The following is a 45,519-nucleotide window of genomic DNA, read 5'->3' as shown; positions in this document are numbered from 1 at the left end:
CCGACCACAAACCCTACCGACCACCACGAACACCCCTCGAACACACCATCACCCAAGCATTCACCGACATACTCCACACCAACACCATCGGACTCAACGACTCCTTCTTCACCCTGGGCGGCGACAGCATCATGTCGATCCAGTTGGTCAATCGAGCCAGGGCGGCGGGTGTGGTGTTCACCCCGCGCGACGTGTTCGACCGCAAGACGGTCGCCGGGCTGGCCGAGGTCGCCGTCCGCGGCGGCACCGCGGCGACCGCGCTTGCGGCCGAACTGCCCGGCGGAGGCGTGGGGCCGGTGCCGGTCACGCCGATCGTCCGGTGGCTGCTCGAGCGGGCCGGGTCTGGGTTCGGCCGCTTCTCGCAGGCGGTGTTGCTCGGACTGCCGCCGGGGATCGACCGGCAGCAGCTGGTGGGCACGGTGCAGGCGGTACTCGATCGGCACGACATGCTGCGCGCGCGGCTGCGCCCGACCGACGACGGAAGTTGGGCGTGGGAAGCCTTGCCCGCCGGGGCGATTCGAGCCGAGGACGTCATCCGTCGGGTGGCGATGCCGGAAGCCCCGGGAAGCGCCGAGTTCCGTGCTTCTGTGGCGGCGGAGTTGGACGCCGCCGCGGACCGGCTCGATCCGGGCGCCGGGGTCGTGCTGCAGGTGGTCTGGTTCGACCCGGTAGCCACGACGGAGCCGGGCCGGGCGCTGGTGGTGGCGCACCATACGGCCGTCGACGGAGTGTCCTGGCGGGTGCTGGTGCCGGATCTCGCGATCGCGTGGGCGCGGATCGAGTCCGGCGAACCACCTGAGCTGGCCCCGGTCGGGACGTCCATGCGCAGGTGGGCCCACGGGCTGGTCGAATCGGCCGGAAGCGCCGAGCGGCGCGCCGAATTCGGATTCTGGAAAGCGATGGCCGCCGGAGACGATCCGGTGATCGGATCCCGCTCCCTCGACCCCGCGATCGATGTCGCCGCCACTGCCCGCACGGTCGAGATCGATGTTCCCCCCGAGGTGACCGAGGCGTTGTTGACCACCGTGCCCGCGGCATTCCACGGCGAGGTGAGCGACGGGCTGCTGGCCGCGCTGGCGGTAGCGGTGACGAAGTGGCGGCGCGAGCGCGACACGGTAGCGTCCGGCGATCTCGCGGACGTCGTGATCGGTTTGGAAGGGCACGGCCGCGAGGAGCGCGCGGTCCCCGGCGCGGATCTGGCGCGGACGGTGGGCTGGTTCACCACGAGTTTCCCGATGCGCCTCGACCTCTCCGGCATCGATGTCGACGACGCGACCGCGGGCGGGCCCGCGCTGGGGGCAGCGGTCAAGTCGGTGAAGGAACAGTTGCGCAAGGTCCCGGACCACGGGATCGGCTACGGCTTGCTGCGGTATCTCAACACCGATACCGGACCGGAACTCGAGAGCATGCCGACACCGCAGATCGGATTCAACTACCTCGGCCGCGTCGCCACGAAGGTGCCCGGAGGAGCGCCGTCGGCCGGATGGCTACCGGTGGACGACGGCGGGGACCTCTCGGGCGCCGAGTTCACCGGTGCGCTCGATCCGGACCTGCCGATGTCGGCGGTGCTCGACATCAACGCCCTCGTCCTGGACGACGGCGACCGGCGGCGGCTGCGGGCGAGGTGGTCGTATCCGGCCGGGGTGCTCACCGCCGACCAGGTGCACGAGGTGGCGGAGTCGTGGCGCCGGGTACTGACCGCGTTGGCGGCATACAGCCGCCGCGCCGGGACCGGCGGACGGACGCCGTCGGATCTGGACCTCGTCGATCTCACCCAGTCCGATATCGAGCGGCTCGAGACCGGATATCCGGCGCTGAGCGATGTCTGGCCGTTGACTCCGTTGCAGGAGGGATTGCTGTTCCATGCGGTGTTCGCCGAGGAGTCGGTGGACGCCTATGTGGTCCAGCTGGTCCTCGAACTGGGTGGGCGAGTCGATGCGCAGCGGCTGCGCCGAGCCGGGCAGGCGCTGCTGAACCGGCATGCGAATCTGCGCGCGGCGTTCGTCACCGACACCGGGCCGGTGCAGGTGGTCGACGAAGACGTCGAGGCGCCATGGACGGAGCTGGACCTGTCCGGGCTGGACGACGGGGAACGGGATCGAGAGTGGACTCGGTTGATGGCCGAGGACCGCGCGACCCGGTTCGACCCGTCGCGCGCCCCACTGCTGCGCTGGATGCTGGTCACCATCGGGCCGGAGCGCTTCCGGCTGGTGCTGACCAACCATCACCTGCTGCTGGACGGCTGGTCGATGCCGCTGCTCCTGAGGGAGTTGCTGGTGCTCTACGCCACCGACGGCGACGACGCGATGCTCCCTCGTGTCCGGCCCTATCGGGACTTCTTGGCGTGGCTGGTGCGGCAGGACCCGACCGCTTCGCTCGACGCCTGGGCCCGTGCGTTCGACGGCGCCGACGAGCCGACTCTGATGGCTCCGTCCGACCCCCGCCGCCGCTACACCGAATCACGAGATGTCCTCGGCGAATTGACCGAGGAACAGACCGCGGACTTGACGAACCTGGCGCGGGCGCGCGGAGTCACCCTCAACACCGTGGTCCAGATGGCCTGGGCGATTGTATTGGGCGCCTTGACATCCCGGACGGATGTCACCTTCGGCACCACTGTCTCCGGACGGCCTCCGCAACTTTCGGACGTCGAATCGATGATCGGGCTGTTCGTCAACACGCTGCCGGTGCGTGTCCGGCTCGACCGCACCGAGAGTTTGGGGCAGCTGCTCGACCGGATCCAGGCCGAACAAGCCGCGCTGCTCGATCACCACTACGTGGGCCTGACCGACATCGAACGGGTGGCCGGGCCGGGAGCGGTGTTCGACACGATGACGGTGTTCGAGTCCTATCCGGTCGATCGTGGCGGGCTCACCGCGGACACCGACATCGCGGGCATGCGGCTGCTCGATGTGAGCGGCACCGACGCGGCGCACTATCCGATCGGCGTTGTCGCCCAGGTCGACACGCGATTGCGTCTCCACATCAAGTACCTGCCCGATCTCTTCGACCACGACATGATGGACGCGACGCTGCGTCGAGTTCTGCGCGTGCTGGGCGCGGTCGCCACCGACCCGGATCTACCACTGTCCCGGCTGGATCTGCTGTCCTCCGCGGAATACCGCGAGTTGGCGCCCGTGTCGGGTCGTCCGACGGTGTCGGCGCAGGTCTTGCCGGATCTGCTGGCCGCGGCGGTGGCGAACGATCCGGGTGCGGTCGCGGCGGTGTGCGGCGATCGTCGGTGGACCTACGGTGAACTGGATGCGGAGTCGAATCGACTGGCACGCATGCTGATCGGCCTGGGAGCGGGGCCGGAGACGAGCGTCGCGGTCGGTTTGCCGCGGTCGGTCGAGTCGGTGCTGGCGGTCTGGGCCGTGGCGAAGTCCGGGGCGGCGTTCGCGCCGATGGACCCCGAGTATCCGGCCGGCCGCATCGCGTACATGCTCACCGATTCGGGTGTGGCGGTGGGGATCACGCTGTCGCGATGGCGGGATCGTTTCCCCGGATCGGTGCGATGGCTGGTGCTCGACGAACCGGCGGTCGAAGCGCAGCTGGCGGAATTCCCGGCAGCGCCGGTGCGCGACGAGGAGCGAACACGGCCGGTGCGGCCCGACCACGCGGCGTACGTGATCTACACGTCCGGGTCGACGGGAGAGCCGAAAGGCGTGGTGGTGTCGCACAAGGGGCTGGCGAATCTGGTGGATGATCAATGCACGCGTTTGGGTGTCGGGCCGGGCACGCGGGTGCTGCACGCCGCGTCTCCGAGTTTCGACGCGGCGGTACTCGAATACCTCTGGGCGTTCGCGACGGGCGGGCAACTGGTGATCGCGCCGCCGACTGTCTACGGCGGGGACGAGCTGGCGCAAATCTTGGCGCGGGAGCGGGTTTCGCACGCGGCGCTGACGCCGACGGCCTTGGCGACGGTCGATCCGGCCGGGCTCGGAGGCCTCGGGACGGTCGTGATCGGCGGCGAGGAGCCCCCACCGGAGTTGGTGTCGCGGTGGGCGCCGGGCCGCAGATTGTTCAACACTTACGGTCCTGCCGAGGCCACGATCCAGACCGATGCCGGGCGCCCGCTGGTGGCGGGTGAGGCCGTGACGACCGGCAGCCCGATCCGCGGGGTGCAGGAAATCGTGCTCGACACCTGGTTGCGGCCGGTACCGGTCGGAGTCGTCGGCGAGTTGTATCTGGCGGGTCCCGCTTTGGCGCGCGGCTATCGCAACCGGTTGGGCACGACCGCGTCTCGGTTCGTCGCCAATCCGTTCGCGGGGCCGGGGCAGCGCATGTACCGGACCGGTGACCTGGTGCGGTGGCTGCGGTCGCCGACCGGACATCTGACGCTGGACTACATGGGCCGGACGGATTCTCAGGTGAAGATCCGTGGTTTCCGGATCGAGCTCGGCGAGGTCGAATCGGCGCTGCTCGCGTACGCGGGTGTGGCGAACGCGGTGGCAGCCGTGCGCCGAGGCACGGTCACCGGCGACCGGTTGATCGGGTACGTGGTCCCCGAGTCCGGCGCCGAACTCGACACGGACGCGGTCCGCGAGTTCGCCGCGGAGCGGTTGGCCTCGCACATGGTGCCCGCGACCGTCGTGGTGATCGACGCGCTACCGAAGACGGCGAACGGCAAGCTGGACCGCACCGCTCTGCCCGAGCCGGACTTCACCCCCCGTGCCGGATCCCGGGCACCGGCCACCGAGGTCGAGACGACGCTGGCCGGACTGTTCGCGGAGGTACTCGGACTCGACGAGGTCGGGGCGGACGATTCGTTCTTCGCCATGGGCGGCGACAGCATCATGGCGATTCAGCTGGTCGCGCGCGCCAAGGCGGCGGATCTGCTGTTCTCAGCGCGCGATGTGTTCGAGCACGGAACGGTCGCCGAGCTGGCCCGGGTCGCCGTGCGCGACAGCACCGAGGCCACCGCCCTGCCCGCCGAACTGCCCGGCGGAGGCGTGGGACAGATACCGCTGACGCCGATCATGTGCTGGATGTTCGAACGCGGTGGCTTCGACCGTTTCAGCCAGTGGGCGATGCTCACGCTGCCTGCCGGTATCGACAGCGCCGGAATCGGCGCCACCGTCCAAGCGGTGCTCGAACGCCACGACATGCTGCGGGCGCGGCTACGCCCGGACCCCGCGCACGCGTCCGGCTGGGCGCTGCACGTATCGCCGACCGCCGCACCCGCCGCGGGGCTGATCCGGCGCGTGCCGGTAACCGCGGCGCCGGACAGCAGCGACTTCGCCGCGATCGCCGACGCCGAGGCGAACGCCGCGGCCGAGCGCCTCGACCCCGCGGCAGGTGTCGTGCTGCAACTGGTCAGGTTCGAGTGGGCGCGACAGCCGGGACGGCTGCTGATCGTCGCGCATCACCTGGTCGTCGACGGCGTTTCGTGGCGCATCCTGATTCCGGACCTCGCGATCGCGTGGGCGCAGATCAGCGCGGGGCAACCGCCGCGGCTCGCGCCTGTCGGTACCTCGATGCGACGCTGGGCGCATGCCCTGAACACCGCCGCCGCGCGCCGGGACGAACTCGACTGGTGGCGCTCCACACTCGACGCCGCGGACCCGCCGATCGGCGCACGCCCGATCGACCCGGCCGTGGACGTGCAGGCCACCGTCGCGACCGTCGAGGTGAAGCTGCCCATCGCGGCGACCCGCGCGGTGCTCACCACGCTGCCGGAGGCCTTCCGCAGCAACGTGGACGACGCGCTGATCGCGGGGCTCGCTCTGGCGCTGACCCGATGGCGGCGCGAGCACGGCGACACCGCGCCGGAAACGCTGCTCACCCTCGAAAGCCACGGCCGCCACGACACGGTGCTCCCGCACGCCGACCTCTCGCGCACCGTCGGATGGTTCACCACCACCTATCCGGTGCGACTCGACTTGTCCGGCATCGACATAGACGACGCGTTCGCCGCCGGACCCGCCGCCGGGGCTGTCGTCAAATCGGTCAAGGAGCGTTTGCGGCAGGTTCCCGATCACGGGATCGGCTACGGACTGCTGCGATACCTCGACGCCGATACCGCCCGCATCCTGCGTGCGCTGCCCGCGCCGCAGGTGAGCTTCAACTATATGGGCAGATACGACACCATTCCCGCCGCGTTGCGCGAGGCAGGGTGGATGCCCGCCGGAGGCGGCGGAGTCCAGAACCCCGGCGCGGCCGCCGCATCCGTGCTGGGAGTCAACGCGGTCGTCACCGACACCCCGGAAGGGCCGGCTCTCACCGCCGCCTGGGACTATCCGACCGGTCTGTTGACCTCCGACGAGGTCACCGGCCTCGCGGAACTGTGGCGCGACGCGGTGACCGCGCTGGCCGACTATGCGTCCCGGCCCGGCGCCGGCGGGTTCACCCCCTCCGACCTCGACCTCCTCGAGCTGAGCCAGGACACGATCGACCGGCTGGAGCGCCTGCACCCGGCCCTGGACGACATCTGGCCGCTCACGCCGCTGCAGACCGGGTTGCTGTTCCACGCTCAGCTCGCGGACGGCGCCCTCGACGCCTATATCGTGCAACTCTGCATGGAACTCGGCGGGCACGTCGACGCCGAGCGGCTGCGCCGCGCCGCGCAGGCGCTCGTCGGACGGCACCCCAACCTGCGGACCGCGTTCGTGCGCGACGGCGCGGGTGAAGCGGTCCAGGTCGTGCATAAGCACGTCGACGTGCCGTTCACCCTCATCGACTTGGCCGAGCACGACGATCCCGCCGCCACGCTGGATCAGCTCATGGCCGCCGACCGGCGCGCCAGCTTCGACGTGGCCGCGGCGCCGCTGCTGCGCATGACGTTGGTGCGCATCGCCCCCGAGCGATACCGGCTGGTGTGGAGCATGCATCACATCCTCATCGACGGCTGGTCCACGCCACTGCTCATCCGGGAGCTGCTGACCCTCTACGCCTGCAACGACGACGCCACGGCGCCCGCTCCGGGCCGTCCCTTCCGCGACTACCTGACGTGGCTGCACGCCCAAGACCGGAACGCGGCGGAAACCGCGTGGACGCGGGCACTCGACGGCGTGTCGGAGCCGACTCTGCTGGCGATCGCGGACCGCGGCCGCAGGCACACCACCGCCACGCGCGACGTACGAGTTCAGCTCGGCGAAGACCGCACCTCGGCGCTGGTCGCCACCGCCCACCGACAGGAGGTCACACTCAACACCCTCGTTCAGGCCGCCTGGGGAATCGTGCTGGCCAACGCGACCGGCCGCGACGACGTGGTGTTCGGCACCACCGTCTCCGGGCGCCCGCCCCAGATCTCCGGCATCGAATCGATGATCGGGCTGTTCATCAACACGGTGCCGGTGCGGGTCCGGTTGGACCACCGCGAAACCCTCGCCCAACTGGTGCGGCGAATCCGGACCGAACAAGCCGCGCTGCTCGACCATCACCACCTGGGCCTGGCCCAGATCCAGCAGATCGCCGGTCCTGGCGCGATGTTCGACACCGTGACGGCCTTCGAGTCCTACCCGATCGACTCGACCGGGTTGTCCGAAGACACCGACATCGCGGGAATGCGTGTCCTGGGCGTGCACGGACGCGATGCCGCGCACTACCCGCTCGGCCTGATCGTGCACCAGGACAACAGATTGCACCTGACCTTCAAATACTTGCCCGACCTGCTGACCCGGCAGCAGATCGACGCCATCGCCGACCGCGTGCTGCGCGTGCTCGACACCGTCGCGGACCACATCGACCTGCCGCTGACCCGGCTACAGCTGCTGTCGCAGGCCGAGCAGGCCGCGCTGGTGCCCGTTCGCGGGCCACACGGGGCGGTGATGTCGGTGCTGCCGCAGGTGCTGACCGCCGCGATGGAACCGGAGACCGAAGCGGTGGTCTGCGACGGCGCACGACTGTCCTACCGCGAACTCGACGAAACCTCGAACCGGTGGGCGCGGGTGTTGATCGACACCGGGATAGGACCGGAATCGTTCGTAGCCATAGCGCTACCTCGCTCCATCGACGCCATGATCGCCGTGTGGGCGGTCGCCAAGACCGGCGGCGCGTTCGTCCAGGTGGAACCCAGCCATCCGCGCGAACGCAGCACGACCATCCTGACGGATTCCGGTGCCATGGTCGGGCTTACTCGCGAGCCCTACCGAAATCAGTTGCCGGACATCATCGAATGGCTGACCGTCGACAGCACCTCCTTCGCCGCGACGTCGGCAGAAGTGTCCTCCGCGGCGATCAGCGATGCCGACCGAACAGCCCCACTACGACCACAGCACCCGGCCTACCTGGTCTACACCTCCGGCTCCACCGGAACCCCGAAGGGCGTCGTGGTCACACATACCGGGATAGCGAACCTGGCTGCGGATACGCGGCAACGGTTCGGCATCACTCCGTCCTCTCGGATACTGGCTGTCGCCTCGCCGAGCTTCGATGTCTCGATCCTCGAATGGATCAGCGCCGTCTGCGGCGGAGCCACGCTGATCCTCGCCCCCACACCGGTCGGCGCCGGGCTGTCCGAGCTGGTCCGGGCGGAACACGTCACCCATGCCGCGCTCACCCCGACGATGCTCGCCGCGATGAATCCCGACGGACTCGAAACCCTGGTCATCGGCGGTGAGCCGTGTCCGCCGGAGCTGGCGGCGCGGTGGACGCCGGGCCGCACGGTGCTCATCAGCTACGGGGCCACCGAGACCACGGTCGTGAGCTGCGCAGGCACTCCGCTGTCCACCACCGTCGACGGCCCGATCGCCATCGGCGGCCCGATCCGCGGATTCACCGCCGTCGTACTCGATCGCAAGCTCCGCCCCGTTCCGTTCGGAGTGGTCGGCGAACTCTATCTGTCCGGACCGGGCCTCGCCCGCGGCTACCACAAGCAACCCGCGACCACCGCGAGCCGATTCGTCCCCGCCCCGTACGGGCGGCCCGGGACGCGGATGTATCGCACAGGCGACCTGGTGGCGTGGACCGCCGACCGAAGACTGCAATACAAGGGCCGCAGCGACCTGCAGTTGAAGGTCCAGGGCAACCGCGTCGAACCCGGCGAGGTCGAATCCGCGCTGAGCGGCTATCCCGACATCGCCTATGCCGCGGTCACCGTGCACACCCGCCCCGACGGCACCGGCCAACTCACCGGCTACGTCGTACCGACGCCGCACACCACACCCGACACCGGCGCCATGACCACCTACCTCGCAACCCGCCTGCCCACCCACATGATCCCCACCGCCATCGTCGTCCTCGACCGGATCCCGCTCACCAGCACCGGCAAATTCGATTACAAAGCCCTGCCCGCGCCGGACCGCCCCCCGTTCCGCGCGCCGTCCACGCCGCTGGAGGCCACCGTCTGCGCGGCGTTCGCGCGAACGCTCCAGCTCGAACGAGCCGGTTGCGACGACGGTTTCTTCGCGCTCGGCGGCAATTCGCTCGCCGCGACCCAACTGGTGGCGCGACTGGAGGAGTCGACCGGGGTACCCGTGCCGATTCAGTGGGTCTTCAGCGACCCGACACCGGAATCGCTGGCCCGCCGCATCGAGGCTCGGCTGCGCGGGTTCGAGGAACCCGACCCTCATGACGCGCTCGCGGTGCTGCTCCCCCTGCGCGCGACCGGCGTCGAACCGCCACTGTTCTGCGTCCACCCGGCCATCGGTTTGGCTTGGGGTTTCAGCGGACTCGTGCAGCACCTCGGCTCGCAGCGACCCGTCCACGGGCTGCAATCCCCGGCGCTGACCGACCCCACCGCGCGGTTCGACACGCTCGACCAACTCGCCGCCCGCTACGTACAGGAGATCCGATCGGTCCAGCCGCACGGCCCCTATCACCTGCTCGGCTACTCGTTGGGCGGCACCATCGCGCACGCGATCGCCGTGCGACTTCGTCGCGAGGGCGAACCCGTCGCCACCTTGGCGATGATGGACACCCGCGTTGTCGACGCGGGCAGCGCGCAAGCTCCCCTGCCCACCCTCCGCGACATGGTCACCGAGTTCGGCGGCGTGGCCGGTTCCCGAATTCCGGCCGACCTCACCGTCGAGGCCGCGACCGACTTGCTGCACCGGCAAGGCGGTCTCTTCACCGCCCTCACACCCGAGCATCTCGCGACCCTGCACGGCGACTACACCCGGCTCGTCGACCTCACCCGAGATCATCGACCGGCACTCTTCGACGGTGATCTGCTCTACTTCAGCGCCGTCGACGGCCACCCGGACGACGGCCCCTCTCCGTCTCTCGCGTGGCAGGAGTACCTCACCGGCAGCATCTTCGAACACCGTGTTGCCGTCGCGCACGAAAGGATGACCGACCCTGAGGCGCTACATGCCATCGGATCAACCCTGACCGAGCACTTCCGCCGCACCCCCGTCCCCTCACCGGAGCCTCCGATCTCAGCAAGGACCAGCCGATGATGAACACCGACCCCATAGTCGGGACACGCTCCGGCGTCCAGCCGGTCAACCTCTTCGCTCCCGACGCGGAAACAGGCCTCGCCGACCACCCCCGGTTCCCCGAACTCCGTCGGTGGACCCGCGAATACCTGTGCCATTCCCACCCGGATCTCGGCCGGCCCGGTCCCGTCTGCCCCTACACCAGCCACGCCATCACGCACAGGTACCTGTGGGCCGCCTACTTCGATGGGCACGACATCGATATCGGGCGCATCACCGCGATCGCCGACGATCTGTACGACCTGTTCCCGGCCCTGCCACCGCAGGAGGCGCCCGAGTCGCTGTTCAAAGCCGTTCTCGCGGTCTTTCCCGACCTCACCGACTACCCCTCGATCGACGCGGTGCAACGACAACAGAAAACCAAATTCGTCGACAAAGGTCTGATGATCGGGCAGTTCTATCCGGGCTGCACCTACCCCGGACTGCACAATCCGGCGTTCCCGGCGCTCGACGCACCACTGCCCATCCTCGCGGTACGCCACATGGCCCCTACCGACTATCCGTTCCTCGTCGCGCGCCACGAATGGATCGACACCTACCTCAAGCTCTTCGCCCCTACCATTCCCGGATTCGTCGCCACGGCCATGTCCGTCAGACTCGAACAGGCAATCGACGCCCAGAAAGACACTTCCTGAGTCGGTAGTGTGGGCGGGTGCGGACGCCCGGTGACCACCGCCGAGCCGGTCCCGGCGACCGGCTGGACAGCGCTCAGTCAGCCACCAGTTCCACCGGGACCGCGAAGACGTCGACCATGGCTCCGTTGCGCAGCACGGTGACCGGCAGTTGCACGCCGATCGACTCGGCGAACAGCTGCCGCTGAATCCCCTGCGCGTCACGCACTTGCGACCGCGCCACGCTCAGCACCAGATCGCCGCGGCGCAGCCCGGCCAGCTCGGCGGGGCCGCCACGGACCACCTCCACGATGCGCACCCCGGCGGCCTGCCCGGTGCGCGCGGCGACCGGCTCGGGCAGCGGCGCTGGCACACCGACCAAGCCGAGGTATGCGCGCCGGACGCGCCCCTCGGTGTGCAGCGTGCCGATGATCCGGCGCGTCGTCGCGTTGATCGGGATGGCGAGGCCGAGCCCGATGCCCGCGACCGCGGTGTTGACGCCGACCACCCGGCCGGCCGAGTCCGACAGCGCGCCACCGGAATTTCCGGGGTTGAGCGCGGCGTCGGTCTGGATCACGTCCTCGATCACGCGGCCGGCGCGGCGGGATGCCACCGGAACCGCGCGCCCGAGCGCGCTCACCACGCCCGCGGTGACCGAACCCGCCAGGCCGAGCGGACTTCCGACCGCCACCACCAGCTGGCCGACCACCAACTGGTCGGCATCTCCGAGCGGCACCGCGTCCGGCGCGCCGCCGCGTGCGCGCAACACCGCGAGATCCGACAGGGGATCCACCCCGACGACGTGGAAGCGGGATTCCACCCCGTCGGCGAAGACCACCTCACCCTCGCGGGCCGCGCCGACGACGTGCGCGTTCGTCAAAAGGAACCCGTCGTCGGTGAAGACCACCGCCGATCCGCTCCCCCGCCTGGTCCGCACGCTGGCCACGTGCGGCGTCACCGACGCCGCCACCGCGATCACCGTGCGGGAGTAGGCATCCATCGCGGCGTTGTCCACGCCGACCACCACCCTGTTCGCCGGAATTGCACTACTGCGTCCAGGATGCCCTCGCGCCGCGGACGACGCACGGTGTTCGCCGCAGGCGCAACCTGGGCCGCGGGTGCGCCGGGCGTGTCGCCGGGATACGGATCGCGGGTCCGGCACCGGCCGCTACGCCGTGGGCACCCGGTCGAGGAAACCGTGCACACTCGTGATTCGGTCGTCGGCTCCGAGGGAGATCACGTCCGAACCCGCGACCGGGGCGCTGCCGTCGGCCGCGGAGACCAGCTCCCAGGAGAAGCGGGCGATGTCGTGGTGGCCGTCGACCGCGCCGAGGCGACGGAACTCGAACCCGGGGAACTGCGCCTGCACGCCCCCGATGGCCGCCGCCAGCTGGGCGTGCCCGCGCACCTCCGCGAGCGGATCGGTGTACGCGCCGTCCTCGGCCCACGCGGCCGCCACCGCCGCGGCCCTGACGTCCTCGTCGGTGGCGTTCCACGCGGCGAAGTACCTATCGACCGCTTCCTCGTAGCGCGACATAATGAATCCTCCTGTGCGGTAATGATTTTCGGCAACCGTTCGGGTCTTCCGATCGGCTGTCTCCAACCTTGCCGCGCCGCGCGCCCAGAGTCGATTACGCGCGAGGTAATGATCGCCGGAAAAGCGCGCGCGCCCGAGGGCTCAGCGCAGTAGGCCCCGCTTCTCGAGATAGGCCGATGGAATCACCGCCGCCGCCAGAGCCAGCAGCACGGTGATCAAAAGGCTCAGCTGCCAGGGCAATTCGGCGATGTCGAGCAGACCTGCGGCGTAGCAGCCGACGACCAGAACGGGCGGCAGGACGACCGCGGTGGTGACGGTGAACACCTTGACGATCTCGCTCTGCCGCACATTCAGGCAGATCGTCACGGATTGCTGCAAGAAGCGGACGTTGTCGTACGCCGAGCCCGCATACTGCCCCACCCCGTCGATGTCGGCGAGCAGGATGCCGATCGCCTCGTCGAGTTCCGCCTTCCCTGACGACGTGTCGGCCAGCAGATGCCGCGCGGCGCGGGCCAGCTGCCGCTGGGTCTCCTGAGTGCGCGAGACGATGCGTTCGGTCGCGTTCATCCGCGACATCACGCCGCGCAGGTCGGCGAGCTCGATCTCGCGCCGGTCCCGGCCCGTGATCGTCCGCTCGATCTCGTCGCGCAACGCCTCCATGGCGTCACCCGCATGATGTAGCACCCGCTCCGACGCCTCGTTCAGTGCCCACAGCAGCGCGTACATCACGCCGTGCGCGGAGCCGGCGAGCGCCGGGTCGCGCCGCATCTTCGCGACCGCCTTGTCGAAGGGGACGAAATGCTCGGACGGCTGCAGCGTCACGAGGAATTCACCGCCCAGGGCGAAGACGATCGTCTCCTGTTCGATGTTCTCGCCACGCCGGAATCCGGCCGTCACCGGAAAGTAGCGAAAGCTGTCGGTCTCCAGGCCCTGATCGCGAGCGGACGTGAAGTCGATGCCGAGCCGTTCCCGCAGCACCGCCGCGGTGTCGGCGTCGTCGGCGGCGAGCGGAATCCAATGCTGCTGGAGCACTTCGGTATCGAAGTGGTCGGCGGTCACGGCACCGAGAAAGGTCGTCATCGACTACCGCTGCCCGCGGAAGGAGCGCACCGCGGATCCGGCCTGCTGCCGCCGTTCCGGATCTGTTGTGCGAGGCAATGTTTCGGCTTTCTCGGGCAATGTGGCCATAGTGGGTGCTCCAATACTTGCTATCGTGCGGGGCTGGCGCGCTCCTCCGGTACCGAGGACGCACGCAGGGGCGAGCAGCGACGTGATCGGGCGGCGCCGCGGGTCGGGGGCCACGTATCGGCCGAACCCGGACGCGCCGCTCTTACGCGCCGGAGAGATGACGAAGGTTGAGGTCCGTACCGTGTCGGCCGATGGGCGCCGTTGCCCGGCGGGCGATCACACGCGGATCAACGACGCGCCGGCGCAACCTGTTTCGCGAGAGCGGCCCGGCTGTAGACGTCGATACTGTCATCCGGCATCTGCCGCTCACCTCGCTTCGTCGGTCGACCGGCGCACGAATTGCGCCATCCATCATTAGAAACCCGCCCATCGGGGTACGTCAATCGGTTGCGCAAGTGTTCGACAGCGCGCCACCGGATGGAAATCCAACGGCAGCAGGGGAAGCCGGACGACCGCGAACGACAGCGGTTTCCGGCGCCGAGCAGCCCAGGCCGTCGGCGGCGGCCACCTGATTGCACTGCCGGTCACGGCCGTGCCACCCTACCGGCTCGCCGCCACCGCGACGTCACTCCGCCACATCCACCCCGTACCGGCGCGCCAGCACCGCGAGATCCGTCGGATAACCCTGGCCCACCGCACGCAACCGCCAGGCGCCGCCACGCAGGTAGACCTCGGCGAGCACCAACGTCCGTTCCTCGGTGGCCGCGTCCATCGTCGCGCGCGCGACAACGCCTGCCTCCGCGCCAGGCATCGCCTCGACCTCGATCGCGCCGACATCACCGAAGGCGGCCTCCGCGTCGTCCAACGCGGCGGCCAGCACGATCCGGCGGCAATATCGCGGCAGCTGATCCAGCCGTATCGCGACGGACTGCTCGTCGGGCCCCTCGGCGACGAGACGCACGCCCCGCGTCTCGGGCTGGTTGTAGAAGACGAAGTCGTCGTCGCCCGCCACCTGCTCGTCACCGTCGACGAGGAACGCGACCAGGTCAACCGCCCCGCTGCCGCTGTAGGCCCACGACGCCCGGATCGTCCAATCGATGCCGAAGTCGTCGATCGGTAGATCGATCACCTGACCACGAATCAGCGCAAGAGGCTCGGCGACCGCGCGACGCGATGCCGGAGACGCGTCGGAAGGCTGCGGCGCCGAGAGCAATTCGGCGCCGTGCACCGGGATGCCGAGTTCGGCGGCCCGTACGCAGCGCCGGTCGGCGTGGCCTCCGGTCAGCGCGAGCACGTCGGTTACCCGCCCGGACATGTTCACCGCCGCGGAGCCGCCGAGCTCGGCGATCCGTGAGCGGGCTGCGGCGGCACCGCCATGCGTTCCACCGAGCACCAGCACCCGGCGTCCAGCCAAGGGGCCACCGGGTGCGACCGGCACACGCGACGGTCGACGACGTGTCGAAGAAGTTCGCGCCACCTGATCGCCCTTGCGCTCACCCGGCTCGACACCCTCCAGCAACAACAGAAATCTGTTCTCGCTGACGATCGGGGTGCCGACCTCGACGGCTTTGCGAGCCTTGCCGCTGGTCGAATTCGGCGCGTTGGTGACGAGCACACTGGTGCGACCGCTCACCGCGCTGGTCACCTCTAGTCCGGCCGCTTCGGCACGGGCGACCAGGGCGTCCCGATCGGTCGCGGTATCGCCGGTGAAGGCCACTTTCATTCCCTGGACGAGAGCGCCACCGGTCTCGAACCGGCCCGGATACGTGTAAGGACACGGTGTTTTCGGGCCCGTCCGCTCGGTCGGCAGACCCCACGCGCTCTGGTAGTTCTCCTTCGGCGGGCAGCGCAGCAGAGGCGGCGTGATGCCGAGCCGCGCCGCATCGGCGATCAGCGCTCTGAGCACACCGGCCAGGACGCGAGTGTCGTCCAACGCGTCGTGCGCTTTCGAACGTGAAATCCCGTAATAGGCCGCGAGCGTGCCGAGTTTGCAATCCGGCGTCGGCGGCGCGACCCGCCGCGCGAGGGCAAGCGTGCACAATCGGCGACCCACCGGCAGATCGGCGCCGGTCCTGCCGAATTCGCTGGCGAGGAACCGGTAGTCGAAGTGCGCGTTGTGCGCGACCATCACCCGGCCGGTCAGCAGGGCCGAAAGAGGTTCGCGCACATGCTCGAATCGCGGTGAGCCGCGCAGGATCTCGGCCGTCAGGCCATGGATGTGCACCGGCCCCGGGTCGCAGCCCGGATCGACCAGCGTATGGAATTCATGGACGACCTGGCCGTCGGCGTCCAGGACCAATGCCGCCACCGAAAGCACCCGATGCTCTTCGGCCCGCAGACCCGAGGTCTCCACGTCGACAACGGTGTAGGCGCCGAAACCCGCCGTTGAAGGCGCTTGGCGCACAATCGCATTCCCTTGCACGGCCAACTCATCGTGACCACGGTCCCGAACGTTGCATTGATCGCACCTCGAATTCCGGATACGCCGCACTCACCATGGACGAGGTCGCCGCACGGGCCGGAACCGACACGAACGCCATCTGCCGACGCCGGCCCCATGGCCGGCCCTCCTGGGCCGCGCGATCGCACGAGGTGAAGCCGTCCCCGAAGCCCTGCATCCGCCGATGCCACCGTGGCCCTGGTCCTGCTCCGCAACGAGTTCGTGGTCCGCGGGGCGCAGCGCTACGGGTTCGCGGCGCCGCAGATCGGCAACTCCAGCAGCGCGCTGGGAGCGCGTTGCGGCACCGAGGTGCCCAGGTAGTACTGAATCCACCCCGGATAGTTGCCCGAGTCCAGACGAAAGACTTGAACATGCACCGCGTGCTGTGTTCCGGTCTCGTTATCACGGAAATGCATCGCGGACCGTTCTCTGCCGTAAACGGCTATTCCTTCTGCCCACATCCGGCGAAAGTCGGCGTACTCGGCGAGTTCGGCGAGCAGATCCGCAGGCCATTCCGATTCCGCCGCCGGTCCGATGAGGCCGCGCAGCCAGCGGACCATCAGACCGGCCTCCCGCTCCCATTCCACGATCACCCGGCGCGACAGCGGGTTGCCGAAAAACCATCGCAGGATGTTCATGTCGTCCACCAGGCCGGGAAACGCGCGCGCAAACGGCCTGTTACAGGCGAGAACATTCCATCGGGTATCGACGAAGCCCGCCAGGCCCGGCTCCTGCGCGACGAGCGCCTGCCGCATGTCCTCGGTGATCTCGGCGCACAACTCGGCTATCGACGGCGACCTGCTGATCGAGAGACCGGCCAACTCGTACAAGTGGCGGCGCTCCGCATCGGTCAGCGCTTTCACGCGTTTCAGATAACCGACCAACGCCTCCACGACGACCATGGTGGGACGGGCGCGCTCGCCGCTTTCCAGGTGCGCGACATAGCTCGCGCTCACTCCGGCCGCGAACGCGAGTTTCTCCCGCGACACCCGGCGTTCGTCACGTAGCCGGCGCAGCATACTCCCGAAGCTGGGCGGCTCGGGGCGGCCACTGTCGATTCTGCCCGATACTCGGTGCGTCACTGATCCACTCCTCTGACAACTGTGTTGAACGACGGGACACATCGAAGGAAAAGGTGATGCCGGCGAGGACGGCGACCGCAATCCCCTCCGGCGTCCGGATCGTTGAAAAGAACAAGCCAGGGCGACATTGCCGCAGCAACCCCCGGGAAGATCCTCTGCGCACCGATGTTAAATGCATTCGATCACGATATGAAACCAACTGGACCGGCATGTTAGACAGATCACACACCGCAAGTGCACTCCGGTAACAGGTTGGCCTACAGTACTTTTCATTCCTCCCGGCGACCGGCGCCGCCGCGACTTCCGTTCCTCGCCGACCGGATCACCACTCGCCGAAGAAATCCTCGCCAGGGCGGACACTGCGCGGTATGTATCCGCAAAAGGGTGCGTCGGGAAGATGGACATACCCGAGCGGATTGCATTAGATCTTGGTCGAGAAATTCCCCGGAACGATCGACGATTTCATTTTCGAGCCGATCGCCGGCGGATCGAACTCCGTCATCACTAGAACAGGAGCATTCCGACTTGTCCGCACACGCTCATCCCACGCCGCGCATCACACTGGCGGCCAGCGGCGACGACGAACGAAGAACGTTCGCGGTGTGCGCCGCCGAAGGCAGGCCGCTGTGGTACGGCCCCCTCGAACCACCGCCGGACGACATGGTGGCGGGCCGGCCCGCCTCCGCCCCGACAACCGCCGCGGCGCGCGGCATCTGGCTCGCGGGCCAGGCGAAGACGCAGGCAGGTCTCGGCCATGCGCTGCTGCGCCTGATCGTCACCGACCGGCAGCTCGACATCAGGGCGCTGCAACGTACCGCCGTGCTCACCGGCCTCGCCCTCGAATTCATCGTCACCAAAGAGAATCCGGCGCGTGGCTGGTGCAGTACCTACGGATGGCTCGAGTGGAGCACCGCTTCGCTGGCCGGTCTCGTAGACCGCCGCTCCGGTTTCGGCGTACGCCCTTACGTGGCGTCGGCCCCTGTTCGCCAGAGTCCGAGGAGGACAGGCCGATGATCGGCGACATCGCATCCACCGACACCGTCCGGCACATCGATGCGGGCGCGACGTTGCGCACCGCGCTGGAAGGGCTGTTGGTCCACGATGGCGGCGAACTCGACGCCCGGCTACGCCACGCCGTCGCCGCCGTCGTACACCTGGCGGTCGACGCCCGCCCTGGACCACCCGACAGCACCGACGAGTTCCTGGGCAGGCTCGACACGGCGTGGCTGCTTGCCGCGTGGGCGGGGCACGATGTCGAACTCTCGCTGATCGCGACCCTCGCCGGAGGGACCGTGCCCGCGCTGTCGTGGTGTGAATTGATGTTCACGACGGCGCTGGCGCCGTGGTCGGCTACCGACTCCGCACGACATGCCCGACAGATCTTCACCGCCGACACTCCGGGTGCCTGACCGCACCGGAAGCCGGCCGCAGTCCCCACCCGTTGCCGAAGTGGTCAGACGTCCAGCTCGAGCCGTCGCGGGTTCGGCCGCCTCGCCCCCTCCGGCGCCTTCCGCAGGTCGGCCGGACAGCGGGCGGCTCAGCCGTTCGCGCTGGACAGCGAAGGCGTCCGCGGCCGAACCCGCTCGCGCGGCGCATCGCCGGGTGCCGTGATCACCGAACCCGCCAGTAGGGTTGACCACGGCGTTGCCAGGCCGGATGCTCTTGGTTGGCCGAACAGCTCGAAACCGGACATTCGAACGATCTTCATCGTCGTAGCGCCGAGTTGTGGCGGCGACGACGCCGGTGCGGACCCGCCCCGGTGTCCGGTACTCGAGGGGAGATTCGCGTGACCTACCGCCTGACCGATATCGATTGCGTGAGTGCCCGTGGGCACTCCGCGCTAGGGGGAACCCTCGCGATACAGGCGGTCTGGCGCTACGACCGTGCGGTGGATCTGGCGGCGCTCGAGCATTTCCACGAGGCGTTGCGGCACGGCAGGCTGGGTAGAGCGGTCGCGCCCGCGATGATCCCCGCCGCCGGGGACCGGTGGACCACCCGAGTCGAATTCAGCCCGCTCGAGGTCGCCGAGGAGCCCATTCCCTCGGGCGATCTGGAGGCCTGGATCGCCGAACAGGGAAATGCCGAGTTGCGTACCTTCGGCGGGCCCGCGTGGCGGTTGGCGGCGACCCACCTCGACAACGGGGAAAGCGTGGTGTCGCTGCTGGTTTCCCACACGCTCGCGGACGGCCACGCGTTCTGCACGGCGGTCACGGACGCCGTCGCGGACAAGCGACTCGACTTGTCCTACCGCACAGATGAATTCGGCCGGATGCGCCTGCTCGCCGGTGATCTCCGCGATGCCGCGCGGCGAGCCAGGTCGTTACCCTCCGCCGCCGGTTTGGCGCTGCGGTTGGCCGTCACCGGGCGCGGCGGCGGGACCGGGACCGCCGGCGACGCGCCGGACTTCCGGCTTCCGACCGTCACCGCGACGGTCCCGGCGCAGCTGTGGCATGCGGCGGCACGGGCCCGAGGCGGAACCGGCACCACCCTGGCGGTGGCGATGATGACCGCCATCGCGACGGAGGTCGGCCGCACCGACGAAGAGGGCCGGGTGCGCATGATGATGCCGGTCAGCACCCGCACCGCCGACGATCTTCGGGCGAACGCTCTGACCTCCATCGCCTTCGAAGTGGACGTGCACGACGGCGCACCGGCCGATCTCGCTCCGCTGCGCGCGGTGATGAAGGAAAAGCTCACCGCGGCCGCGGCCAGCGGGCAGGACGTCCCGCCGCTGATCCCGGTCGCGGTGGCGCTGCCGCGCGGACGGTATGCCCGGCTGGCCCGGCAAGCCGCCACCGACCCCGCCTCCACGGTGTGCTCCAGCCTCGGCAAGCTCGACCCCGAAATCCTGCGCATCGACGGCAGCCCGGCCTCGGCGATGATGATCGGCCTGGTCAATCAGAGCCTCGACGCGCGGAGCGTCGTGACCGAACGCGGCGGCAATCTGTACGTCGCGCTGGTCGAGGCCGCGGAGAAGATCACGATGCGCGTCATGGGGTTCCACCCGCCTGCCCTGCTGGACACCGAGCAGCTCACCGAGCTGGTGCGGTCCGCGCTCGCCGAGTACGAGCTCTCGGCGACCTTCTGGTAGCACCTCGGCTTGTCACCGCCATGTGGCACGATCGCGTAAGTGACCAGCCGACCCGCCGCCACGCAGCACCTGCACGACCTCGCGCGGCTGCGCCGCGTTCGCGACCGCATCGATCGCGAGTACGCGCAGCCGCTGGACGTGGAGGCGCTCGCGCGCGACGCGCACATGTCGGCCGGGCACCTCAGCCGCCAGTTCCGGCTCGCCTACGGCGAGTCGCCGTACTCCTATCTGATGACGCGGCGCATCGAACGAGCGATGTCGCTGCTGCGGCGGGGCGACCTCAGCGTCACCGAGGTGTGCTTCGCGGTCGGCTGCTCGTCGCTGGGCACCTTCAGCACCCGCTTCACCGAGTTGGTCGGTGTGCCGCCGAGCGTCTACCGGCGCGAGGCGGCGCGCGCCACGGCGGGGATACCCTCGTGCGTGTCGAAACAGGTGACCAGACCGATCAGGAATCGAGAAGCACCGGTTACCGAGCCGCAATTAGCCTGACTGCCATGGACATCACCATTCACGCGAGCTTCCTGCCGCACGACGACGCGGACGCGGCCCTCGCCTTCTACCGCGACATCCTCGGCTTCGAGGTCCGCAATGACGTCGGGTACGAAGGGATGCGCTGGCTCACCGTCGGCCCCGCCGGCCAGCCGGAAACATCCATCGTCCTGCATCCGCCGGGCGCAGATCCCGGCATCACCGACGACGAGCGCCGCACCATCACCGAGATGATGGCGAAGGGCACCTATGGCGGCATCCTGCTGGCAACCAAGGATCTGGATGGCGCTTTCGAACGGCTGGCGGCCAACGACGCGGAGATCGTCCAGGAGCCGACCGAGCAGCCGTACGGGGTGCGCGACTGCGCCGTCCGCGATCCCGCGGGCAACCTGATCCGCATCCAGCAGCTGCGCTGACCGCCCGGCGCGAACCGATCGAACCGAGCCCGGCGACGCCGGCCGCGCAGGCGGCCCCGCCCGACAGATGGAGACACGATGAGCACGGCCACGACGACGGACACGCAGTCGCCCGCGCCGCACGCCGCGGACAGCCACGATTTGATCCGCGTGCACGGCGCGCGCGAGAACAACCTCAAGGATGTCAGCATCGAGATTCCGAAGCGAAGGCTGACGGTGTTCACCGGCGTCTCCGGCTCGGGCAAGAGCTCACTGGTGTTCAGCACGATCGCCGCGGAGTCGCAGCGGCTGATCAACGAGACCTACAGCGCGTTCGTCCAGGGCTTCATGCCGACGCTGGCACGGCCCGAGGTCGACGTGCTCGAGGGGCTGACCACCGCGATCATCGTCGATCAGCAACGCATGGGTTCCGACCCGCGCTCCACGGTCGGCACCGCCACCGACGCCAATGCCATGCTGCGCATTCTCTTCAGCAGGCTCGGAAAGCCGCACATCGGCTCGCCCCAGGCTTTCTCCTTCAACGTCGCCTCGATCAGCGGGGCGGGCGCGGTGACGACCGAACGTTCCGGAAGGACCGTGAAGGAGCGCCGCAGCTTCAGCATCACCGGCGGGATGTGCCCGCGCTGCGAGGGCCGGGGCTCGGTGTCCGATATCGATCTCACCCAGCTCTACGACGATTCCAAGTCGCTCGCCGAAGGCGCGTTCACCATCCCGGGCTGGAAGTCGGACAGCTTCTGGACGGTGCGGGTCTACGCGGAGTCGGGTTTCGTCGATCCGAACAAGCCGATCCGCAAGTACACCAAGAGGGAGATGCAGGACTTCCTCTACAAAGAGCCCACCAAGGTGAAGATCGAGGGGGTCAATCTCACTTACGAGGGGCTGATCCCCAAGATCCAGAAGTCGTTCCTGTCCAAGGACCGGGAGGCGATGCAGCCGCACATCCGGGCGTTCGTGGACCGCGCGGTCACCTTCACGACCTGTCCCGAGTGCGACGGCACCCGGCTCACCGAGGCGGCGCGCTCGTCGAAGATCGCGGGCATCAGCATCGCCGACGCCTGCGCGATGCAGATCAGCGACCTCGCCGAATGGGTCGGCGGCCTCAGCGAGCCGTCGGTGGCGCCGCTGCTGGGCGCGCTGCGGCACACTCTCGACTCGTTCGTGGAGATCGGGTTGGGCTACCTCTCGCTGGACCGGCCCTCCGGCACACTGTCGGGCGGTGAGGCCCAGCGCACCAAGATGATCCGCCACCTCGGCTCCTCGCTGACCGACGTCACCTACGTCTTCGACGAGCCGACCATCGGCCTGCATCCCCATGACATCCAGCGGATGAACAACCTGCTGCTGCGGCTGCGGGACAAGGGAAACACGGTGCTCGTCGTGGAGCACAAGCCGGAGACGATCGTGATCGCCGACCATGTCGTCGACCTCGGTCCGGGAGCGGGCACGTCGGGCGGCACCGTCTGCTTCGAGGGCAGCGTCGAGGGGCTACGGGCCAGCGGCACCGTCACCGGCCACCATTTCGACGACCGGGCCGCGCTCAAGGCCACCGTGCGCGAGCCGAGCGGCAAGCTCGAGATCCGCGGCGCGAAAGCGAACAACCTGCGCGATGTCGACGTCGACGTTCCGCTGGGTGTGCTCGTCGCCATCACCGGCGTGGCGGGGTCCGGCAAGAGCTCGCTGGTGCACGGGTCCATCCCCGCGGGCGAAGGCGTGGTCGCGGTGGATCAGGCGCCCATCCGCGGCTCGCGGCGCAGTAATCCGGCGACCTACACCGGATTGCTCGAGCCGATCCGCAAGGCGTTCGCCAAGGCCAACGGGGTGAAGCCCGCGCTGTTCAGCGCCAATTCCGAAGGAGCGTGCCCCACCTGCAACGGCGCGGGCGTCGTCTACACCGACTTGGGGATGATGGCAGGTGTCGCCACCACTTGCGAGGAGTGCGAGGGCAAGCGATACCAGGCGTCGGTGCTGGAATACCACCTCGGCGGCCGCGACATCAGCGAAGTGCTCGCGATGTCGGTGCTCGAGGCCGAGGAGTTCTTCGGCACCGAGGCCGCCCGCACCCCGGCCGCGCACGCCATCCTGAGCAGGCTCGCCGACGTCGGGCTGGGCTATCTCAGCCTCGGTCAGCCGCTCACCACGCTGTCCGGCGGCGAGCGGCAACGGCTCAAGCTGGCCACGCACATGGCCGAGAAGGGCGGCGTCTACGTCCTCGACGAGCCGACCACCGGCCTGCATCTCGCCGATGTCGAGCAGTTGCTCGGCCTGCTCGACCGGCTCGTCGACTCCGGCAAGTCGGTCATCGTCATCGAGCACCACCAAGCGGTCATGGCGCATGCGGACTGGCTCATCGACCTCGGTCCTGGGGCGGGACACGACGGCGGCCGGGTCGTCTTCCAGGGCACTCCCGCCGACCTCGTCGCCGCCCGCTCCACTCTCACCGGCGAACATCTCGCGGCCTACGTCGGCGCCTGACCGGGCGCGCGAGCAGGGTGGCGGCGATCGACGCCGCTACCCTGACCCGAGAACGCGAGCCGTCAAGGCGAGCACGCCCTCCCGATGGCGTTGCGGGGAGGTCATGTCGGTGATCTCCGGACGCATGCTCGCGAAGATCGCCATGGCCAGGAACTCCGCGTCGGCATCCGGGACGACCTGGGCGATCAACTCCGCCAGCAGCGCCCGCCACGGCGCCCAGGTCTCGGACCGACAGCCGTCGGGCAGGGCGCGCGTCAACGGTTGCAACTCGACCACCGTGAGGTCGAACACCGTGGCGACGAAGGTCTGTATCCGCTCGTCCACCGGCACGGCGGGATCCGCGGCGAGGTCGCGGACGGCCGCCCAAGCCCGGCCGGTCCGGTCGTCGAACAGCGCGCGAATCAGCCCTTCGCGGTCGGTGAATCGGCGGAACAGCGTGCCCTTCCCGACTCCGGCGGCTGCCGCGATCTCGTCCATGCAGACGTTGTCGCGCTGCTCATCGCAGATCAGACGCCCGGCTACGGCGAGAATCGCGACCCGGTTGCGTTCGGCGTCGGCGCGCATCGCTGACCTCCAGTTGACATAAGCGGACCCACAGTCCGTATCATAGCGACACACTAAACGGACCGATAGTCCGTATCCGGAAAGGTGGATCCCATGCGCGCAGTTCGCTATCACGAGTACGGCGGCCCGGAAGTGCTGCGAGTCGAGGAGGTCGACGATCCCACGCCGGGCGAGGGCGAGCTGCTCGTCCGGGCCACGGCCACCGGAGTCAACTACTTCGAGGTGCAGGTGCGCGCCGGGGTGACCCCGGATCCGCTCGGCCTGCCGCTGCCGCACACGCCCGGCATCGAAGTAGCCGGGACGGTGGCCGCGGTCGGTCCCGGCGTCGAGACCCGCCGCATCGGCGAAAGAGTGGTCGGCACGGTCGCCTCCGGCAGTTACGCGGAGCTGGTGCGCATTCCGGCAGCGGCGGCCGTACCGCTCGACGATCGCCTCGGCGAGCATCAAGCCCTCGCGCTGCTCGGCCAGGGCGCGACGGCCGTGGGATTGATCGAAGCCGCGGAGATCGGGCCCGAGGACACGGTTCTGGTGGAGGCGGCAGGCGGAGGAATCGGAACCCTGTTGATCCAGTTGGCCAAACGAGCCGGAGCCCGGGTCGTCGCCGGTGCGAGCGGGGCCGCGAAGCGGCAGCTGGCCGCCGACCTCGGCGCCGATGCCACCGTGGACTACACGCGACCGGGATGGACCGAGGAGGCCGGTCCGGTGTCGGTCGTGCTCGAGACCGTCGGCGGACAGACGGCTCGGGAGGCTTACAGCCTGCTCACGAAACCGCGCGCCCGCATGGTGGTCTTCGGCTCGGCCAGCGGCGTCGCGGTCGAGATCAGCTCGGAGCAACTCCTACCGGTCGGCGCCTCGCTGATTCCCTTCAGCCTCGGATATCGCCCGCAACGGTGGCCGGAGCTGGCCCGCCGAGCCGAGGACCTCACGGTGCGCGGTGAACTCACCCCCGTCATCGGCACGGTGCTGCCCCTGGCCGAAGCGGCGACCGCCCATCGGGCGTTCGAAGACCGCACGGCCATCGGGAAGACCATCCTCACCCCCTGACCGCGCATCGGAAACGTGCGGCCATCGAGCTCGTACGGCTCACGGCAAGGTACGCCGACCGGCCGACGGGCGACAGCATCCGCACCGGTGGCGATGCCGCCGGTGCGAAATGCCGTCGCGGTGCCCCCGACCTTCCCGCGCGGCGCGTCAATCCCAGCTGTCGATCTTGACGTCGTGGGGATGCGGAGCGCCCTTCTCAGTTTCGATCAGCGATTTCAGGCTCAGCAGGTAGACCGCCCACTTGGTGCTGCAGTGGTGCATGAAGTCCACCGGCTCCTTCCACCCCCGGTGCGCGAAGAGCACGGTGGTGTAGTCGCCCGCCTGCTCGAGGCTCCAGTCCACCTGGGTCCCGATCCACTCGTCAGGCCCGCCGACCACCTCCCACAGCACTCGCTTTCCCGGGTCGAGCTCGCGCACCCGCATGTCGAATCCACCTGCCGCGAAGCGGAATTCGAGCAAGCCGCCGAGCTCGCCGCCGTCCCCCTCGGTATCGGCCGTCCACCACCCGGCGAGCCCCTCGGTGGTGGTCAAGGCGGCGTAGACCTCGTCCACCGGCGACTTGATGCCCACTTTGTGCAGAATGTCCATCATTTCGATTCCTCTTTCCATTGTTCTCGTAACCGCGTGATCTCACTGCTGGTCTTGTCTGCGCTGAATCGCCTCCGCGATGCGCTTGATACGCCGGAGCCTGGCGTCCCACGCCGCCCCGACCGCGGACAACTGAGCGACCGCGCGCGCGAGTTGCGCCTCGTCCACCCGGTACCGCCGCTCCCGCCCGGCGGGCGTGCCGTGCACCAAACCGACGCGGTCGAGCACGACGAGATGTTTGGCGACCGCCTGCCGCGTGACGGGCAGCCGCTCACTGAGGCTGGTGGCCGTACCGTTCCCCTCCGCGAGGAGCAGATCGAGCATCCGCCTGCGCATCGGGTCCCCGATGGCGGACCACAGGTCGTCGTCGACTGCGGCGGTCACGGCGTCGACACCAGCCGCACGATGTACTCCCCGAGGCGGGGGACGAAGGTGTCCCATCCCACGCTGTGGTCGCGGTACTGCTCCTCGAGTTTCGCCACCTCCCAACCCATTTCCCGGAACCCCGTCTCGGTGAGTCGGATCCTGGTGCCCGCGCCCGACGGGGTGAGTTCGAAAGTGACCAGCAGCGAGCCGGCGGAATCGTCGATCGCGCCGCCCGGATAGCACCAGCGGAACGAGAACAATCGCGGCGGCTCGGCACGCACCACCCTGATCGGGACGACATCGACGCGGTCGCCCCAGACGAGTTCGCCGACCGCACCGGGCGCCGTATCGAACTCGGCTTCGTCGCTCCACCATTCCGAGATGTGCTCCGGGCTGCTGACGACCTCGAAGACCACCTCGGGCGAGGCGTCGACGTGTATCTCGCGTTCGATGCTGCCGTACTCCATATCCACGACCTCCATATGCAACGTTTGGTTGCGCTTGACGTTAGTCGACCACCGGGCATAGCGCAACCATAGGTTGCGTATGCGCCGCCGTCGCCGATGCCGGACCTCGCCGCCGCACACCTCGCGCCGACCGACGCCATGGCGGTATCCCCTGCCCGGCAATGGCTTCAGCAACTGAGACATGCCGCGCCCACCCGCCGATTCGGCGCATCAGCAACTTTTTAGCAATCTCGCATCGCTACGATAGCCGCGTGCTGCGCGGAGTGCGGACGAATCGGCGATCAGAAGATCCGGCGACAACAAATCGTCGCGACCGCGGGCGCCGCCGAGCTGCCATGCGGGAGCCGGGATCGACACATCGCCCGGTCAACCCGTAGCCGCCACGCTCACGGCGATCACTGTCACCGCCCGCACCGACGATCGTCTTCATCGGCGTCCCTTTCGGATTCCCGGCAACTGGCAGTCGGCGTCTCGAGAATTCCTTTGCAACACCGGTTCTCGTGGCAGGTGTCGGCTCAACGACCTCTCGCCGAGCCCTGGGTCTCGCCGACACCGCGGCAGTCCGCTGTGCGTCCACGTTTGTGTGCGCGGTGATCGGTAATGTCGGACGAGTGAGTAGCTGGGTGCGCCGGAAGTTTCACGGCATCGGACGAATCGATCGAGCGATCGGCGGCGCGGTCGCCGAACTGCCTGCCTCGGTGGTCGACCACGGATTGCTGCGGCTCACCGGCAGCGCGAATTTCAGCGGACTCTGGCTGGTTCTCGCGACGCTGCTCGCCTCCCGCCAAGGCGCGCCGCGGCGGGCCGCGCTGCGCGGCGTCGTCTCCGTCGCCGGAGCCAGTCTCGTCGTCAACGTGGGCCTCAAATCGCTGATCGCCCGGCGCAGGCCTGCCGCCGAACTCCTGCCGGTGCACCGGCGACTCGTTCCGACTCCGCGCTCCTCCTCCTTCCCCTCGGGACACAGCGCTTGCGCCGCGGCATTCGCCACCGCTGTCGCTCTGGAAAGTCCCCGTACCGCACTGGCTGTCGCCCCGCTGGCCGCCACCGTCGCCTACTCTCGGGTGCACACCGGTGTGCACTGGAGTTCCGATGTGCTCGTCGGAGCGGCCGTGGGTTCCGGTGTCGCCCTGGCCACGCGACGCTGGTGGCCGGTACGCGAATCCGATGAGGCGCAGGCCCGCCCGGTTCGCGAAGTGCCCGCGCTGGTGGAGGGCAAAGGCCTGGTGGTCATGGTGAATCCGGTGTCCGGTGACCCGAATTACGATCCCACCGACGACGTGGTCGCGGCCCTGCCCGCCGCCACCGTGCTGCGCACGCAGCCCGATCTGGACTGTGCCGACCAGCTCGAGCGGGCCATCGCCGAGCACGGTGAACCGGTGCTTGCGGTCGGCGTCGCCGGTGGTGACGGCACGGTGGCCGCGGTGGCCGCGGTCGCGTTGCGCCACGAGCTGCCGCTGGTCGTCATCCCCACCGGCACGCTCAACCACTTCGCCCGCGATCTCGGCGTCTACGACCTGCGCGAAGTAATCGATGCCACCGGTGCCGGCGAGGCGGTGGCGGTGGACATCGCCGGCGTCGAATGCGAGGACGACACCGGTTCCCGCACCCGGCATCTGATCAACACCGCCAGCCTCGGCGCCTATCCGGACCTGGTGCAGCTGCGCGAGAAGTGGCAGTCACGCTGGGGCAAATGGCCCGCCTTCGCCGCCGCGCTCGTGGTGACCCTGCGCCGGGCCGAGCCGATCGAGATCTGCCTGGACGGACGCTGGCAGCGGGTGTGGTTCCTGTTCGTCGGCAACGGTCCCTACCACCCGCACGGCGCGGTGCCCGCCTTCCGTGACCGGCTCGACGCCGGACTACTCGATATCCGCTGGCTGCGCTCCGATCTGCGCTGGTCGCGCACCCGCGCCGTACTCGCGCTGTTGCTGGCGGCGATCGGCCACAGCAAGGTCTACGGCGAACGCCAGTTGCCCGAACTCTTCGTGCAGCTACCCACGCCGGAGGCGCTGGCGACCGATGGCGAGGTGGTCGGCAAGGCCACCCGACTGCACTTCCGCATCGCCGGGCAACTCGCGGTCTACCGCCGTGACGAATCCAATCCGCTCTGGGCCGACCGCAGCCGCCCGCATCACCGCCGAGCTCCCTGGCTGCGGGACGTCTTCCGAGCCGAGCTACCGTTTCAGCGGCGAGCGGGCGAAGACTGAGCGCGCGCTACTTCATCAAGCGCAGCAACCCGAGGTTCGGCTCGAGCGCGCCGTCCTGTCCCAGCGCCAGGAAGTCCGCCTCGACCGCCTCGCGCTCCAGCACCCCGGCCCGCACCGCGTGGTAACGCACCACCGACCAGAGGAAGACATCGAGGTCGTCGAAACGAGTGCCCTCCTCGACCACTTCCTCCTCGTGGAACCAGATCGCGACCTGCCCGTTGCTGAGCACCACGTACAGGTTGCCGCCGCCGTCCGCGCCGATCGAGTACACGTCGCCGTCGGTGAGCTCGGTCTCGTAGTCGGAATCCAGTATGCCGCAGTTATTTCCGGCGAAGTCGAAACCGTAGGACCCAGTCGTGGACATCCAGGAACCGCGGCATCCGCCCGGACCGCACCCGGCGATCGAAAGCCGCCAGCGCCGCCGCGGACGCGGGCGCCAGCCGTTCGAGGAAGGGCGCCACCGGCCGGGTCGCTTCCGGCACGGTGACCGGCGGCCGATCGGCGAACCATCTGGCCAGGTCGGCGTCGAGGTCGCGCTCGACGTATCCGGCCAAGTCGTCACGAGTAAGTGTCACCGCCGAATCGTAAGCGTCGTCAATGACATTCACTGAACACCGGATCGTCCAGCCCATCGCCGACAGCTTGCGAAATCATCGCTACCGCGCTGCCTCGGGGCTGATCGCCGGGCGGCGATAAGCTCTTGCAGCTATGGCACTCAGCGCGACATTGCACAACTTCGCCGTCCAGTTGGCCGACATCGATCGGGGCGTCTACCAGGAGCTGGAGTTGCGGGTGGCGCGGCACCCGTCCGAATCCGCGGAGTTCATGCTGACCCGAGTGCTCGCCTATTGCCTCGAATACGAGCAGGGCATCGCCTTCAGTGACGGTGGGGTCTCCTCCACCGACGAGCCAGCGGTGCTGGTGCGCGACCTCACCGGCCGCCTCACCGCCTGGATCGAAGTCGGCGCTCCGGACGCGGAGCGGGTGCACCGAGGCAGCAAACTCGCCGACCGGGTCGCCGTCTACACTCACCGCGACCCGGCCAAGGTGCTGGCGCAACTCCCCGGCAAGCGCATCCATCGCGCCGAAGCGATACCGCTCTACAGCTTCGATCGCGACTTCATCGATTCCGCCGTCGCCGCGACCGAACGCCGCAACACCGTGACCGTGTCCGTCACCGAGCGCCTGCTGTACCTGGACCTCAACGGCACCGCGTTGAGCGCACCGATCCACGAGCACCGGCTCACCTAGTTCTCGGATCCGTTCCTAGGTGCCACTCATCGGATCCGGCGTTCGCACTCCTCGAATTCGGCTCCGGTTCGAAGGCAGTCGTAGAGTCCGCTCTGCACGTCGCCATTGGTGGGCGGCTCGCCGCAGAGAACACCGCATCGCTGGTAGTTCGGGACGGCGCTGCCGTCGGGCCAGTGGCAGGCATCGCCGTCGCAGGTGTAGCCGCGCGTATTCGGGTCGCGAGGGATCGGATTCCGGCTGAAGGACCACACGAACGCGTCGGTGTTCTGTACCTGCGTGCAGTAGACGGTCCGGCCGTCGGCGAGGCGGCCCACCGCACCGGAATCCTGGCAGTAGTCGTTCAAGGTGACCGTGACACCGCCGTCGGACGGCAGCGGCGCGGCCGCGGAGGTCACGAACATCGCGGCCAGAAACGTCCCCGCGCCGACAACACCCGTCAGCGCCCGACGCGCCGCCTTACGCTCGCCCGGTCGAGGCATGCTTCCCTCCCTTGCTCCAGGTCCAGCGGACTATACGCCCGGCGTCCACGAGTGGCACACCATTGAGACGTCCTCGCGTACCTCGCCGCAGCCGTGTGCGACTCGCGGGGGGTTCAAGCGGGGGCGGCGGCGAAGGGCGGGTAGTTGTCGGCGGCCCGTTCGCTCGGCGGCGTCGATGTAGTGGGCGAGAGCGTCGCGGGACACGGTGGGGAGCAGTATCCCGTGCTGATCGAGGAGTTCGGCAAGCCCGGCGAGGACCGACCGATCGGTCGAACCCGTACCCGCGCCGGTCAGAACAGGAAATAGCGCTGGGCCATGGGCAATTCGGTGGCGGGTTGTTCGCGCCAGACCTCGCCGTCGATGCGGACGGTGAAAGTGTCCGGCTCGACTTCGATGCGCGGCATGGCGTCGTTGTTCGGCAGATCCGTCTTCCGCACGCCACGGACGTCGCGGACCGGAACCAGCCTCCGCTGGACCCGCAACCGGTCGGCGAGGCCGTCCTCGATCGCCTGCTCGGAGACGAAATGCAGTGCGGTCGCGGCGGCGGCCGCCGGGGCGGCGCCGAACATGGGGCGCGGCAGCACCGGCTGCGGCGTGGGGATGGAGGCGTTGGCGTCGCCCATCGCAGCCCAGGCGATCGCGCCGCCCTTGAGGACGGCATGCGGGTGGACACCGAAGAACGCCGGCTCCCACAGCACCAGATCGGCGAGCTTGCCCACCTCGACCGACCCGATCTCGTGGTCCAGGCCGTGCGCGACGGCCGGGCAGATGGTGTACTTCGCGATGTAGCGCTGGACCCGGGCGTTGTCGGCGGCGCCGTCGCCCGGCAGCGCGCCGCGGCGGCGCTTCATCACGTGCGCGGTCTGCCAGGTGCGCAGCACCACCTCCCCGATGCGGCCCATGGCCTGTGAATCGCTGCCGATCATCGAGATGGCGCCGAGATCGTGCAGCAGGTCCTCGGCCGCGATGGTGGAGGGGCGGATGCGGCTTTCGGCGAAGGCCAGATCCTCCGGGATCGACGCGCTCAGGTGGTGGCACACCATGAGCATGTCCAAGTGCTCGTCGAGGGTGTTGATCGTATGCGGACGAGTCGGGTTGGTGGAGCTGGGCAGCACGTTGGGATGGGCGGCGACGGTGATGATGTCGGGCGCGTGTCCGCCGCCCGCGCCCTCGGTGTGGTAGGCGTGGATGCCGCGGCCCGCGATCGCCGCCAGGGTGTCCTCGACGAAACCCGCCTCGTTCAACGTGTCCGAGTGCAGCGCCACCTGCACCCCGGCCGCCTCGGCCACGGTGAGGCAGGCATCGATCGCGGCGGGCGTGGAGCCCCAGTCCTCGTGCAGTTTGAAACCCGATGCGCCCGCGCGTAATTGCTCCCACATGGCCTCGGCGCTGACGGTGTTGCCCTTGCCGAGCAGCACGATGTTCACCGGCCAGCCGTCGGTGGCCTCCAGCATGCGCGCCAGATGCCACGCGCCGGGCGTCACGGTGGTCGCCTTGCTGCCCTCGGCCGGGCCGGTGCCCCCGCCGATGAGGGTGGTGATGCCGCCGCCGAGCGCCTCCTCCAACAGCTGCGGGCAGATGAAATGCACGTGACAGTCGATCGCGCCCGCGGTGAGGATGCGGCCGTTGCCGGAGATCACCTCGGTGGACGGCCCGACGACCAGGTCCGGGTGCACCCCGGTCATGGTGTCGGGGTTGCCCGCCTTGCCGATCGCGCTGATCCGTCCGTCGCGAATACCGACGTCCGCTTTGATGATTCCCCAATGATCGATGATCACCACGCCCGTGATCACGGTGTCGGGAGCGCCCTCGGCGCGCGTCGCTCGGGACTGGCCCATGGATTCGCGCAGGACCTTGCCGCCGCCGAACACGGCTTCGTCGCCCGCGCGCCCCGGTCCCCCGCTGCGGTCCTCGGTGATCTCGATCAGCAGATCGGTGTCCGCCAGACGAATCCGGTCGCCCGTCGTCGGTCCGAACAGTTCGGCGTACCGCGCCCGGCTCAGCTCACTCATCGCGTCCTACCTCCTGAGCCCGCGTACTCCGCGCCGCCCCGTTCCGGGTCCGCATACGCACTAGCCATCGAGACGGCCCGGTGGGGTCGGGCTGATCCCGTGCACCTCGCGGGCGCCGCCCAGCGGCACCAGCCCTACCCGTTGCCCGAGACCGGGTTCGAAGCGCACCGCGGTCCCGGCCGGGATGTCGAGGCGGTGGCCGTGCGCGGCCGCGCGGTCGAACTCCAGCGCCGTGTTCGCCTGCGGGAAATGCACATGGCTGCCGACCTGCACCGGCCGGTCTCCGGTGTTGACCACGTCGAGTTCGAGGCGCCGCGCGCCCACGTTCAGTTCGATGACGCCCTCGGCGCAAAGGTATTCGCCGGGGATCACGCCGGGCCTCGGTCCGGCTCGGGGGCGCTCGCAAACCGCATACCGCCCGCCTATCCGATCGGGTGGTGCACGGTGACGAGCTTGGTGCCGTCCGGGAAGGTCGCCTCCACCTGGACGTCGGGGATCATCTCCGGCACGCCTTCCATCACGTCGTCGCGGGTGAGGACGGTCCGTCCCGAGGACATCAGGTCCGCGACGGTGCGCCCGTCCCGCGCGCCTTCCAGCACGTGGTCGGTGATCAGCGCGACCGCCTCGGGATGGTTCAGCTTGAGTCCGCGCGCCTGCCTGCGCCGGGCCAGCTCGGCGGCGTAGCTGAGCAGCAGGCGCTCCTGCTCATGCGGTGACAGTCGCATCCGGGCTCCTCACCGGTTCACAGTGACGGGTGACGCACATTCTGGCACGCCCGTTCCGCCGTCGCCGGTCGAGCGGTCAGGACCGATGCGGCAGATTCTGCAGTCGCACCTGACCGCGCGCCACGGTGCGGCCCTGCTCATCGGTGATGACGACCTGCCACAGCTGCTGCAGCCTGCCCCGATGCAGCGGCGTCGCCTCGCCTGTCAGGGTGCCCTCGCGCACCGCCCGCAGAAAATCGGTGTTGTTGTTCACGCCGACGACCGTGCCCTGGTCGCCGAACCAGACACCGCCGGCGATGCTGGCGAGCGTCTCGACGACGGTGCAGTACACGCCGCCGTTCTGGATGCCTGCGGGCTGGTAGAGGTGCGGTTTCACGACCCACTCGCCACGCACGCGATCGGGGCTCAGCTCGGTGTAGCGCAGGCCGATCAGGTCGGCGAAGGTGCCTTCGCTGTAAGCGTTCATCTGCTCGGGCGTGACGTCCGCCAGCGAGCCGACCTGGCGAGTCTCCTGCTGTGTCATGTATTCACTGTCGCACAGCACCCTGCGCGCAACGCCGCGGCCTCATCGCAGGCCAGGGCGGTGCCCCGCCGAAGAGATCGACACAGAGCGGCGGGCCCCACCGGAAGTGGAGCCCGCCGCGGCACGGGATCGGGGGTCACCGCAGCCCTCGGGACTCTCACGCGATCCGTACGCCGGAGATGAGTATAGGTCAGGCTTACCTAACTAAGCAAGAACCCGACCGCCGCACGGGCAGCCCGCGCTCGGCCATCGCCGCCAAGAGCGCCTGGCCACGACGCGCGCCGGTGACGGAATCGGTCCGCGCCAGATCGGGCACGTAAGTCGAAGCGCCCGCGACGGATTCACCGACGAGGGACCAGAATCGCCCGGCGCTCAAACCGGAGCAGCGAGTCAGGTTCCGCTGGACGACGGTCAGCGCGGGCTCGCAGCGATGCGCGAGCCAGACGTACATCGCCTCCGGGCACGGCAAGGCGACCACACCGGGACCGCCCGCAAGCGGATCACCGTCGATCACGCGAATGGTGGTGTCCGACAAGCCCGCCCAGTCGATTCCGCCGTCGTTGTCGGTATGGATCCATAGGTTCTCCAAGCCCGGATCCCAGGCCCGCCCTTCCGCCACGAGCAGCGCGACCACCCGACCGACTATCGCGTGGATCAGCGCCGTGGCAACCACTTCCGCCGCGATGCCGGCACTGATCATCTCCGCGGCATGCCGCCGGTACATGAGTTCGACGCGCCCCTCGCGCACTCCGTCCGCCAGCTGCCACCACCGTCGTTTGCCCTGCTCGGCGATCGCGGCGACGGCATAGACCCGCGGGTGCTCCGGTTGCAGCGCGCGCAGCCGGGCACAGGCGCGTCCGAACTCCGTCGTCGAGCGATGTGGCGTGGTGATGAGCTCGGTCATCGAACCTCCTCGGGGATCGGCTCCGTCGCGCGGCGCGGCGGACATTCGGCCATGCCCGTCTGTCCGCGAAGATAGGTTAGGCTTACCAGACCTAGCAACCGTATCGCTGATTTCAGGAGCAGCTCGTCGCCGTGACTTCTCTTGCCACCGTGAGGCGGCGACGTCTTTCCGGACTTCTCGTCTCGACCGTCCTGCTACTGCTCGCCGTGCTGGCCGGCGTGGCGGTGGGCGCCCGCTCGCTCGCGCCCGGGACCGTCTACGACGCCGTGCATCATGCGCTCACCTGCCCCGGCGGACCCTTCACCTGCGCAGCCGGTTCCACCGAGGAAGAGATCGTGCGAGGGCTGCGGCTGCCGCGCACCGCGTTGGCACTGGTCTGCGGGGCGGCCTTGGGAATCGCGGGCGCGCTCGTCCAGGGCTACACCCGCAATCCGCTCGCCGACGCCGGGTTGCTCGGACTGAACGCGGGTGCGGCGTTCCTGGCCGCGTTGAGCGTGTACCTGTTCGCCTTCGCCGCGCCGGAGCAATACATCTGGTTCGCGCTGGCCGGAGCGCTGATCGCGGGGGTGGCGGTGTTCGCGACCTCGTCCGTGGGCGGCGGCAAGGCGAGCCCGCTGACCCTCGTGCTCGCGGGTGCGGCGGTCACCGCGTTCCTGCAGGCCATGACCAACGCCGTCGTGCTGTTCGACGCCGCCGCGCTGGACACCTACCGGTTCTGGGTGATCGGCGCCGTCGCCGGCCGCGACGCCGCGGTGTTCTGGCAGGTACTGCCGTTCCTGGCCGTGGGCATGTTGCTGGCGGTGCTGGCGGCGCCCGGACTGAATCTGATCGGCCTCGGCGACGACGTCGCGCGTGGGCTCGGCGTGCATGTCGGCCGCAGCCGCGCGCTCGGCCTGGCGGCCGTCGTGCTGCTGGCGGGCGCGGCGACGGCGGCGGTCGGGCCGATCGCCTTCCTCGGCCTGGTCGTGCCGCATCTGGCGCGGACGATCACCGGGCCCGACCATCGCTGGCTGATTCCCTATTCCGGGCTGCTCGGCGCGTTGCTACTGCTGATCGCCGATGTGGCGGGCCGGGTGGTGGCTCGCCCCGGCGAACTGGAGGTCGGCGTAGTGGTGGCCCTGCTCGGCGTGCCGTTCTTCCTCGCGTTCGTGCGCAGGCGAAAGCTGGTGAACCTGTGACGGTCTCGCTGCGAGCCTCGAATGCCCGCCCCGCGCTGCGCGTCGGGCCGGTGTCGACGGTGCTGCGACCGCGGATGATCCTGATCGTCGCGGTCCTGATCGCGCTGGCGCTCGCACTGTTGTGCCTGGACGTCGCGGTGGGCGAGTCCCGTCTACCGCTCGGGCGCGTGCTGGACGTCTTGACCGGCGGCGGCACCAGGGCTCAGCGGTTCATCGTGCTGGAGTCCCGGCTGCCGCGCGCGCTCACCGCGCTCGTGGTCGGCCTCGCGCTCGGGCTCGCGGGCGCTGTCACCCAGTCCATCCTGCACAACCCGCTGGCCGCGCCGGACATGCTCGGCATCACTTCGGGCGCGAGCCTGGGGGCGGTCGCGGTGCTGGTCGGCACCGGAGGCGCGAGCACCGGCCTGGCCGCTTCGGTCGGCGCGCCGGTGGCGGCCCTGGCAGGCGGGCTGCTCACCGCCGTCGCCATCTACCTGCTCGCCTGGGGACGCACCGCCACCGGCGCGTACGGCGCCACCGGGCTGCGGCTGGTGCTGATCGGCGTGGGCGTGAACGCCCTGCTGACCGCCGGGATCAGCTGGCTGCTCACCCGCGCCAGCCTGGCGGATGCCCAGCGCGTGCAGTTGTGGCTGAACGGATCGCTCAACGCGGCCGACAACGCGCGCCTGGGTCCCGCGGCGATCGCCGCGGGAATCGCCGCGCTCGTCGCGCTCGCCTCCGCCCGCACGCTCGCCGCGCTGCGCCTCGGCTCCGACACCACGCGTGCGCTCGGGGTGCGCATCCAGACCCAGCAGGCCGTCCTGATCGGAGCGGCGGTCGTGGCCGCCTCGGTGGCCACCGCCGCCGTCGGGCCGGTCGGTTTCGTCGCCCTCGCCGCGCCGCAGATCGCACGACGCCTGCTGCGCACACCGGGCGAGCCGCTGGTCGGCGCCGCGGTGACCGGCGCCGTCCTGGTGGTCGGCGCGGATGTCGTGTCCCGCACCGCGTTTCCGGTCGACCTACCCCTCGGCGTCGTGACCGCGGCATTCGGCGGGCCGTTCCTGCTGTACCTGCTCGTGCGTATGAACCGGAAGGCCACGCTGTCATGACGATCGCGGACATCACCGCCCCTGACGCCACGGAGCGAGCGAGCGCTCCTGCGCACCGGCTCGGCGCCGAGGCGGTCACACTCGGCTACGGCGACCGGGTGATCGTCGACGGGCTGAGCTTGACCGTCGCTCCCGGCGTCGTCACGACCGTCATCGGGCCCAACGGTTGCGGGAAGTCCACCCTGCTGCGTTCGCTCGGCCGCCTGCTGCGCCCCCGAGAAGGCCGAGTGTTGTTGGACGGCAAGGCTATTTCGACGATGAAGACCAAGGACGTCGCCCGCATCGTCGGCATGCTGCCGCAATCGCCGGTCGCCCCGGAAGGGCTCACCGTCGCCGATCTGGTCGCCCGCGGCCGCCACCCGCACCAGTCCTGGTTCCGGCAGTGGTCGGGCACCGACGAATCCGAGGTGACGACCGCGCTGGACCAAACCGGGATCGCCGACCTCGCTGGCCGGCCGCTCGATGAGCTGTCCGGCGGCCAGCGCCAGCGCGCCTGGATCTCGATGGCGCTGGCCCAGGGCACCGACATCCTGCTGCTCGACGAGCCGACCACCTATCTGGACCTGGCGCACTCCATCGAGGTGCTCGACCTGGTGGACCGGTTGCACGCCGATCTCGGCCGCACCGTCGTGATGGTGCTGCACGATCTCAATCTCGCGATCCGCTACAGCGACCAGCTGGTCGTCATGCGCGACGGACGCGTGGTCGCCGCGGGCGCCCCCGGCGAGGTGGTGTCGGTCGAGCTGCTGCGCGAAGTGTTCGACCTGGACGCGAAGGTTCTCGAGGACCCGGTGTCGGGCCGCCCGATGATCGTGCCGATCGGCGCCAGGCACGTGCGCGGAAAGGTGGGCGGACCGGCTGCCACAACGCCCGAGACCGCGCCGTATGAGAAATGACACACCAGCTATTCCATAGTTACGACACCCTGTAGTACGCATCCTCGTCGTTGAGTACCTAAAATTAGGGAATGGCAGGTCTTGGTGAACTCGAGAAAGCGGTCATGGACCAGTTGTGGTCGGCCGACGAACCACAAACGGTCCGGCAGGTGCACGAGGCGCTCGCCGCACGCCGTGAGCTCGCGTACACCACGGTGATGACCGTGCTGCAACGCCTCGCGAAGAAGAACCTCGTGGTCCAGCGGCGCGACGACCGCGCGCACCGCTACGCGCCGGTGCACACCCGCGACGAACTCGTGGCCAGCCTGATGGTCGACGCCCTGCAACAGGCCGACGCGGCGGGCAGCCGCGCCGCGGCCCTGGTGCACTTCGTGGAACAGGTCGGCAAGGACGAGGCTGCCGCTCTGCGCGAAGCACTCGCTAAGCTCGAAGCAACCGAGGACTCGACGCCCCCGCCGCAGTAGACTCCTCGGGCGCCCTGGCCCCACAACGCAGTGAGCTGAGTCGATGAACGCAACCGCGCCGGTATTCGCCGGACTGGCATTGCTTCTCGCGGGGCCTGCCCCGGCCTTGCTCAGCCGGGCGACCTGGACCTACCGGACGCCCCGAGCAGCGCTGGTGCTCTGGCAGGCCATCGCGCTCGCAGCCGTGCTCAGCGCGTTCGGCTCCGGGTTGGCCATCGCCGCCGAGCTGCTCGTGCCCGGTCCCGACGGCCGCCCGACCACCGCGCCGACCAGGGAGATCGACGCGCTCGGCCTGCCGCTGTGGCTGGCGTACGTGTTCGTCTTCGCGCTCACGCTGCTGATCGGCGCCCGGTTGATCTACGCGATCATCCGGGTCGGCGTGCACACCCGCAGGCGGCGGTCGCGCCACCGCATGCTCGTCGACCTGCTGGACCAGAGCGGTCCGCACCGGCGCGCGGCCGACATCCGGGTGCTGGCCGCCACCGAGCCCATCGCCTACTGCCTGCCCGGCCTGCGCCAGCGCGTCGTGCTGAGCGAAGGCACTCTGACCAATCTCGCCGACGCCGAGGTCACCGCCATCGTCAGCCACGAACGTTCGCACCTGCGGGCCAGGCACGATCTCGTGCTGGAGGCGTTCACGGCCGTGCACGAGGCGTTCCCCCGGGTGGTGCGCAGCAAGGCGGCGCTCGGCTCGGTGAAACTGCTCATCGAGTTACTCGCGGACGACTCGGCGGTCAAGGTCACCGGACCGAAGCCGCTGGCCCGCGCCCTCGTCGCCTGCGCGAAGTCCACCGCGCCGCAAGGCGCGCTCGCCGCGGGCGGCCCCACCACGCTCATCCGCATCCAGCGGCTGAGCGGCCGGATCGGGGACCTGCGCATCGCCACGGCCGCCTACCTCGGCTCGGCCGCCATCCTGGTGGTGCCGACGCAGGCCGTGGCCGTACCCTGGCTCGTGGAACTGAGTCGGCTGTTCCACGGCTGACTCCCCGGCACGTATCCTGGACCTTCGGCCCGCCTCCGGTCGGCCGCATCCTCTCGCTTTACCCGGCGCGCGTCATCGCCCGCGCCACCGCGCGGTGAAACCGCATCGCGCACCGTTCTCCATCCCACCGAACAGCGCGATCCGCGTGGAACGCGCCGTGCGACGAAAGGCACATCCTCCTCGTGACCCCCTCGACCACCGTCGCCGCGGCGCCCCCCGCGACCTTCGCGGGTCTGGGCCTGCCCGCCGTGCTCGTCCAGGCACTGCGACGCGACGGCATCGAGACGCCGTTTCCGATCCAGGCCGCCACGACGCCCGACGTCCTGGCAGGCAAGGACGTGCTCGGCCGCGGGCCGACCGGTTCCGGAAAGACCTTGGCCTTCGGCCTCCCGATGCTCACCCGGCTGGCCGGCGCCGCGGCCAAGCCGGGCCGCCCGCGCGGACTGGTCCTGGTGCCGACCCGCGAGCTGGCCGCACAGATCGAGCGGGCACTGGACGAACCGGCGCTTTCGCTCGGCCTGCGCGTGGCCTCGGTGGTCGGCGGCGCCCCGATCAAACGCCAAGCCGACCGGCTCGCCCGCGGCGTCGACCTGCTCATCGCCACGCCCGGACGGCTCGCCGACCTCCTCACCCAGGGATCGGCCGATCTGTCCGACGTGACGATCACCGCGCTCGACGAGGCCGACCACATGGCCGACATGGGATTCCTGCCGCAGGTGACCAAGCTGCTCGACCGCACGCCGCGCGACGGTCAGCGCCTGCTGTTCTCGGCCACGCTGGACGGCGAGGTCGACAAGCTGGTCAAGCGTTACCTGCGCTCCCCCGTCACGCATTCCACCGCACCGCCGTCGGCCTCGGTCACCACGATGTCGCATCACCTGCTCTACGTCGGCGACAAGGTGACCAAGCGGGCGGTCGCCACCGAGATCGCCGCCCGCGACGGGCTGACCATCATGTTCGTCCGTACCAAGCACGGCGCCGACCGGCTCGCCAAACAGCTGCGCGGGGCGGGCATCGCCGCGGGCGCGCTGCACGGCGGCAAGGCGCAGAACAATCGCACCCGCACCCTCGCCGCGTTCGCCGACGGCTCGGTGCCGGTGCTGGTCACGACCGACGTCGCCGCGCGCGGCATCCACGTCGACGGGATCTCCCTCGTCGTGCATGTCGATCCGCCGCCGGAGCCGAAGGCCTATCTGCACCGGGCCGGGCGCACCGCCCGCGCGGGTGAGGACGGCGTGGTCGTCACGCTGGTGATGGACGAAGAGCGCCGCGACGTCGAGTCGATGGCCCGTAAGGCGGGTGTCGAAGTGGACGGAGTCGCGGTCCGTCCCGGCGACCGCACCCTGGTCGAGATCACCGGCGCCCGCCGCCCGTCCGGAACTCCGGTGGTTCCGGCTTCCGCCGCGCCCGCGACCACCCCGGCGACGAAACCCGCACGACGTCAAGCGAACCGGCGTGCGGAGACAGCTCAGGCCGGTGGCCGCGGCGCCGGTGCGGCGAAGCAGTCCCGATCGGGCTCGATGCCGAGCCGTGGTGGCGAATCGGTCACCGCGCCGGGGCGTCGTCGCGGCCAGGCGAAAGTCGCCGGGAAGCCCGCCACCGGCAGCTCCGCCGGGCACAGTGCGGGTTCGGTCGAGGGTGCGTCCCCCCGCCGTTCCGCTGCGGCGGGCGGATTCTCCGGACGCGCCGCAGGGCACGCCTCCGGCGACACGCCGGGCCGGACACGGCGACGCGCCGTACGCGCGCAGCAGTCACCGCAGCGGGGCAATCGCGGAGCAAACTAGAGCGTGTCGACTCACGCGGCAGCCGCCGTCCTCTGCGCCCTGCTCGCGGCGCTGCTGTTCGCGGTCGCCGCGGTGGCGCAACAGCACGCGGCGGCCGCGGTGCCGGAGGGCGCGTCGCTGATCCGCTCACTGATGCGCACCCCGCGCTGGTGGGCGGGCGTCGTCGGCGACGCGGGCGGATACGCCATGCAGGTCGTCGCGCTCACCTTGGGCGCGGTGCTGCTGGTGCAGCCGATCCTGGTGAGCGCGCTGGTGTTCGCGCTACCGATGTCCGCCCGGCTCAACGACCGCCGCGTGGCGCCGCGCACCTGGGCGACCGCCCTCGCGCTGACCGCCGCGCTGGCCTGCTTCCTGCTCGTCGGCAATCCGACCGAGGGCAACACCGATGCGCCGCTGCGAGATTGGCTCGTGCCCCTGGGCATCCTGCTCGGCCTGATCGCCGCCGCCACCGCCGGTGGCATCGCCGCGCGCGACCCGGCGTGGCGCGCGCTGCTGATCGGCGCCGCGAGCGGCGCCCTCTACGGACTCGCCGCCGCGCTCACCGACTACGTCACCGACCTGTTCGAGCACGGTCTCGGGGATGTGCTCAGCGGCTGGCAGACCTGGGCACTCATCGGGGCCGGTGTCACCGGCGTCTACCTGCAGCAGCGCGCCTATCACGCGGGACCGCTGACCGCCTCCTTGCCCGCCGTCACGGTCGTCGAGCCACTGGCCGCCGCGTTCATCGGCATCGCCGTGCTGGACGAGCGGTTGCGGACGGACACCGCGGGACTGGTCATCACCGGAGGCGCGGTGCTCGTCATGGCCGCCGCGACGATCATGCTCTCCCGCTCGCAAGCCGCCGCCTGAGCCCACCGGCGAAGAAAGGCCGACGGGACAGACGACGCACCGCATATCCGCACTGTCGAGCCCCGGGCAGAACGGCGCACACCCGTCGGCGCGCGGATATCATCGGTCGAGTGCGCTTTCTTCCCGGTCATCAGCCGCCGTACGACCTCACCTACGACGACATCTTCCTCGTCCCGAATCGGACGGACGTCGCGTCGCGCTTCGACGTCGATCTGTCGACGACCGACGGGTCGGGCACCACCATTCCCATCGTCGTGGCGAACATGACCGCCGTGGCCGGGCGCAGAATGGCCGAGACGGTGGCCCGCCGCGGCGGCATCGTCGTCCTCCCCCAGGACCTGCCGATCACCGCGGCCGCCGACACCATCGCCTTCGTCAAGAGCCGCTCGCTCACCGCCGACACCCCGGTCACCCTCGCCCCCGACCGTTCGGTCTCCGAGGCGGTCGCCCTGATGCACAAGCGCGCGCACGGCGCGGTCGTGGTGGTGGACGAAGGACGCCCGGTCGGCGTGGTGACCGAGGCCGCCTGCGCCGACGTCGACCGCTTCGCCCGGCTCCGCGAGGTCGCGGTCACCGATTTCGTGCGGGCCCCCGCGACCACCACCCCGCGTGACCTGTTCGACCTGCTGCACGCCGAGCACGCCGACTTCGCCGTGCTCACCGCCGAGGACGGCACCTTGGCCGGCGTGCTCACCCGCACCGGCGCCCTGCGCGCGGGCATCTACCAGCCCGCCGTCGACGCCGCGGGCAAGCTGCGCGTCGCGGCCGCGGTCGGCATCAACGGCGACGTGGCCGCCAAGGCCAAGTCCCTCGTGGATTCGGGCGCCGACCTGCTGGTCATCGACACCGCGCACGGACACCAGGCCAAGATGCTCGAAACGCTCACCGCCGTGCGCGATCTCGGGCTCGGAGTCCCGCTGGTCGCGGGCAACGTCGTCTCCGCCGAGGGCACCAGGGATCTCGCGGCGGCGGGCGCCGACATCGTCAAGGTCGGTGTCGGCCCCGGCGCCATGTGCACCACCCGGATGATGACCGGCGTCGGCCGCCCGCAGTTCTCCGCGGTGGCCGAATGCGCCACCGCCGCCGCGGAACTCGGCGTGCACATCTGGGCCGACGGCGGCGTGCGCCATCCTCGCGACGTGGCGCTCGCGCTGGCCGCGGGCGCGTCCAACGTGATGATCGGCTCCTGGTTCGCCGGTACCTACGAGTCCCCCGGCGACCTGCGGGTCGATCGCGACGGCAACGCGTACAAGGAGAGCTTCGGCATGGCCTCCAAGCGGGCCGTCGCCGCCCGCACCGCCTCCGACAGCGAATTCGACCGAGCGCGCAAGGGACTGTTCGAAGAGGGCATCTCCAGCTCGCGGATGCGGCTGGACCCCGAGCGTCCCGGCGTCGAGGACCTCATCGACCACATCTGCTCCGGTGTGCGCAGCGCGTGCACCTACGCGGGAGCACGGACGCTCGCCGAGTTCCACGACAAGGCAGTGCTCGGCGTGCAATCCGCGGCCGGATTCGCCGAAGGCCGCCCGCTGCCCAGCGGTTGGTGAGCGCCGACACACGAATCGCACCGGCACCGGCCCACGCCACTCGGCACGTGGGCCGGTAGCATGGTGGTTGCCGGACACCGGCACCACGACTCGTTTGCGAAAGGATCCAGTTGTCACCCGCGTCCGAGGGCGCCGCACAGGAGGGCTCCTCTACCGAGCCGGGTGACCAACCCGGCGTCCTCCTCCCCGCAGTAGTCCCATTCCGCACAGGCCGTCACGCAGCACCGTTCGGGTGGTGCTGACCATGTCCGTCGCGCTCACCGCGCTCAGCCTGATCGGATTCATCGCACTCACCGTCGGCACGGCCCTGTTCGTCGCCGCGGAATTCTCCCTCACCGCCCTGGAGCGCAGCACCGTCGAGGCGCACGCCCGCACCGGTGACGTCCGCGCCCGCATGGTCCGCAAGGCGCATCGCACGCTGTCGTTCCAGCTGTCCGGCGCCCAGCTCGGCATCACCATCACCACGCTGATCACCGGTTACATCGCCGAGCCGGTACTGGCCCGGCTGCTGCATCCGGTGTTCGCCGGCATCGGGCTGAGCGAAGCCGCCGCGGGCGGCGTCGCGCTCACGCTCGCGCTGATCCTGGCCACCTCGCTGTCGATGATCTACGGCGAGCTGGTGCCCAAGAACATCGCCATCGCCAAGCCGCTGGCCACCGCCCGCGTCACGGCCGGACCGATGGTCAGCTTCTCGGTGGTGTTCAAGTGGATGATCCATTTCCTCAACAGCACCGCCAACTGGGTGGTTCGCAGGCTCGGCGTCGAGCCCGCCGAGGAGTTGCGCTCGGCCCGTTCGCCGCAGGAACTCGGCTCCCTGGTGCGCACGTCCGCGCTGCGCGGCGCGCTCGACCAGCCCACCGCCCAGGTGATGGACCGCTCGCTGCAGTTCGGCGAGCGCAGCGCCGAGGAGCTGATGACTCCGCGGGTGAAGATCGAGTCACTCGACAAGGACGACACCATCGCCGATCTGATCGAGGCGGCGGGCCGCACCGGTTACTCCCGATTCCCGGTGATCGACGGCGATCTCGACAACACCCTCGGCTTCGTGCACGTCAAGCAGGCTTTCACCCGCCCAGTGCACGCGCGCCGGACGACACCCCTCTACCGGCTCGCCCAGCCGGTGCCGATCGTGCCCGCCAGCTTGGACGGCGACGAGGTGCTCGAACGGGTCCGCGCCGACGGCATGCAGGTCGCCCTCGTCGTGGACGAGTACGGCGGGACCGCGGGCCTGGTCACCATGGAGGACATCATCGAGGAGATCCTCGGCGACGTCCGCGACGAGCACGACGAGGAGGAGCGCGACGTACGGCGCGTCTCCGACGGCTGGGATTGCTCGGGCCTGCTGCGTATCGACGAGGTCTCCCGGGCGACCGGGTACGACGCGCCGGAGGGCGAGTACGAGACGCTGGGCGGCCTCGTGCTGACCCGGCTCGGCCGCATCCCGGTGCCCGGCGACGAAGTCGTGCTGCCCAACCCTCGCTCGCAGCAGTGGACGGCGCCGGAGAACCACGGCGCCGGCGGCTGGATCGCCCGGGTGGAGCGCATGGACGGACGGCGCATCGATCGGGTCCGGTTGATCCCGGTGGACGCCGACGCCCTCGCGACCAAGGAGCACAGCCATGGGTGACCTCTTCGGCGTCCTGCTCACCGTCGTGCTGCTGGCAGGCAACGCCTTCTTCGTCGCCGCCGAGTTCGCGCTCATCTCCGCCCGCCGCGACCGGCTGGAAGCGCTGGCCGCGCAGGGCAAGCGCAACGCGAACACCGTCATCCGAGCGGGCGAGAACCTTTCGATGATGCTCGCCGCCGCGCAGCTGGGCATCACCATCTGCTCGATCCTGCTCGGCCGCGTCGGCGAGCCCGCCGTCGCGCATCTGCTGGAAGGCCCGTTCGACCTACTCGGCCTGCCGCAGCAACTGCTGCACCCGGTGGCGTTCGCGCTGGCGCTGACCATCGTGGTGA

At 69.6% G+C, this 45,519-nt stretch carries 38 protein-coding genes (1 of these 38 cut by a window edge); 21 read left to right on the top strand and 17 right to left on the bottom strand.

Features of this window, described 5'->3' with window-relative positions:
* Window positions 1-47 precede the first annotated feature (47 nt).
* Together ACWESM_RS31705 and ACWESM_RS31700 are read left to right on the top strand one after the other, a co-directional pair.
* A complete protein-coding gene (locus ACWESM_RS31705; RefSeq protein ID WP_452494905.1) occupies window positions 48-10,340 on the top strand; it encodes an amino acid adenylation domain-containing protein in 10,293 nt (3,430 codons plus the stop codon).
* Window positions 10,337-11,014: a DUF6875 domain-containing protein gene (locus tag ACWESM_RS31700; RefSeq protein WP_452494897.1), complete on the top strand. Its 678-nt coding sequence runs from the start codon at window positions 10,337-10,339 to the stop codon at window positions 11,012-11,014. The genes ACWESM_RS31705 and ACWESM_RS31700 overlap by 4 nt, the downstream gene beginning before the upstream one ends.
* 73 nt (window positions 11,015-11,087) lie before the next feature.
* On the opposite strand, the gene ACWESM_RS31695 is transcribed toward ACWESM_RS31700, so the two are convergent.
* The 5 genes from ACWESM_RS31695 to ACWESM_RS31675 form a co-directional block, all read right to left on the bottom strand.
* Window positions 11,088-11,990, bottom strand: coding sequence for a S1C family serine protease (locus ACWESM_RS31695; protein ID WP_355078544.1), 903 nt, complete (start codon window positions 11,988-11,990; stop codon window positions 11,088-11,090).
* Window positions 11,991-12,158: 168 nt separating this feature from the next.
* The gene (locus ACWESM_RS31690; protein WP_452494895.1) at window positions 12,159-12,527 is read right to left on the bottom strand and encodes a nuclear transport factor 2 family protein; all 369 of its coding nucleotides are present in this window, start codon (window positions 12,525-12,527) and stop codon (window positions 12,159-12,161) included.
* A gap of 141 nt (window positions 12,528-12,668) precedes the next feature.
* The gene (locus ACWESM_RS31685; RefSeq protein ID WP_364436552.1) at window positions 12,669-13,607 is read right to left on the bottom strand and encodes a CorA family divalent cation transporter; all 939 of its coding nucleotides are present in this window, start codon (window positions 13,605-13,607) and stop codon (window positions 12,669-12,671) included.
* Window positions 13,608-14,280: 673 nt separating this feature from the next.
* On the bottom strand, window positions 14,281-16,059 hold the full coding sequence (locus tag ACWESM_RS31680) for a TerD family protein (RefSeq protein ID WP_452494893.1): 1,779 nt from the start codon (window positions 16,057-16,059) through the stop codon (window positions 14,281-14,283).
* A gap of 278 nt (window positions 16,060-16,337) precedes the next feature.
* Window positions 16,338-17,114, bottom strand: coding sequence for a helix-turn-helix transcriptional regulator (locus ACWESM_RS31675; RefSeq protein WP_397281812.1), 777 nt, complete (start codon window positions 17,112-17,114; stop codon window positions 16,338-16,340).
* A gap of 588 nt (window positions 17,115-17,702) precedes the next feature.
* Here ACWESM_RS31675 and ACWESM_RS31670 point away from each other — a divergent pair.
* The 6 genes from ACWESM_RS31670 (at window position 17,703) to ACWESM_RS31645 (ending at window position 23,645) form a co-directional block, all read left to right on the top strand.
* The gene (locus ACWESM_RS31670) at window positions 17,703-18,191 is read left to right on the top strand and encodes a hypothetical protein (RefSeq protein WP_452494891.1); all 489 of its coding nucleotides are present in this window, start codon (window positions 17,703-17,705) and stop codon (window positions 18,189-18,191) included.
* The gene (locus ACWESM_RS31665) at window positions 18,188-18,586 is read left to right on the top strand and encodes a hypothetical protein (RefSeq protein WP_356968539.1); all 399 of its coding nucleotides are present in this window, start codon (window positions 18,188-18,190) and stop codon (window positions 18,584-18,586) included. Before ACWESM_RS31670 ends, ACWESM_RS31665 begins: the two co-directional genes overlap by 4 nt.
* Window positions 18,587-18,963: 377 nt before the next feature.
* Entirely contained in the window at window positions 18,964-20,268 is a 1,305-nt protein-coding gene (locus ACWESM_RS31660) for a hypothetical protein (protein WP_452494890.1), read from the top strand.
* Window positions 20,269-20,307: 39 nt separating this feature from the next.
* Window positions 20,308-20,757 carry a helix-turn-helix transcriptional regulator gene (locus ACWESM_RS31655; RefSeq protein ID WP_355078458.1) on the top strand — a complete coding sequence of 150 codons (450 nt, stop codon included), beginning with the start codon at window positions 20,308-20,310 and terminating at the stop codon, window positions 20,755-20,757.
* 5 nt (window positions 20,758-20,762) lie between these two features.
* Window positions 20,763-21,173, top strand: coding sequence for a VOC family protein (locus ACWESM_RS31650; protein WP_355078459.1), 411 nt, complete (start codon window positions 20,763-20,765; stop codon window positions 21,171-21,173).
* A gap of 78 nt (window positions 21,174-21,251) precedes the next feature.
* Complete coding sequence (locus ACWESM_RS31645) at window positions 21,252-23,645, top strand: ATP-binding cassette domain-containing protein (protein ID WP_452494888.1); 2,394 nt, start codon at window positions 21,252-21,254, stop codon at window positions 23,643-23,645.
* A gap of 36 nt (window positions 23,646-23,681) precedes the next feature.
* On the opposite strand, the gene ACWESM_RS31640 is transcribed toward ACWESM_RS31645, so the two are convergent.
* Entirely contained in the window at window positions 23,682-24,209 is a 528-nt protein-coding gene (locus ACWESM_RS31640) for a TetR/AcrR family transcriptional regulator (protein ID WP_364436573.1), read from the bottom strand.
* 93 nt (window positions 24,210-24,302) lie between these two features.
* On the opposite strand from ACWESM_RS31640, the gene ACWESM_RS31635 reads away from it, so the two are divergent.
* Entirely contained in the window at window positions 24,303-25,253 is a 951-nt protein-coding gene (locus tag ACWESM_RS31635; RefSeq protein ID WP_355078462.1) for a quinone oxidoreductase family protein, read from the top strand.
* A 147-nt stretch (window positions 25,254-25,400) separates the two neighbouring features.
* On the opposite strand, the gene ACWESM_RS31630 is transcribed toward ACWESM_RS31635, so the two are convergent.
* The 3 genes from ACWESM_RS31630 to ACWESM_RS31620 are packed head-to-tail and all read right to left on the bottom strand — an operon-like array spanning window position 25,401 to window position 26,689.
* A complete protein-coding gene (locus tag ACWESM_RS31630; protein WP_452494885.1) occupies window positions 25,401-25,844 on the bottom strand; it encodes an SRPBCC family protein in 444 nt (147 codons plus the stop codon).
* A gap of 39 nt (window positions 25,845-25,883) precedes the next feature.
* The gene (locus ACWESM_RS31625) at window positions 25,884-26,225 is read right to left on the bottom strand and encodes an ArsR/SmtB family transcription factor (RefSeq protein WP_356968549.1); all 342 of its coding nucleotides are present in this window, start codon (window positions 26,223-26,225) and stop codon (window positions 25,884-25,886) included.
* Window positions 26,222-26,689 (bottom strand): SRPBCC family protein, encoded by a 468-nt coding sequence (locus tag ACWESM_RS31620; RefSeq protein ID WP_452494883.1) that lies wholly within the window; start codon window positions 26,687-26,689, stop codon window positions 26,222-26,224. The genes ACWESM_RS31625 and ACWESM_RS31620 overlap by 4 nt, the downstream gene beginning before the upstream one ends.
* Window positions 26,690-27,285: 596 nt before the next feature.
* Here ACWESM_RS31620 and ACWESM_RS31615 point away from each other — a divergent pair.
* Window positions 27,286-28,878, top strand: a complete 1,593-nt coding sequence (locus tag ACWESM_RS31615) for a phosphatase PAP2 family protein (protein WP_452494881.1) — start codon at window positions 27,286-27,288, stop codon at window positions 28,876-28,878.
* Between the two features lie 7 nt (window positions 28,879-28,885).
* Here ACWESM_RS31615 and ACWESM_RS31610 read toward each other — a convergent pair whose 3' ends face one another.
* Window positions 28,886-29,242 carry a hypothetical protein gene (locus ACWESM_RS31610; protein WP_452494879.1) on the bottom strand — a complete coding sequence of 119 codons (357 nt, stop codon included), beginning with the start codon at window positions 29,240-29,242 and terminating at the stop codon, window positions 28,886-28,888.
* Window positions 29,199-29,453 (bottom strand): hypothetical protein, encoded by a 255-nt coding sequence (locus ACWESM_RS31605; RefSeq protein WP_452494877.1) that lies wholly within the window; start codon window positions 29,451-29,453, stop codon window positions 29,199-29,201. The genes ACWESM_RS31610 and ACWESM_RS31605 overlap by 44 nt, the downstream gene beginning before the upstream one ends.
* A gap of 133 nt (window positions 29,454-29,586) precedes the next feature.
* Here ACWESM_RS31605 and ACWESM_RS31600 point away from each other — a divergent pair, with 133 nt between their 5' ends.
* Window positions 29,587-30,129 carry a YaeQ family protein gene (locus ACWESM_RS31600; protein WP_452494875.1) on the top strand — a complete coding sequence of 181 codons (543 nt, stop codon included), beginning with the start codon at window positions 29,587-29,589 and terminating at the stop codon, window positions 30,127-30,129.
* Window positions 30,130-30,155: 26 nt separating this feature from the next.
* Here ACWESM_RS31600 and ACWESM_RS31595 read toward each other — a convergent pair whose 3' ends face one another.
* From ACWESM_RS31595 to ACWESM_RS31570, 6 genes are all read right to left on the bottom strand, one after another.
* On the bottom strand, window positions 30,156-30,608 hold the full coding sequence (locus ACWESM_RS31595; RefSeq protein WP_364436589.1) for a hypothetical protein: 453 nt from the start codon (window positions 30,606-30,608) through the stop codon (window positions 30,156-30,158).
* Window positions 30,609-30,898: 290 nt separating this feature from the next.
* Complete coding sequence (locus ACWESM_RS31590) at window positions 30,899-32,620, bottom strand: urease subunit alpha (protein WP_452494873.1); 1,722 nt, start codon at window positions 32,618-32,620, stop codon at window positions 30,899-30,901.
* Window positions 32,621-32,680: 60 nt separating this feature from the next.
* Complete coding sequence (locus tag ACWESM_RS31585) at window positions 32,681-32,992, bottom strand: urease subunit beta (RefSeq protein ID WP_355078470.1); 312 nt, start codon at window positions 32,990-32,992, stop codon at window positions 32,681-32,683.
* A gap of 50 nt (window positions 32,993-33,042) precedes the next feature.
* Window positions 33,043-33,345, bottom strand: a complete 303-nt coding sequence (locus ACWESM_RS31580; protein WP_039797870.1) for an urease subunit gamma — start codon at window positions 33,343-33,345, stop codon at window positions 33,043-33,045.
* A 76-nt stretch (window positions 33,346-33,421) separates the two neighbouring features.
* Window positions 33,422-33,811, bottom strand: coding sequence for a PaaI family thioesterase (locus ACWESM_RS31575; RefSeq protein ID WP_355078546.1), 390 nt, complete (start codon window positions 33,809-33,811; stop codon window positions 33,422-33,424).
* A gap of 253 nt (window positions 33,812-34,064) precedes the next feature.
* Window positions 34,065-34,772, bottom strand: coding sequence for a hypothetical protein (locus ACWESM_RS31570; protein WP_452494871.1), 708 nt, complete (start codon window positions 34,770-34,772; stop codon window positions 34,065-34,067).
* A gap of 131 nt (window positions 34,773-34,903) precedes the next feature.
* Between ACWESM_RS31570 and ACWESM_RS31565 the strand changes: the two genes are divergently transcribed.
* The 10 genes from ACWESM_RS31565 to ACWESM_RS31520 form a co-directional block, all read left to right on the top strand.
* Complete coding sequence (locus ACWESM_RS31565; protein WP_364436602.1) at window positions 34,904-35,950, top strand: FecCD family ABC transporter permease; 1,047 nt, start codon at window positions 34,904-34,906, stop codon at window positions 35,948-35,950.
* Window positions 35,947-37,038 carry a FecCD family ABC transporter permease gene (locus ACWESM_RS31560; protein WP_364436606.1) on the top strand — a complete coding sequence of 364 codons (1,092 nt, stop codon included), beginning with the start codon at window positions 35,947-35,949 and terminating at the stop codon, window positions 37,036-37,038. The genes ACWESM_RS31565 and ACWESM_RS31560 overlap by 4 nt, the downstream gene beginning before the upstream one ends.
* Window positions 37,035-37,934, top strand: coding sequence for an ABC transporter ATP-binding protein (locus ACWESM_RS31555; RefSeq protein WP_364436609.1), 900 nt, complete (start codon window positions 37,035-37,037; stop codon window positions 37,932-37,934). Before ACWESM_RS31560 ends, ACWESM_RS31555 begins: the two co-directional genes overlap by 4 nt.
* 71 nt (window positions 37,935-38,005) lie before the next feature.
* Window positions 38,006-38,398: a BlaI/MecI/CopY family transcriptional regulator gene (locus tag ACWESM_RS31550; protein WP_397281829.1), complete on the top strand. Its 393-nt coding sequence runs from the start codon at window positions 38,006-38,008 to the stop codon at window positions 38,396-38,398.
* 43 nt (window positions 38,399-38,441) lie between these two features.
* Entirely contained in the window at window positions 38,442-39,380 is a 939-nt protein-coding gene (locus tag ACWESM_RS31545) for a M56 family metallopeptidase (RefSeq protein ID WP_355078475.1), read from the top strand.
* A 182-nt stretch (window positions 39,381-39,562) separates the two neighbouring features.
* Entirely contained in the window at window positions 39,563-41,164 is a 1,602-nt protein-coding gene (locus ACWESM_RS31540) for a DEAD/DEAH box helicase (RefSeq protein ID WP_364436617.1), read from the top strand.
* 3 nt (window positions 41,165-41,167) lie between these two features.
* On the top strand, window positions 41,168-42,013 hold the full coding sequence (locus ACWESM_RS31535) for a DMT family transporter (protein ID WP_355078477.1): 846 nt from the start codon (window positions 41,168-41,170) through the stop codon (window positions 42,011-42,013).
* A gap of 110 nt (window positions 42,014-42,123) precedes the next feature.
* A complete protein-coding gene (locus ACWESM_RS31530) occupies window positions 42,124-43,560 on the top strand; it encodes a GuaB1 family IMP dehydrogenase-related protein (RefSeq protein WP_355078478.1) in 1,437 nt (478 codons plus the stop codon).
* A 244-nt stretch (window positions 43,561-43,804) separates the two neighbouring features.
* A complete protein-coding gene (locus ACWESM_RS31525) occupies window positions 43,805-45,187 on the top strand; it encodes a hemolysin family protein (protein ID WP_452494903.1) in 1,383 nt (460 codons plus the stop codon).
* Window positions 45,180-45,519, top strand: partial view of a hemolysin family protein gene (locus tag ACWESM_RS31520; protein ID WP_355078479.1) — the beginning only. It continues 725 nt past the right edge of the window; the window shows 340 of its 1,065 coding nt (coding positions 1-340); the start codon lies at window positions 45,180-45,182; its stop codon lies beyond the right edge, outside the window. Before ACWESM_RS31525 ends, ACWESM_RS31520 begins: the two co-directional genes overlap by 8 nt.

It is taken from the genome of Nocardia sp. NPDC003999, from assembly GCF_053604885.1.
Note: the sequence above shows the minus strand (reverse complement) of the source record. Positions and strands in the feature narration are given on the sequence as shown.

Coding starts and splice junctions, on each gene's coding strand:
- ACWESM_RS31600 (WP_452494875.1), top strand. CDS start 29,587: ATGGCACTCAGCGCGACATTGCACAACTTCGCCGTCCAGTTGGCCGAC.
- ACWESM_RS31630 (WP_452494885.1), bottom strand. CDS start 25,844: ATGATGGACATTCTGCACAAAGTGGGCATCAAGTCGCCGGTGGACGAG.
- ACWESM_RS31610 (WP_452494879.1), bottom strand. CDS start 29,242: ATGTCCACGACTGGGTCCTACGGTTTCGACTTCGCCGGAAATAACTGC.
- ACWESM_RS31650 (WP_355078459.1), top strand. CDS start 20,763: ATGGACATCACCATTCACGCGAGCTTCCTGCCGCACGACGACGCGGAC.
- ACWESM_RS31640 (WP_364436573.1), bottom strand. CDS start 24,209: ATGCGCGCCGACGCCGAACGCAACCGGGTCGCGATTCTCGCCGTAGCC.
- ACWESM_RS31635 (WP_355078462.1), top strand. CDS start 24,303: ATGCGCGCAGTTCGCTATCACGAGTACGGCGGCCCGGAAGTGCTGCGA.
- ACWESM_RS31595 (WP_364436589.1), bottom strand. CDS start 30,608: ATGCCTCGACCGGGCGAGCGTAAGGCGGCGCGTCGGGCGCTGACGGGT.
- ACWESM_RS31590 (WP_452494873.1), bottom strand. CDS start 32,620: ATGAGTGAGCTGAGCCGGGCGCGGTACGCCGAACTGTTCGGACCGACG.
- ACWESM_RS31690 (WP_452494895.1), bottom strand. CDS start 12,527: ATGTCGCGCTACGAGGAAGCGGTCGATAGGTACTTCGCCGCGTGGAAC.
- ACWESM_RS31675 (WP_397281812.1), bottom strand. CDS start 17,114: ATGCTGCGCCGGCTACGTGACGAACGCCGGGTGTCGCGGGAGAAACTC.
- ACWESM_RS31555 (WP_364436609.1), top strand. CDS start 37,035: ATGACGATCGCGGACATCACCGCCCCTGACGCCACGGAGCGAGCGAGC.
- ACWESM_RS31550 (WP_397281829.1), top strand. CDS start 38,006: ATGGCAGGTCTTGGTGAACTCGAGAAAGCGGTCATGGACCAGTTGTGG.
- ACWESM_RS31700 (WP_452494897.1), top strand. CDS start 10,337: ATGATGAACACCGACCCCATAGTCGGGACACGCTCCGGCGTCCAGCCG.
- ACWESM_RS31545 (WP_355078475.1), top strand. CDS start 38,442: ATGAACGCAACCGCGCCGGTATTCGCCGGACTGGCATTGCTTCTCGCG.
- ACWESM_RS31685 (WP_364436552.1), bottom strand. CDS start 13,607: ATGACGACCTTTCTCGGTGCCGTGACCGCCGACCACTTCGATACCGAA.
- ACWESM_RS31570 (WP_452494871.1), bottom strand. CDS start 34,772: ATGACCGAGCTCATCACCACGCCACATCGCTCGACGACGGAGTTCGGA.
- ACWESM_RS31525 (WP_452494903.1), top strand. CDS start 43,805: ATGTCCGTCGCGCTCACCGCGCTCAGCCTGATCGGATTCATCGCACTC.
- ACWESM_RS31695 (WP_355078544.1), bottom strand. CDS start 11,990: ATGGATGCCTACTCCCGCACGGTGATCGCGGTGGCGGCGTCGGTGACG.
- ACWESM_RS31645 (WP_452494888.1), top strand. CDS start 21,252: ATGAGCACGGCCACGACGACGGACACGCAGTCGCCCGCGCCGCACGCC.
- ACWESM_RS31575 (WP_355078546.1), bottom strand. CDS start 33,811: ATGAACGCTTACAGCGAAGGCACCTTCGCCGACCTGATCGGCCTGCGC.
- ACWESM_RS31580 (WP_039797870.1), bottom strand. CDS start 33,345: ATGCGACTGTCACCGCATGAGCAGGAGCGCCTGCTGCTCAGCTACGCC.
- ACWESM_RS31665 (WP_356968539.1), top strand. CDS start 18,188: ATGATCGGCGACATCGCATCCACCGACACCGTCCGGCACATCGATGCG.
- ACWESM_RS31620 (WP_452494883.1), bottom strand. CDS start 26,689: ATGGAGGTCGTGGATATGGAGTACGGCAGCATCGAACGCGAGATACAC.